Source organism: Rhodococcoides kyotonense, from assembly GCF_001645385.1.
Lineage (GTDB): Bacteria > Actinomycetota > Actinomycetes > Mycobacteriales > Mycobacteriaceae > Rhodococcoides > Rhodococcoides kyotonensis_B.
Genome location: NZ_LVHI01000025.1, coordinates 1 through 43,763, shown reverse-complemented (window position 1 = coordinate 43,763; position 43,763 = coordinate 1). Strand labels below are relative to the sequence as shown.

Genomic DNA, 43,763 nt, shown 5'->3' with positions numbered 1-43,763 from the left:
GGTCCGCCGGCCCGGCCGGCGGCGATGGAACACCGAGGTGTCCATCGCCGCGACCGCGTCGATCACCAGCCACGCCACATGATCGTCATCGAGCCAGTCCCGGATATCGGGTGGAATCAAAAACCCCTGATCGAGACCGGAAGGTCGATAGTCACGCGCCACCCAGCCATCATCCCAAAGCAGGCCCACCACCACTCGAGCGAAACACCCTCAATTAAGCAACAGGCTCCGGAGTCCGACTAGGCGCGCACGGGTGGCGCAGTCGCGGCCCGGTGCGCACCCGAGAATCGGTGCTCCCATCCGGAGTCGTCGAGCCGGAAGCCTTCCCAGCGTCGGCCGTCGAGCGCGCGACGGTTGACGGTGGCTGCCGAGACCATCCACGCCATCGCGCGGGTGTCGGAGGGCAGTTCGGTCTGCGCGAGTATGGCGTCGTCTGCGCCGCGTAACTGGTATGTAGCCATGCTCAATACATTCCACGGATCGGCTGTGAGGAAACATGCATCGCCCCTGCCGATGTGCTGTGAGTGTCGTACCACCCGCGTACCTTGTGTGCATGCCTGCCAAGGATTACCTGGTCGATGCTCCGTGCTGGGTCGATCTGACCAGTTCGGATCCCCGCACCGTCGTGTCGTTCTACAACGGCCTGTTCGGATGGGAAGCCGATGTCAGCAAGGAAGCCGAGTACGGCGGGTACACGACGTTCCTGAGGAACGACGTGCCGGTGGCGGGTCTCGGCGGGCAGATGCCCGGCGCCACGATCACGAACGTGTGGAACACCTACATTGCGTCCGCCGACGCGAAGGCGAGCGTCGACAAGTCCGTCGACGCGGGCGCGCAGGTGCTGTGTCCTGCCATGCAAGTCGGTGATCAGGGCGCCATGGCGCTGGTGGTCGACGCCGGGGGAGCGGTCACCGGCATCTGGCAGGCCGACCGGCATCGCGGCTACGGGCTGTGGGGTGAGCACGGCACACCCGTCTGGCACGAGCAATTCACGCACCACTACGGCGCTGCACTGGAGTTCTACGAGTCGGTGTTCGGATGGACGTACGGCGTTCTGGGAGACACGGACGAGTTCCGGTACTCCCAGGGCTTCGTCGCTGGTGACATGGTGGCGGGCATCATGGACGCCGACAGATACCTGCAGGCCGACGTCCCGTCGCACTGGCGGCTCTATGTCGGAGTCGACGACACCGATGCTGCAGTCGAGAAAGTGACCGCACTCGGAGGGACGGTCGTCGACGCCGCAAAGGACTCACCGTTCGGACGCATCGCGGGCATCGCGGACCCGCTGGGTGCACGGTTCCAGATCGCGTCGATCGTTCAGTCGTAGACCCGACGCCCCGCGCAGCCCGTCGGCATCTGTATGCCGGTCACGCGTTGCAGCGCCAGCATTGCTCCCCACGGCCCGATCACCCACATCGGCCAGAAGTACAGAACGCCGCCCGTCGCAACCGACGTGACAGCCCAGATGACCAGGCACAGCACGCCGACGCCTGCCCACGCCGCGATCTCGTGATCACGCCGGACCGGCTTCGCGGAAACCTCAGGGTCAGTTGCCTGCGGCAGGTCGTCGAACACCGACGTCAGATCCGCGCGCGTCACGGCCGAGTAGACACGTGCGGCACGGGTGTCGAAGTCGTCGATCGACAGCCGACCCGTCGACACGTGGCCGGTCAGGGCCTCGACTGCCGAATCGCGTTCGGCGTCGGAGACGCGTGACGCAGGTGAATGGGACGTGGACGGTTGATAGGACATCGCAGTCTCCAGACCGTTCGGAGCTGACATTCCATTGTGGAATGTCATCGGTTTCAAGCTTCGACCTACCACTGTGGAATGTCAAGGTGTGTGACGATGAATTCGTGACCGACACCCCACTGAACGCCACCGCCGCGTCGCTGCTCGGGTTCCTGCACCGCGGCCCGATGACCGGATGGGACCTGCATTCGACGGCCGAGGCCTGCATCGGCGGCTTCTGGACGGTGACGCGCAGCCAGGTCTATCGCGAGCTGACCAGTCTGTCGTCGCGCGGATTCGTCGCCCCGGGCGCCCAGGGTGCACGGGCGCAGAAGCCGTTCACGATCACCGACGAGGGTAGGGCTGCGTTCGCGCGGTGGATCGACCGCGATCCCGGCGAGGCCACCATTCGGCACCCGCTGCTGCTCACCATCGCGTTCGCTGCGCACCTCGATCCGACGCGGCGTGCCGAGATTCTCGAAGAACACCGCCGCCGTCACGAGGAGGTGCTTGCGCGATACCGCCAGGAGTGGGAGAGGAGCAAGGATCACCGGTCCGTATTCGATTCCGCCACTCTGGATTTCGGCATCCGCTACGAACAGGCGACGCTGGACTGGTTCGACGCGCTACCGGACGCGGTGACCGAGTGATCGTGGATCACGACGGGCCCGGGTCCTCGTCGATGCCGGTGAACGAGTACGGCGGCCACGGACCCGTCAGTTCGAGTTCGAGGCGTGCGTAGGTGCGATTCAGAAACGACACCGCCGCGGCGAAATCACCCGTGCGGCGGCGTTCGACGAGGTATGTGCTGACGAGCGGCATCCACGGGCGGGAGCCGGCGAGCTCGGGCGCCGCGGGCTCTCGCCGGCGACCAGCCACCGCTGCCTCCAGCAATGCGGTGTACACGTCGTTCGCGTCGGCAGCGACGGAGAGTTCGATGTCTGCGCGCGAGGACGGCTCGTCGTCGTTGTCACGAGGCAACGAGGTATCGGCTACGCCACGCACACCCCACTCGGCCCGGCCTGCGATCCGGCGTAGGGCGGTGTCGAACGCGGTGCGACGTGCGCTCAGCGTCGCCCGCACGTGGTCGTCGTCCGAGTAGACGGTCGCGAGTCGCATCGGGACCGTGTCGGCCGTGTGGGCGACAGCGCCGACGACGCCGTCGTGTACACGAGCAACGTCGTCGAGCCAGTCGGCTTTCTCCAGATTGCGATGCAGCGCCTCGTCGCCGAACGTGTCGAAGGGGACGGACCCCACCACCGCAGTCAATCCGGCTGCCTCGATCACGCGGACGCGTTCGCCCGCGACGCCGGGTGGAAGGTCGGCGTCGATCGGGCCGTCTCCGACGACGGCGTACACCCACGTGCCTGTGTTCGTCACGATCGTCCTCATGCGAGGTCCTACCCTCCCACGCTAGGACGCGTCGGAGACGAGAAGAAGTGGCTAAAGACCCAACCGGGCGACCGTGACCGCCCAGTCCGCGCCGGGGTGCCAGGGACGGAGGTCCCACGTCGCAAACCGCTGTTCGACGCGTAAGCCCGCGGCGGCGAGGTCGTCGTCGAACTGCTCGACGGTGTACTGCCGGTCCGTCGCGAAACCGGCGACGAACACACCTGTCGGGTTCATGTGTGCGACAACACGTTCGAGTGCCGTCCGTTCGGTTCCCGGTGTCATGAACACCATGACGTTGCCGGCTGCGACGACCGCGTCGAACGTCTGCCCGAGGTCGAAGTCGGTGAGGTCGGCGAGGTGCACGCTGATGTTCGGATGTGTGCGGGCTTCTTCGACCAACACCGGATCGAGGTCGACGGCCGTGACGGTGTGACCCCGGCGCGCGAGTTCGGCGCCGAGACGTGCGGTACCGCACCCGGCGTCGAGGACGGAACTCGCGGGAGACAGGAGCGCGTCGACCATTCGCGCTTCGCCGTGCAGGTCGACGCCCTGTGCCGCGAGTCGGTCGAAACGTTCGATGTAGCGTCGCGAATGGTCTTCGGTGTTCTCGTCCTGCCAGCGCGTCGCCATGGGAGCAACGATAAAGCGTGTGCTCAGCAGGCCCCCAATCGCCGCTCCACTTCGCGTCTGTCCAGACCGAAGTCGCCGAGAGCGTAACGGTGTGCGGGTCTGCGGTTGCCGCTACGGCTTTCGGCGTGCAGCGTCGCCATTCGCGTACGCGCCGCCGCAGTGAGGCGGAGTCCGAAGTGGTGATAAAGCGATTCGACTGTGCCGAGAGGGTTCGCGACGAAGTCGTGATAGTCGACGTCGTGGAACTGCGTCGGATCGGCCGTGGCTCGCGCGGCAGCGAATACCTCGAGCCCCCGCTCCCACAGGTCGAGCTGCGTGCGCCCGATGACGTCGCCGGTGAACTTCTCGCTCCAGCCTGCGGTGGCCTGTTCGGCGAGACTGCACATCGACGGCATGATCGTGGCCGGTTCGCGGTGCATCTGGACGACGAGCGCATCCGGGTAGACCTGCAACAACTCGTCGAGCGCGAACAGGTGGCTCGGGTTCTTCAGCACCCATCGGCGGTCGGTGTCGTGCAGTCCGATGAGCTGCAGGTTGCGGCGGTGCCGCCGGTACGCACCGAGCCAGCTCTGCTCGGCGAGCCACGACGAGTACGTCGGCAGATAGGCGAGGCACTCGTACGCGATCGACTGCACGGACTGCCGCAACAGCTGCCAGCATTCTTCGACCTCGGCGGCCGACATGTAATGCACACCCATGAACTCGGGATGGTCGACGTGATGCTGCGCGAAGCCTTTCTCCAGTGCGGCGAACACGGGGTTCGCGTCCCACGTCTCGCGGGGTGGACGCGGTTGCGGCACCTCGGTCAGCCACATCTCCAACCCCTGATGCGACGGGTCGACGGTCAGAAGTCGGTGCAGCGCAGTGGTTCCCGTGCGCGGTAGGCCCGTGACGAAGATCGGCCGCTCGATCGGCACCGACGCGTACTCCGGGTGCTGTGCCCACGCCTGCTCGCTCAGCAATCGGGCGATCAGCGCGCCACGCAGGAAGTAGCGGTGCATCTTCGAACCGGCGGCGGTCAGTTCGGCGTCCCGCCGATACGATTCGAGCAGCACGGCGAGTGCCTCGCGATAGTCGTCGGAGCCGAAGTCGGACAAGCCGGTGGCCTTCGTTGCCGACGCGTGCAGATCGGCGACAGTGCCGACGTCGGTGCGTCCCGTGCTGGTCATCGCCGCTCCTAATGGTGGTATTCGCCGCAATTCACGTCCAGGCACTGTCCGGTGATCGCCCGTGCGTGCGACGACGAGAGGAACACGACGGCGTCGGCGATCTCGTCGGGTTCGGGCAGCCGCCGTAGATCCATGGTCGACGCGGTCTGCCGGTATATCTGTTCACTCGTCGTGCCGTACTTCTGGGCCAGATGCTCGAAGTAGCTCTTCAACGTCGAACCCCAGATATAGCCCGGCGCAACGGTGTTGACGCGAATCCCCTGTGGTCCGAGTTCGCTCGCCAGGGTCTGCGACATCGCCAGCAGCGACGCTTTGGCGATCTTGTAGCCACCGTACTTCGGCTGAGAGTGTCGGATGACCGCCGAATTGATCATGACGATCGAGCCACGGGTGGCAGCCAATGCGGCGGTGAACAATTGCGACAGCCGTAACGTCCCGAACAGCGACAGTTCGAGCCCCGCTCTGATGCTCGCGGGCTCGGTGTGCGCGAGGTCCTTCATCGACGGGATCGCGAATGCATTGTTGATCAGCGCGTCGACGTGTCCGAACGCGTCGACGGCCTTGACGACCAGCTTGGTCGCCGACGCCTCGTCGGTGATGTCGGTGGGCACGGCGACCGCCTGCCGACCGAGACCGGCGACCTCCTTGGCGACGTCGTCGAGGTAGCTCGCGGTGCGCGCGGCCAACACCAGATCGGCGCCTTCGGCTGCACACCGCAGCGCGATGGATCTGCCGAGAGAGGGGCCGATGCCGGAGACGACGACGACGCTGCCGTCGAGCAGGCCGGTCATCCGAGCATCCGTCGTGCGACGGCATCGCGGCGTTCGGCGATCCGCCGGGCGAAGTCGTCGTCGGAGATCTTGTTGAGTTCGTGGAACGGCAGCCGCGAGGCCACCTGGTCGAAGTCGACCACCTCGACGGTCGGTCCGTCGGCTGCGGTCATGACTCGGGATACGCGCTGCCACCGGAACTGTGCGTACCCGCGCGAGTGCCCGGTGGTCTCGATCCAGTTGATCACGTGGGGATTTCGCTCGCTCACGACCAGTCGGATGTTGCCGTCGGGGTCGGTCTGTGCCTGCTCCGACGTCAGCGACGTCTGATGATCGATGTAGTCGAGCGAGATGTACCAGAGACTGCCGAGTTGGAATCCCTGATAGGGCGCATCGGATTTCGGGACGGTGATGATCATCGCCTGGTCCGCGCCGAGCTCGTAGTGCCCGGCCGACGAGTACTGGGTGCTGAGTCCTCCTGGCGTGAGCCGCGGCTCGGTCATCGTGTTGACGTGGAGGTTCAGGTAGTACCACTGCGGAAACTGGAGAAATGTGCGCAGCCGGCCGACGAGCATCTTGCCTGCTGTCGAATACCGTTTTGCGACGGCCTCTTTCGAGTGCGGCGGTGGTGCGTCGCCGTCGCTTCCGACGCGGCGGATGGTCAGCGTGCCGCGCTCGGCGGACCAGTCGCCGTAGACCTCGCGCACGACCAGCATCGACGACCCGGGGCCCAGCGTGAAGTGGTTCGGTAGGTCCGACGCCGGGCCGAAGTGGAGTTCGAAGCTACCGTCGGGTGAAATGTCGATCTGTCGATCGTCGAATGCGGTGAGGCTGTCCGGGACGTCGACGGGCGAATAGTCGCCCTTCAGTATCTGGAAACTCAGATCGGTTGTGGTGCCGCGCTTTCCGGAGACGATGTACTCCTCGTCGTCGCGGATGTTCGCGTGGAAGTACAGCGTGTCCGGGTTGTCCAGGCCCATCTTGGTGTACGGGCCGGTGGACGACGCGAAGTGCGGAAAGTCGGGATCGTATGCCCACGCCATCTGTATCGACGCCTGAATGTTTCCGGCCAGGTAGTCGAGGCCCTCGGCAAGATCGCGCTCGTCGCGTACGTGTGGCGCCTCCTCGACGATCTTCTCGGCCGCCTCGATCGCGTCGGTGAATGCCTCGGTGAGCACGTGCATCTCCTCGTTCCGATCGTCACGATCAAATGTAGAACAGGTTCTAGTATGTGAGAATATGGTGCAGGCAGTTGCTGGTCAATGACCAGAAGTGGAGTTTGTAACGAGTTCCATTGTGAAGGAGTATGCCGTGGCACCGACTGAGTACGCACTGTCACACCTCGGCGCGCTTGAAGCCGAGGCCGTGCACATCTTTCGGGAGGTGGCGGCCACCGCCGAACGACCGGTGCTGATGTTCTCCGGCGGCAAGGACTCCGTCGTCATGCTGCATGTCGCAGCGAAGGCGTTCTGGCCCGCCCGAATCCCGTTCGCGGCGTTGCACGTCGACACCGGTCACAACTTCGACGAGGTCATCGACTTCCGGGATCGTACGGTCGCCCGTCTGGGCATCCCGCTCATCGTCGCGCGAGTGCAGGACGATATCGACGCGGGCCGGTCGATTCCGGATCCGGGCGGCTCTCGGAATCGTCTGCAGACCAGAACCTTGCTGCGTGCGATCGAGGAGAGGAACTTCGACGCGGTGTTCGGGGGAGCGCGCCGCGACGAGGAGAAGGCGCGCGCGAAGGAACGCGTGTTCAGTTTTCGCGACGGGCACGGGCAGTGGGATCCACGCAAGCAGCGGCCGGAACTATGGCAGCTGTACAACGGTCGTCACCGACGCGGTGAGCACTGTCGGGTGTTCCCGCTGTCGAACTGGACCGAGCTCGACATTTGGCAGTACGTCGCGGCCGAAGGCATCGCGCTGCCGAATCTGTACTACGCGCATCGGCGGCAGGTCGTGTCGCGTGACGGAATGCTGTTGGCTGCCACACGGTTCGTCGACATACGGGACGACGAGCCGTTCGACGCGCTCGTCCGCTTCCGCACCGTCGGCGACGCCACGTGCACCGGGTGTGTCCGCTCGACAGCCGACGATCCCGCTGCCGTCGTCGCCGAGATCGCATCCACACGCACCACCGAACGCGGTGCAACGCGCGCCGACGACCGAATCTCCGACACCGGCATGGAAGATCGCAAGAAGGAAGGCTACTTCTGATGTCCGAGTTGCTCAGGGTGGCCACGGCAGGAAGCGTCGACGACGGCAAGTCGACGCTCATCGGCCGGTTGCTGTACGACTCGAAGGCGATCTTCGACGACCAGTGGGATGCCGTCGAACGAACGTCGCGCGCCCGCGGCGGTGACGACGTCGACCTCGCCCTGCTCACCGACGGGCTGCGCGCCGAGCGTGAACAGGGCATCACCATCGACGTCGCCTACCGCTACTTCTCCACGCCGAAAAGAAAATTCGTCGTCGCGGACACGCCGGGCCACGTGCAGTACACGCGCAACATGGTGACGGGCGCGTCGACGGCCGACCTCGCATTGATTCTCGTCGACGCCAGGGCCGGGGTACTCCAACAGACCAGGCGTCACGCGTTCCTGGCGTCGTTGCTCGGCGTCGCGCATCTGGTGTTGTGCGTCAACAAGATGGACCTCGTCGACTGGTCCGAGGATCGATTCGAGGAGATCAAGGCCGACTTCTCCTCGTTCGCAACCAAACTCGACGTGCACGATCTGACGTTCGTTCCGATGTGCGCCTTGGGCGGCGACAACGTGGTGCACCGAACCGAGTCGATGCCGTGGTACACGGGTGGTTCTCTGATGCACGTTCTCGAGGAGGTGCACGTCGCGTCGGACCGCAACCTCATCGACGCACGGTTCCCGGTGCAATACGTGATCAGGCCGAAAGACGACGGTGAGCATCGCGACTTTCGGGGGTTGGCGGGCACGGTCGCCGGAGGTGTGTTCGCGCCGGGCGACGAAATCGTGGTCCTTCCGTCGGGTTTTCGGACGCGGATCTCGGCGGTGTGGGGACCGGGCGGAGCGAAGATCACCGAGGGATTCGCATCGTCGGCAGTCTGTCTCGAACTCGACGATCCGCTCGACGTCGGCCGTGGCGACATGCTGTGCCGTCCGAACAATCGTCCCGACATCGGCACGGACATCGACGCGATGGTGTGTTGGCTCGCCGAGGGCGCGGAACTGCGGCCCGAAGATCGCTATCTGATGCTGCACACCAGCAACTCCACGATCGCGCATGTCACCCGACTCGACTATCGACTGGACGTCGACACCCTGCACCGAGACAGGTCGGCAGAGTCGTTGTCGCTCAACGACATCGGCCGCGTCCGCATCCGCACGCAGAACCCGCTGTTCTTCGACCCGTATCGCCGCAACCGCGTGACCGGAAGCTTTCTGCTCGTGAACGAGAGCACCGGCGCCACCGTCGCAGCGGGGATGATCGGCGGGCCGGCTCTGACGGCATCGAACGTCGTGTGGCACGCTGCGCGAGTCGAACGCGAGAGTCGCGCGACCCGAGGGGCGACCGTGTGGCTGACCGGGTTGTCGGCGTCGGGAAAGTCGACGATCGCGGCGGAACTCGAGCGGATTCTGGTGGCGTCGGGTAGGCCCGCGTATCGGCTCGACGGCGACAACCTGCGGCACGGACTCAACTCCGATCTCGGATTCGGTCGGACGAGCCGCGCCGAGAACGTGCGACGCGTCGGCGAGGTCGCCGGACTGATGGCCGACGCGGGGCTCGTCGCCATTGCCTGCCTCATCAGCCCGTATCGCGCGGACCGCGACGACGCGAGACGTGTCCACGACCGTGCGGGCCTGCCGTTCTTCGAGGTCCACGTCGACACGCCGCTCGAGGTCTGCGCACAGCGTGACCCGAAGGGCATGTACGCCAAGGCGCGTGCCGGTGAGATCACGGGGTTCACCGGCGTCGACGATCCCTACGAGGCGCCCGAGCACCCCGACCTCGTGCTGCGGCCGTCGGACGGCGATCCCGCGGCGCAAGCGGCGCGAATTGTGGAATTGTTGAGCGCGTGACGTATTCGCTGGAGGACGACGCCCACTTCGCCGCCGACGTCGCGCGCGCTGCGGGGGAGTTGCTGCTGGAGATTCGGGACGGCGCGAGCGTGACGGGACGCGAACTGGGCCGTCTCGGCGACGCGCAGGCCAACGACCTGATCCTCGCGCGGCTGAAGACCGACCGTCCGGACGACGCGGTGCTTTCGGAGGAGTCGGTCGACGATCGCGCCCGCCTCGACGCCTCACGCGTCTGGATCATCGATCCGCTCGACGGATCACGCGAATACGGCATGAGCGACCGCGCCGACTGGGCCGTGCACGTCGGTCTGTGGGAAGCAGGGAAGGGGATGACGGCGTCGGCCGTCGCGCAACCGGCTGCAGGCGTCATGTATTCGACTGCGGACGTGAGCCTGCCGGCGCGGTCGGACCGCAGACCGCAGCTCGTCGTCAGCGACAGCCGCCCGCCGTATTACATGGACGCGCTCGCGGCCGACGTCGGCGGCGACGTCGTCACGATGGGGTCCGCCGGAGCCAAGGCGATGGCCGTCGTGCGCGGGGACGTCGACGCGTACGTCCACTCCGGTGGGCAGTGGGAATGGGACTCGGCCGCGCCCGTCGGTGTTGCGCTGGCGGCCGGGCTGCACTGCTCACGAATCGACGGAACGCCGTTGACGTACAACAACTCTCATCCGTACGTGCCGGATCTGCTGATCTGTCGGCCGGAACTTTCCGAGCCGCTGCTGCGCGGAATTGCCGCGCATGCGACGCGCGACGCCGACTCCGGACGGGTCGCGATGGCACGCGAGTACATCAAGGCTCTCGTCAGTCACGACGCCACCAAACTGCGACTTGCCGACGCGTGCCGACGCGTCGAGAACGGAAACAGCACCGGCGACACCGGCCAGTTCATCCGCGACGACCTGGAACAAGGACAGCAGTACAAGCCCATCGTCGCGGTGCGTGATCTCGCCTTCCGGGAGTGGGGCACCAGCGTCGTCGGGCGCTATCTGCTCGACCTGGACGGCGGCGTGACCGTGTCCGTCACCGAGCACTTCGAGATCCCGGCAGGGGACATCACCACCATCACCGCCATCATCGAGCCTGCCTAGCGCGGTCGAGCGCGTTCTGCGCCTCCTCCGTCCGCGCCTCTGCGTCGGTGAGCACTCGCTTCAGGCGCCTGGCTTCACGATCGGCCGACTTCACGGTCCGACGCGCTTCGGCTTCCTGCTCCTCGGCTTCGTGTAGTTCGCTACGCAGTCGAGCGAGCCGCTCCTTGACCTCGGCGAGGTTCTCTTCGGCGGATTCTGCCTCGGCGCGGGCGGATTCGGCGTCGGCGCGCGCCGACGCCTCGTCCTCCTTCGCTTCCTCCAATTGTTCCCTGGCCTCGTCGAGGGCTTTCTGGTCGACGGTTTCGGGCTCTTCGTCGGCGGTCTCCTCGTCGGTGGTCTGCTCTGCGCCCGGCTCCTCTTCCTCGTCGGGAAGCTCCGGTGCCAACGCAAGCATCGCGGGACCGAACCCGCTGTACGACTCGGCCGTGACGACGCGGCCCGCCCTGACCCGCTCGCCGACGTCGGGATCTGCGAGAGCCGCGTTCAGGGTCTGACCGATTTCACGTTCCGCGTCGTCGGCGCCTGGTTTGCCGTGCTCGGCTGCGATCTTCACGGCGCGACGCGTCAGCGCCCGGATCGCCTGCTGGCGTGCCCCGGACAGTTCCTTGAGCTCGTCGGCGGCCGAACGTCTTTGAGCCTCGCGCAGACTGTCGCCGAGGTCGAACAGTTCGGCGACGTCCTCGGGTTCCTCGCGGACCAGCAGATTGACCATCCACGCGACGACGGTGGGTTTGCGCAGCGCTCCGATGGTGGTGGCAGTTTTTCGGTCGCCGGCTTTACGGGCGCGGGCGACGGCGTCCTTGCGCGCGGCGACGAACTCGGAGGGGTCGAGCGAATACAGTTCGTCGGCTACGTCGTCGAAATCGACTTGATCGGGCACACAGCCATACTCGCATCGAGTGATGGAAGAAGGTGTGCCCCCGGCAGGATTCGAACCTGCGGCCTTTCGCTCCGGAGGCGAACGCTCTATCCCCTGAGCTACGGGGGCCAGGGCGGGTCCAAGACTAGCGCATCACCCCCGGCAGCCGAAATCGACCTAGTGTCGTGGGTACGGGGGACAGTCAAGACCAGCCGAAAGGATGATCGGTGACAGCACAGGACTACTCGACGGACGACCTGGATCTCGACTTGAAATGGTGGGCGGCGGCAAACTATCTGACCGTCGCTCAGATCTATCTGCAGGACAACACTCTCCTCGGTGAGCCGCTGACCGCGGCCCACATCAAGCCTCGCCTCCTCGGCCACTGGGGGACGAGCCCGGCGCTGTCGATGATCTATGCGCTGCTCAACCGGCATATCAAGAACACCGACTCGGATTGGCTGTACGTGACCGGACCCGGTCACGGAGGGCCTGCGCTGGTGGCGTCGACCTATCTGGAAGGCACGTATTCGGAGGTCTATCCGCACGTTTCCCGCGACACCGAGGGCGTTCGACGGCTCTGCCGTCAGTTCTCGTCGCCCGGCGGCATCCCTAGCCATGTCAGCGTCCAGACCCCCGGCAGCATCCACGAAGGCGGCGAACTCGGGTACGCGCTCGTGCACGCGGGCGGCGCGGCGTTCGATCGGCCCGATCTGACCGTCGCGTGCGTCATCGGTGACGGGGAGGCGGAAACGGGCCCGCTCGCCGGATCGTGGAAGCTACCGGCGTTCCTGAATCCCCGCCGGGACGGCGCGGTGCTGCCGATCCTGAATCTCAACGGCGCCAAGATCGCGGGGCCGACGGTGTTCGGCCGCAGCAGCGACGAGGACGTCGACGCATTCCTGCGCGGGCAGGGATGGGATCCGGTCGTCGTATCGGGAGACGATCCGCGGCAGGTGTTCCCGGCTCTCGAACGGGCGATCCGCGAGTCACACAACACGATTCGTGCGATACAGAGCACTGCCCGTTCCGGCGGGAAGCCAGACTTGCGTTGGCCCGCGATCGTTCTGCGCACCCCGAAGGGATGGACCGGCCCGCACACCGTCGACGGCACACTCGTCGAGGGAACCTTTCGCGCGCACCAGGTTCCGCTGTCCGGGGTTCGCACCGACCCCGACCACCTCGCGCAGTTGGAATCCTGGATGCGGTCCTACGAGCCGCAGAACCTGTTCGACGACGACGGTGCCCTGGTGAAAGAGCTTGCGGCACTTGCTCCGTCGGGAGACAAGCGCATGGGGTCGACGCCGTACGCGAACGGCGGCAGGCTTCTACGACCGCTACGAATTCCGCCGCTCGAGAAGTACGAGATCCCGATCGAGGCACCCGGCGCCGGATTCCACGAGACGACGCGTGTGCTCGGCGAGCTGATGCGCGACATCTATGCGGACAACACCCGCGACGACGGTGGCGGTGACTTCCGGCTGTTCTGCCCGGACGAGACGGCCAGCAATCGCCTGGCGGCGGTGTTCGACGCGACCGACCGGTGCTGGCAGCTGCCGATCGAGGAGTGGGACGACCACCTCTCGCCCGACGGACGCGTCATGGAGGTGCTGAGTGAACATCTCTGCGAGGGCTGGCTGGAAGGCTATCTGCTGGCGGGCGGACACGGCGTGTTCGCCAGCTACGAGGCGTTCGCGATGGTCAGCGTCTCGATGATGATCCAGCACGTCAAGTGGCTGCAGCACGCCGCGGACCTGCCCTGGCGTGAGCCGGTGGCGTCGCTCAACGTGTTGCTGACGAGCACGTGCTGGCGCAACGATCACAACGGCTTCAGCCACCAGGGGCCGGGCATGATCGACGCAGTCATCCCGCTGGCACCCGACGTCGTGCGTGTCTGGTTGCCGCCGGACTCGAACACGCTGTTGTCGATCTCCGATCACTGTCTGCGCAGCCGCGATCACGTCAATCTGATCGTCGTCGACAAGCAGCCGCACCTGCAGTACCTGACGTTGGAGCAGGCTCACGAGCACTGCGCGGCCGGCGCGTCGATCTGGGAATGGGCAGGCACCGAGACCGACACGGCCGGGACGCCGAGCGAGCCGGACATCGTGCTCGCGGCGGCCGGTGACGTGCCGACGCAGGAGATTCTCGCGGCCGCGCAGATTCTGCGCGAATGGGTCCCGTACCTGCGGGTGCGCGTCGTCAACGTCGTCGATCTGATGGGGTTGCTGACGCCGGAGGAGCATCCGCACGGCTTCCCGGAGACGAAGTTCGTCGATCTGTTCACCGCCGATGCAGACGTCGTCTTCGCCTTTCACGGCTACCCGCGTGCCGTGCACGAGCTTCTGCACGGACGCACGGGTGCCGATCGGTTCCACGTCCGCGGCTTCAACGAACAGGGCACGACGACGACACCGTTCGACATGGTCGTGCTGAACAAGATGAGCCGCTACCACCTCGTGCTGGAGGCGCTACGGCGGTCGCGTCGCGTACCCGAGAAGGGCGGAGAGCTGATCGACTACTGCACGTCCCAGCTCGCGCGGCACGAGAAGTACGTCGTCGAGCACCTCGAGGACATGCCCGAGGTGGCCGACTGGACGTTCTCGGTCTCTAGCTAGGCGCCAAGGGTTGGGCGCCACGCTCGGCGAGCATCTGCTTCATGAGCGTGGCCTCGCTCTCCTGCGTGGAGATCATCGATTCGGCGAGCCGCTTCAGAGCGGGAGTCTCGGCGTGGTCGACGGCGTACTCCATCATCGACAGGCCGCCCTCGTGGTGCCGCAGCATCAACTGCAGGAACATCACGTCGACGGCCGGGCCGGTTGCTTGGCGCAATGCTGCGAGCTCGTCGGCCGTCGCCATGCCCGGCATGGCCGCAACCGATCCTGTCGGCTGTGAGGCCATCGACATCGTGTGGGAGTGGCCTTCGTCGTCCTTCATCCAGCCCATGTAGCCGTTCGATCCGACGGGAGCGCGGTCCCAGATGGCCAGCCAGCCCTGCATCTGGCCCACCTGGTTCTGCTGCGAGGTCAGCATGTCGAACGCGAGCGTTCGCACGGGCTGGTCGGCTGCGTTGGTCAGTGCGATCGAGGACATGTCGATGGCCTGGTTGTGGTGCACCGACATGTCCTGGGCGAAGCCGACGTCGACCGAATCCGCTGCAGGCACGGAGTCGTCGCCACCGAGCACGGTGGTCCTGGCGAGGAATCCGAGGGCGAATCCGACGGCGACGGCCGCGATCAGTCCCAGGATCGCCAGCGCGGCGACCTGGGACTTCTTACGGGGTTGATCCGACATCAGGACGCGGGCGCCGGTTCTGCCGGAGCTTCGGTCGGGAGTTGGAGATCGGAGGGAAGCTGCATGCCATCGGGCAGACCACCGGTAGCGCCGGTCTCGCTGGCGTCGGGCGTGATGCCCGCGCCGTCCATCGGCACGGCGTCGGCCCCGGGAGCCGACGCGTCGAACGGCGGCGGGTTGTCGGGATCGAACGAGCCGGGCACGGTCGAGCAGCTGGCACCGACCTCGGGGTATGCGTAGCGGTTCAGGCGCAGCGCAGCGATGAAGTGATCGATGCGCTCGTCGTCGACGCTGTCGAGCTTCAGCTGGTGGCCCCACGACTGCAGCGACACGGCGGAGTCCTGGCCGGGGTACGGCGACATCAGCATGTAGGACTCACCGTCGACCTTGTCGGCGAGAGTGGAGATCTGATCCTCGCCGAGTTCGTCCGGGTTGTACGTGATCCATACGGCGCCGTGTTCGAGCGAGTGCACGGCGTTCTCGGTACGGATGGCCTCGGGGTAGACGACGCCGGTGCACGTGGCCCACACCGCATCGTGCGGTCCACCGAACGGGGGAGTCTGGTCGTACGCGACGCGCTGGGTCGGGCTGACGTGCAGCGCCGCCGGGTACTCCATCTTCACCACGTCGGCGATCTGCGACGACGGGTCCTGATTGCTCTCGCTCGGCTCCCACTTCTGGGTCTCGGCGCGCTGCTGGTACTTGGGAACGAGGTTGATCGCGAGAATCGCGATGAGACCGACCACGACGACGATCGCTCCGACCGTCAGCCAGGGAATCTGCCGACCCGGACGTCCGGATTTGGTCGCCGGGACGCCGCTCTTTCTCTTGGCGGCCTTGATGGCCTTGTTGGCCTTGGCGGCCGACTTCTTGCTCTGACCGCCGCTATCGGAACCCGTGGGCATCGCTGTCGTCGCTCTTTCGGTTGTGGGAGGTGCGACGTGTCCGCGCACCTGGTTGCAAGATCGCAGGGCGCCATTACTGTACGTTCTCATTCTGAGCGCATGCTTTGAGGCCGTCCGGGGGTGACGCCTGCCCTCATGAGGTACTGGCTGCCGACCGACCCTGCCCTAGACCATAGGATAGCTACCTGTGACTCCAGCCGACCTTGCCGAACTGCTACACGCGACCGCCGCGAAGGTGCTTGCCGAACGCGGTCTCGACGCGTCCGTGCTGCCCCAGAAGCTGACGGTCGAACGACCCCGCAACCCCGAGCACGGTGACTACGCGACCAACGTCGCACTTCAGGTCGCCAAGAAAGCCGGCGCCAATCCGCGCGATTTCGCCGGTTGGCTCGCCGAAGCCCTCGCCGCCGACTCCGCGATCGCCAGCGCCGACGTCGCGGGCCCCGGATTCCTCAACATTCGCCTCGCGGCGGACGCGCAGGGCGCGATCGTCGCCCAGGCGCTCACCGCGGCCGCGTCGTACGGCCACGGAACTGCGCTCGCAGGCCGCAAGGTGAACCTCGAGTTCGTCTCCGCGAACCCGACCGGCCCGATCCACCTGGGCGGCACCCGGTGGGCAGCCGTCGGCGACGCGCTGGGCCGGATCCTGACTGCTCAGGGAGCCGAGGTGGTACGCGAGTACTACTTCAACGATCACGGTGCGCAGATCGACCGCTTCAGCCGCTCGCTCATCGCCGCCGCGAAGGGTGAACCGGCGCCCGAGGACGGCTACGCGGGCGCCTACATCGGTGAAATTGCACAGGCTGTGCTCGCGAAGAGCCCCGAGGCGCTCGCGATGGCACCCGAAGCACAGGCCGAGACCTTCCGGTCCATCGGCGTCGACCTGATGTTCGCGCAGATCAAGAAGAATCTGCACGAGTTCGGCGTCGACTTCGACGTGTACTTCCACGAGAACTCGCTGTTCGAATCCGGTGCGGTCGAGAAGGCCGTCGACTACCTGAAGAACTCGGGAAGCCTCTACCACGAGGACGGAGCCTGGTGGCTGCGCAGCACCGACTTCGGTGACGACAAGGATCGCGTCGTCATCAAGAGCGACGGCAACGCCGCGTACATCGCCGGTGACATCGCGTACTTCCAGAACAAGCGCCAGCGCGGCTTCGACCTGTGCATCTACATGCTCGGCGCGGACCACCACGGTTACGTGGGTCGCCTCAAGGCCGCCGCGGCAGCGTACGGCGACGACCCCGACACCGTCGAGGTGCTCATCGGCCAGATGGTCAACCTGGTGCGCGACGGCGCCCCGGTCAAGATGAGCAAGCGCGCGGGCACCGTCATCACGCTCGACGACCTGGTCGACGCCATCGGCGTCGACGCGGCCCGCTACGTGCTCGTGCGCTCGTCGGTCGACTCGAGCATCGACATCGACCTCGAACTGTGGGCCAGTGCGAGCAACGAGAACCCGGTCTACTACGTCCAGTACGCGCACGCGCGGCTCGCGTCGCTGGCACGGGGCGCGGCCGAACTGGGCCTGTCCGCCGAGAACCCGGACCTGTCCCTGCTGACGCAGGAGCAGGAGGGCGACCTGATCCGGACGATCGGCGAATACCCGCGCGTCGTAGCCAGTGCGGCGAATCTGCGTGAGCCGCACCGCATTGCGCGGTACCTCGAAGAACTGGCCGGTGCCTACCACCGGTTCTACGGTGCATGCCGTGTACTTCCCCAAGGAGACGAGGAGCCAGGCCCCGTGAACATCGCACGTTTGGCGTTGGGCAACGCAACCCGGCAGGTGCTGGCCAACGGCCTCGACCTGCTCGGCGTCAGCGCACCGGAGCGGATGTGAACGCGCATCCCGCCGGTCCGAAGCACGCCGACGTCGCGACCAAGGAGTCGTGGACGGAACGACCCGCCTCGGCGTCGGAGATGACAACGCTTCCCGCGCATGTCTTCCCGCGCAACGCCGCTCGCGGCGACGACGGCGTGGTCCGCCTCGCCGGAGTGCCGGTCACCGAACTGGCCGAGCAGTACGGCACCCCGCTGTTCGTCATCGACGAGGACGACTTCCGTTCGCGGGCACGGGAAATGGCGTCGGCGTTCGGTGACCCGGCACGAGTTCACTACGCGTCCAAAGCGTTCCTGTGCGGAGAGATAGCGCGCTGGATCGCCGACGAGGGACTCTCGCTCGACGTGTGCTCCGGCGGTGAACTGGGCATCGCACTCGCCGCGGGATTCCCGGCGAACCGAATTGCCATGCACGGCAACAACAAGTCGATCGACGAGCTGACCGCAGGCGTGCGAGCCGGGGTCGAACACGTCGTACTCGACTCGAGCATCGAGATCGACCGACTCGACGCCGTCGCCGGAGAACTCGGTGTCGTTCAGGACGTCCTGGTGCGCGTCACCGTCGGGGTCGAGGCACACACGCACGAGTTCATCGCGACCGCGCACGAGGATCAGAAATTCGGATTCTCGCTGGCCGACGGCTCGGCGCTGGACGCGGTTCGCCGTGTCTTCGCCGCCGACAACCTGCGACTCGTCGGACTGCACAGCCACATCGGCTCGCAGATCTTCGAGGTCGACGGTTTCGAACTCGCCGCGCACAAGTTGCTGGGCCTGCTGCGAGACGTGGTGTCGGAGTTCGGTACCGACAAGACTGCGCAGATCTCGACCATCGATCTCGGTGGCGGCATGGGCATCTCGTACGTGGCCAGTGACGACCCGCCCGCGGTCGAGGACCTCGCCGCGAAGTTGAAGTCCATCGTCGCAAGCGAATCGGCGGCCGTGGGCCTACCGGTGCCTCGTATCGACGTCGAGCCGGGACGCGCCATCGCCGGTCCTGGCACGGTCACGCTGTACGAGGTCGGCACCACCAAGGACGTGACGGTCGATGCGAAGACTCGTCGCCGCTACATCAGCGTCGACGGTGGAATGAGCGACAACATTCGTACGTCGCTGTACCAGGCCGAGTACGACTGCAGGTTGGTCTCGCGTGACAGCGAATCGGATGCGGTGCTCGCTCGGGTCGTCGGAAAGCATTGCGAGAGCGGCGACATCGTTATCAAGAACACGTGGATGCCGAGCGACGTCGGACCGGGCGACCTGTTGGCCGTCGCCGCGACCGGTGCGTACTGCTACTCGATGTCCAGTCGGTACAACCTGTTGACTCGACCTGCCGTCGTGGCAGTGAAAGACGGAAAGTCCCGCCTCGTTCTGCGCCGGGAGACATTGGAAGATCTGCTCAGCTTGGAGGTGCAGCCGTGACATCGAAGCCGTTGGGTGTGGCCGTTCTCGGTCTCGGAAACGTCGGAAGCGAAGTCGTTCGCATTCTGACCGAGAACGCAGCCGACTTCGAGGCGAGAGTAGGTGCGCCGCTGGAGATTCGGGGCATCGCAGTGCGTCGCATCGACGGTGATCGTGGCGTCGACGCCTCGTTGCTGACCGACGATCCGGCGTCGCTCGTCGAGCGCGAGGACGTCGATCTCGTCGTCGAGGTGCTGGGCGGCATCGACGTTCCTCGCAAGCTGATCTTCTCGGCCCTCGAGAAGGGCAAGTCGGTCGTCACCGCGAACAAGGCGTTGCTCGCCGAGTACGCGGGCGAGCTCAACGACGCGGCCGAGAAGTCCCGCGCCGACCTGTATTTCGAGGCTGCCGTCGCGGGCGCCATTCCGGTCGTGCGCCCGCTGATGCAGTCGCTCGCAGGCGATCGCGTCAACAAGGTCGCCGGAATCGTCAACGGCACGACCAACTTCATCCTGTCCGCGATGGACGACACGGGTGCCGACTACGCCGAGACGCTCGCCGAAGCGGGACGTCTCGGGTACGCCGAAGCGGATCCCACCGCCGACGTCGAGGGTTACGACGCCGCGTCCAAGGCTGCGATTCTCGCGTCGATCGCGTTCCACACCCGCGTCACCGCGGGCGACGTCTACCGCGAGGGCATCAGCAAGATCACCGGGGAGGACCTGCAGACGGCACGGTCGCTCGACTGCACCATCAAGCTGCTCGCCATCTGCGAACGCATCACGACGCCGAAGGGCAAGGAGCGTATCTCCGCTCGCGTCTACCCGGCGCTCGTTCCGCGGAACCACCCGCTGGCGACGGTGAACGGCGCGTTCAACGCCGTGGTCGTCGAAGCCGAGGCTGCAGGACGTCTCATGTTCTACGGACAGGGTGCAGGCGGTTCGCCGACGGCGTCTGCCGTGCTCGGCGACCTGGTGATGGCCGCACGCAACAAGTTCTACGGCGGACGCGGTCCGCTGGAGTCGAAGTACGCCAAACTCAAGGTTGCGCCCATAGGAGACATCCCCACTCGGTACTACGTGAGCATGCAGGTGGCCGATCGCCCGGGCGTTCTGGCGACGGTCGCGGCCGAGTTCTCCAAGCGTGACGTCAGTATCTCGACAGTCCGTCAGCAGGATGCGGGCGACGGCGCCCGCCTCGTCGTCGTCACCCACGTCGCCGCGGATTCCGCACTCTCCGAAACCGTCTCGGCGCTCGAGAAGCTCGACGTCGTCACGTCAGTCGCAAGCGTTCTCAGATTGGAAGGCACCACCGAATGACCGTTCACACGCCGTGGCCAGGGCTGATCGAGGCGTACCGCGATCGCCTCGCTCTCGGACCGGACTGGAAGACCGTGACCCTGCTCGAGGGTGGCACGCCGCTGATCCACGCGGAGCACCTGTCCGAGATCACCGGATGCGACGTACATCTGAAGGTGGAGGGGCTCAACCCGACGGGGTCGTTCAAGGACCGCGGTATGACGATGGCCGTCACCGACGCGCTCGCTCGCGGCCAGGAAGCTGTGCTGTGCGCGTCGACGGGCAACACGTCGGCGTCCGCCGCTGCGTACGCGGCCAAGGCCAAGATGGGCTGCGCGGTGCTCGTGCCGCAGGGCAAGATCGCAATGGGCAAGCTCGCCCAGGCAGTCATGCACGGCGCGAAGATCATTCAGGTGCAGGGCAACTTCGACGACTGCCTCGAGCTCGCCCGTAAGACCACGGCCGAGTTCCCGACGATCGGCCTCGTCAACTCCGTCAACCCCGTGCGTATCGAGGGACAGAAGACGGCCGCGTTCGAGGTGTGCGACGCACTCGGCAAAGCGCCTGACGTGCATGCACTTCCGGTCGGCAACGCCGGAAACATCACCGCGTACTGGCGTGGATACTCCGAGTATTTCCGTGACGGCATCACGTCGGTCAAGCCGCGCATGCTCGGTGTCCAGGCCGCGGGCGCAGCACCTCTCGTCAGCGGTGCACCGGTGAAGGATCCGGAAACCATCGCCACCGCGATCCGCATCGGTTCGCCCGCGTCGTGGAACGGTGCGGTCGCAGCCAAGGAAGAGTCGGGCGGCGCGTTCCGTGCGGCCACCGACGACGAGATTCTCGAGGCCTACCGCCTGGTCGCCAGGACCGAAGGTGTCTTCGTCGAGCCTGCGTCGGCGGCAAGCATCGCCGGCCTGCTCGCCGCACGTAAGGAAGGCTGGCTGGACAGCGGACTGACCGTCGTCTGCACCGTGACCGGCAACGGCCTCAAGGACCCCGACACCGCACTGTCGGGAATGCCTGTCGTCGAACCCATCCCGGTCGATCCCGTCGCTGTGGCGTCTGCGCTCGAGCTGGCGTAGTGACAGAATCCGCGACCATGACGACAACGCTGCCGACCGGTCTGACCGTGACCGCCCGTGTGCCTGCGTCGAGTGCCAATCTCGGCCCGGGGTTCGACACCCTCGGTATCGCACTGGGCCTGTACGACGAGGTCACCGTCACCACGACCACGTCGGGTCTGAGCATCCACGTTCAGGGCGAAGGTGCCGACGACGTCCCGTGGGGGCCGACGCATCTCGTCGTACGGGCGATCGAGCGTGGGCTGGAGGCGGCAGGCGTCTGGGCCGACGGCCTGGATGTGGTGTGCAACAACGTCATTCCGCATTCGCGTGGTCTCGGATCATCGGCGTCGGCGGTCGTCGGAGGACTGGCGGCCGCCAACGGTCTCGCGGCGAAACTCGATCCGTCGCTCGCGCTGAGCGACGAGCAACTCGTGCAGTTGTCGTCCGAATTCGAAGGTCATCCGGACAACGCGTCGGCCAGTGTGCTCGGCGGTGCCGTCGTGTCGTGGAGCGAGCCGGCAAGCGCGAGCATCACGCAACGCACCTATTCGGCCGTGCGTCTTGCCGTGCATCCGGACATCCGCGTCGTCGCGCTCGTACCCTCGGAGCGATCGTCGACGTCGCATACCCGTGGTCTGCTACCGGAATTGGTCCCGCATCGCGACGCGGCGTTCAATGTCAGCAGGGGAGCGCTCGCGGTCGTCGCGCTGACACAGAGGCCCGATCTGTTGATGGCCGCGACCGAGGACCTGTTGCATCAAGGTCAGCGTTCGAGTGCGTTGCCGGACGCGACGAAGTGGATCTCGTCACTGCGCGCGCGCGGCATCGCGGCGGTGTTGTCTGGCGCCGGGCCGACGGTACTGGCTCTGTGCACGGAACCGTTTCCGCAGGACATGAAGGAACAGGCAGACAGCGAAGGACTGAAAGTTCTCGAGCTCGAGGTCGCCGACGGCGTCCGAATCGGGTGACTCGCCGGTAACCGGTTCTTGCCGACTGTGTCGAACAGGGCTATTCTGAGGTTCGTCCGTACATCGTGCGCTTCAGACGCCGGTTTTCACCAGGGCATTCAAGTTGCTGCATCCGGGGGATTCCACGTCCGGGGTGGTTGACGTTCCTGGCTCGATTCCCATCCGCAACACACACGCGGCATCGGAATCGGTCGTCTGTCCGAAGCGTGTCGATCGTGAACGGCTACATCCGGGTTCGATACGAGATTCGAGCTGCGGAACGAACCCTCGACTGCGCAGACTGCGAGCGAGGGAAGGAAAGGACCTCCGTGACCGATACGGAACTGATCTCTGCGCCCGAGAAAACGCGCCGCGGAGCTGGCCTGTCCGGAATGGTGCTCACCGAGCTGCGTAGTCTCGCGGGAGAACTCGGCATCAAGAGCATCTCGGGCATGCGCAAAGGCGACCTGATCGCCGCAATTTCTGCACGTCAGGCAGGCGGTGCCGCGCCTTCGAAGATCGAAGCGCAGCCGAAGGCCGAGGCGGCACCCAAGACATCGCGTCGCGCTGCGGCCGTAGCGGACAAGGCTCCCGTCGACGACGCTCCGGCGGCCGCGCCTGCGGCGACCGACGATGCGGCCGAGGCGCCGCGTCGCACGCGGGGACGTCGGGCTTCCGGTCGTCGTGCCGGTGCACCCGACCAGCTTCCGCTCGACGACACGGCTTCCTCCGAGTCGGCTTCCGAGTCCAGCGCTCCTGTTGCCGACAAGGAACAATCCGACAACGCAGCCTCCGAGCGTCCGCGTCGTGGCCGCGGAAACCGTGCCGACGGCGGCGCTCGCACCGAAGCTTCGGACAACGACACCGCGACGCGCGGCGACGGCAACCGTTCGGAAAACCGCGGCGACAACACGCGTTCCGAGGGCCGTGGGTCCGACAACGGCCGCGGCGACGGCAACCGGTCCGACGGTCGTGGCGACGGTCGTGGTGAGAACAACCGGAACCGTGGTCGTAACCAGGGTGACAACCGGGGCGAGAACCGAGGCGACAGCCGCAACGACAATCGGAACGACAACCGTGAAGACCGCAACAACGGTCCGCGGTCCGATCGTGACAACCGCGACAACCAGGACGACGACGGAGAAGGTCGTGGTCGTCGGGGTCGCCGGTTCCGCGAGCGTCGTCGTGGACGCGACCGTGACGGCGGCGGCAGCGAGGGACGCGAGCGCGAGCCCGAGATTCGCGAGGACGACGTTCTCCAGCCCGTAGCGGGCATCCTCGACGTTCTCGACAACTACGCGTTCGTGCGTACGTCCGGGTACCTGGCGGGTCCGAACGACGTCTACGTCTCGATGAACCTGGTGCGCAAGAACGGACTTCGTCGCGGCGACGCGATCACCGGTGCCGTTCGAGTCGCGCGTGAAGGCGAACAGTCGAACCAGCGCCAGAAGTTCAACCCGCTCGTTCGTCTCGACACCGTCAACGGCGGCGACGTCGAATCGGCGCGCAAGCGTCCCGAGTTCGGCAAGCTGACGCCGCTCTACCCGAACCAGCGTCTGCGTCTCGAGACCACGCCGAACATCCTGACCACGCGCATCATCGACCTGGTCATGCCGATCGGTAAGGGCCAGCGTGCGCTGATCGTGAGCCCGCCGAAGGCCGGTAAGACCAGCGTTCTGCAGGCCATCGCCAACGCCATCTCGGTCAACAATCCCGAGTGCTACCTGATGGTCGTCCTCGTCGACGAGCGTCCCGAGGAAGTCACCGACATGCAGCGTTCGGTGAACGGCGAGGTCATCGCCTCGACGTTCGACCGTCCGCCGGGCGACCACACGTCGGTGGCCGAGCTCGCCATCGAGCGTGCGAAGCGTCTCGTCGAGGCCGGCCAGGACGTCGTCGTGCTGCTCGACTCGATCACGCGACTCGGCCGTGCGTACAACAACAGCTCGCCTGCATCGGGACGCATCCTGTCCGGTGGTGTCGACTCGACCGCGCTGTACCCGCCCAAGCGTTTCCTGGGTGCTGCGCGCAACATCGAGAACGGCGGATCGCTCACCATCATCGCCACCGCGATGGTCGAGACCGGTTCCACCGGTGACACGGTCATCTTCGAGGAGTTCAAGGGCACCGGTAACGCCGAGCTCAAGCTCGATCGCAAGATCGCCGAGCGACGCGTCTTCCCGGCCGTCGACGTCAACCCGTCCGGTACGCGTAAGGACGAGCTGCTGCTCAGCTCGGACGAGGCAGCGGTGCTGCACAAGCTCCGCCGCGTGCTGTCGGGCCTCGACTCGCACCAGGCCATCGATCTGCTGATCGACCGGCTCAAGAAGAGCAAGAACAACCTCGAGTTCCTGATCCAGGTGTCGAAGACCGCGCCCGGCGCGCTCGACGACTAGGCACCCGTGCGTGCGAATGTACAGCCCGCTGTACATTCGCACGCACGACTGGGAACAAGAGTCGAAGTGCCCGTGTTGAAGCACCTGTCAGTGAGCGATTAGCAGGTCAACCGCTCTCTCTGGCATACTGAACGGCCGAGTCCGGTTCCGGTTCACGTCCTCGAACGGCGAGGTCGACCCGGCGACCATTGGAAAGGGACACCATGAAGGCAGGAATCCACCCCGACTACACCACCACCACCGTGGTCTGTGGTTGCGGAAATACTTTCGAGACGCGTAGCACCACCGACAAAGAGCGCATCAACGTCGAGGTCTGCTCGCAGTGCCACCCGTTCTACACGGGCAAGCAGAAGATTCTCGACACCGGTGGTCGCGTTGCACGCTTCGAGGCTCGCTACGGAAAGCGCGCCGGCAAGAAGGCTGCAGCCGACAGCTAGCTGTTTCGCCGACGCCCGCCCTGTGCAGTTTGCAGGGCGGGCGTCGGCTTTTTTCATACCTATCGAGGATTCACGAGAGCGGAGCACACCCATGGCGAGGATGACGAAGCCTTCGGCCATCGACGACATTCTGGCCGAACACTCGGGCCTCGAGCAGCAGCTGGCGGACCCGGCGCTGCACAACGACCCCAGTGCTGCACGTCGTGCGGGTAAACGCTTCGCAGAGTTGGCGCCGATCATGTCCGTGCACGGCAAACTCGTCTCGGCACAGGACGATCTGGCCGCCGCCCGCGAACTGGCCGCCGACGACGCGTCGTTCGCCGCCGAGATTCCCGACCTCGAACAGTCGGTGGAGACGCTGGAGCAGACGCTCGCCGATCTGCTGGCTCCCCGCGATCCGCACGACGGCGACGACATCGTCCTCGAGGTGAAGTCCGGTGAGGGTGGCGAGGAATCGGCTTTGTTCGCCTCCGATCTGGCTCGCATGTACGTCCGGTACGCGGAACGACGCGGCTGGCGCGTCGAGATCCTCGACGCCAACGTTTCCGACCTCGGTGGATACAAGGATGCGACGCTGTCGATCAAGACCAAGGGCGATTCGCTCGACGGCGTCTGGGCGCGGCTGAAGTTCGAAGGCGGCGTGCACCGCGTACAGCGTGTGCCGGTCACCGAGTCGCAGGGACGCGTGCACACCTCCGCGGCAGGCGTTCTCGTCTATCCCGAGCCCGAAGAGGTCGAGGAAGTCCAGATCGACGAGACCGATCTGCGTATCGACGTATACCGCTCGTCCGGCAAGGGTGGCCAGGGCGTCAACACGACGGACTCCGCGGTTCGCATCACGCACCTGCCCACCGGAATCGTCGTCACCTGCCAGAACGAACGATCTCAGCTCCAGAACAAGGCACGTGCCATGCAGGTGCTCGCCGCGCGCCTGCAGGCCGCGGCCGAGGAAGCTGCCGACGAGGAAGCCGCAGCGGGGCGGGCCAGCCAGGTGCGGACCGTCGACCGCTCCGAGCGCATTCGCACGTACAACTTCCCCGAGAACCGAATCACCGATCACCGCATCGGATTCAAGGCACACAACCTCGACGCGGTCCTCGACGGCGAACTCGACGCGTTGCTCGACGCGCTCGGCAAGGCCGACCGCGAGGCTCGCATGCAGGCGGAATGACACTTCGTGGCACGCTGTACTCGTGACTCGTAAACCACTGCGCCTGGCCATTCTCGACGCCACCGGCAAGTTGGAGGCCGCAGGTGTCCCGAGCGCTCGCGTCGACGCCGAGTTGTTGGCGTCGCACATCGTCGGTGTCGAACGCGGCCGTCTCGGGCTCGTCCCCTTGGTCGAGCCCGAGATCATCGACGCGTACATGAAGACCGTCGAGCAACGCGCGAAGCGTATTCCACTTCAATACATCACCGGCACAACGGCTCTCGGCAACATCGACGTGGAAGTCGGTCCGGGAGTGTTCGTTCCACGCCCCGAGACCGAGCTGTTGCTCGGCTGGGCTCTGGCGTTTCTCGAACGCGTCGATACCAAGCCGCCCGTCGTCGTCGACTTGTGCACCGGCTCAGGCGCTTTGGCGCTCGCCGTGGCGAATGCCCGGCCGGACGCCGAAGTTCACGCCGTCGAAATCGATCCACCTGCTCTGGCGTGGGCGCGTCGCAACGCGGATCTGCGTGCGGAACAAGGGGATACGCCGATCACGCTGCATCACGGCGACGTCACCGACCGAACGCTGCTCACCGACCTCGACGGGCGCGTCGACCTCATCGTGTCCAATCCGCCGTACATTCCGCTCGGTGCGGAACTCGAACCGGAAGTCGTGGACCACGACCCGCATCGTGCACTGTTCGGTGGCGCGGACGGACTGTCGGTCATCGAGCCCATGATCGGGACGATCGCACGTCTGCTGCGCGTCGGGGGAGCGGCGGGCGTCGAACACGACGACTCCCACGGGCGCCAGGTGGCCGAGTTGTTCGAGCGCCGACGCATCTTCGCCGGGGTCGAGGAACACCCGGATCTCGCAGGACGGCCGCGGTTCGTCGTCGCGTCCAGAGCGGCCGTGTCGAAAACGGACGTGTCGGGCCACTGACGCACTCCCGCGAGCCATCTGCCGTCTCGCGGGAGGTGAGTGACAGGATAGGGGAGTGAGCACCGTCTACGACTGCCAGCAAGCCGATTCCCGGGCCGCCGGACTGACCGCTGCCCGAGGCGCCCTCAAGTCCGGTCGACTCGTCGTCATGCCGACGGACACTCTCTACGGCCTGGCTGCCGACGCCTTCGACAGCAGCGCGGTCACCGACCTTCTGCGCGCCAAAGGCCGCGGTCGCGACATGCCGGTACCGGTGCTCGTCGGATCCTGGAACACCATCGACGGACTCGTCCAGGGCGTCCGTCCGCGCACGCGCGATCTGATCAAGGCGTTCTGGCCGGGCGCGCTGAGCGTCGTCGTGCAGCAGGCACCGTCGCTGGCCTGGGATCTCGGCGACGCACAGGGCACCGTCATGTTGCGTATGCCGCTGCACCCGGTTGCGCTCGAGTTGCTGCGCGAGGTCGGGCCCTTGGCGGTCTCGAGCGCCAACATCTCCGGTCAACCGCCTGCGACGACGGTCGTGGAGGCTCGTGATCAGCTCGGGGGTTCCGCCGCGGTGTACCTCGACGGTGGACCGGCCGAGCACGCCGTCGCATCGACCATCGTCGACCTGACGTCGGAGAACCCGCGCATCCTGCGCGAGGGCGCCATCTCGGCCGACGCCGTCGGTGAGGTTCTCGGCGTGACGGCGGACAGCCTGCGGCAGGGGAGTGCTGCCACGTGACGACGCCCGACTTCTTCGGCCCCGACTTCACCGAGTTGGAGGCTGCCGATCCAGAGATCGCCGACGTCCTGCTCGGTGAACTCGGCCGTGTGCGTTCCGGCCTGCAGTTGATCGCAAGCGAGAATTTCGCGAGCCCCGCGGTCCTCACGGCACTGGGGAGCGTGCTCGGCAACAAGTACGCCGAGGGCTATCCGGGCAACCGTTACTACGGTGGCTGCGAGGTCGTCGATCGCGCCGAGAACCTCGCGATCGAGCGGGCGAAGACGCTGTTCGGCGCCGATCACGTCAACGTGCAACCGCATTCGGGTGCCAACGCGAACCTCGCGGTCTACGCCGCGTTCGCGCAGCCCGGTGATGCGATTCTCGCGATGAGCCTGCCGCACGGCGGACACCTGACACACGGTTCGAAGGTCAGCTTCTCCGGCCGGTGGTTCACGCCGATCCCGTACCACGTGCGACGAGACACCGAACTGATCGATTACGACGAGGTCCGCGAGCTCGCCCTCGTCCACCGCCCCCGAATCATCGTCGCAGGGGCTACGGCCTACTCGCGCCTGATCGACTTCGCCGCCTTCCGTTCGATCGCCGACGAAGTCGGTGCAATCCTGTGGGTCGACGCGGCTCACTTCATCGGTCTCGTTGCCGGACAAGCGATCCCATCGCCCGTACCGTATGCGGACGTGGTCTCGGCGACCACGCACAAGGTGCTGCGCGGACCCCGAGGCGGGATGCTGATGTGCCGTGCGGAACACGCGCGCGCCATCGACAAGGCGGTCTTTCCGTTCAGCCAAGGCGGTCCGGCGATGCACACCGTCGCGGCGAAGGCCGTCGCGTTCGCCGAGGCATCGACCGTCGCGTTCAAGCGTTACGCGGCCGACGTCGTGTCCAACTCGGCAGCCCTTGCGTCCGGTCTGGTCGAGAACGGCATGCGTGCCGTCTCCGGCGGAACCGACACGCACCTCGCGCTGCTCGACCTACAGAACCTCGGAGTCGACGGCCGAACGGCCGAGGCGCGATGCGAGGCGGCAGGCATCACGCTGAACAAGAATGCGATCCCGTTCGACCCGGCTCCGCCCGCGGTCGCGTCGGGAATTCGTGTCGGCTCGGCAGCAGTGACGACGCAGGGGTTCGACGCGTCGGACATGCAGGCGGTGTCGTCGCTCGTCGCGCGCGCTGTTCGCGCAGAGATGGGTACCGAGGCCGGTGACCGCGAGATCGCGTCGATCCGGGACGACGTCACGAGCCTCGTGACCCGCAAGCCTGCGTACCCTCGCGCATGACGGTCGACGTACTGGCACAGCCGGGGCAGGGAGCAGGCGTCCCGATCAGGGAGTTGCTGCTGGTCTTCCTGACCGCGGCCGTCGTGACGTTCCTCGCCACCGGCGGAGTTCGCGTCCTCGCGATCAAGTTCGGAGCGGTCGCAGCGCCTCGCGAACGCGACGTGCACGTCACCCCGACGCCGCGGCTCGGCGGCACCGGCATGTACCTCGGCATGCTGGTCGCGCTGCTGTTCGCGTCGCAACTTCCGGCGTTGGCGCGAGGATTCGACTCGGAGTACACCCAGGACATTCCCGCTGCGCTGCTCGCCGGGTGCGTCATCGTCGTCGTCGGCATCATCGACGATCGATGGGGTCTCGACGCTCTGACCAAGTTCGTCGGCCAGGTGACCGCCGCCGGTGTGCTCGTCGTGATGGGCGTGAGCTGGTACATCATCTACGTTCCGTGGTCCGACGTGCAGACGGTCGTGCTCGATCAGCTCCAGGCCGGACTGGTCACGGTGCTGGTGACGGTCGTGATGGTCAACGCGATGAACTTCGTCGACGGGCTGGACGGGCTCGCTGCCGGACTCGGGTTGATCGCGTCCATCGCCATCTGTGTCTTCTCGGTGGGCCTGCTGCACGAGCAGGGCGGCGACGTCGGCATCTATCCGCCGACCGTCATCGCAGCAGCGTTGGCGGGCGCGTGCCTGGGATTTCTCCCGCACAACTTCCAGCCCGCCCGCATCTTCATGGGCGACTCCGGGTCCATGCTCATCGGCCTGATGCTCGCGACGGTGTCGACGAGCGCGTCCGGCCGGATCCCGCTCGTCGCGTACGGCCCACGTGACCTGCTCGGTCTGTTGTCGCCGATTCTGCTCGTCGGTGCGGTCATGTTCATTCCGATCCTCGACCTGCTGCTCGCCGTGGTTCGGCGCACCCGCGCCGGTCGCAGCCCGTTCAGCCCGGACAAGATGCACCTGCATCACAGGTTGCTGCAGATCGGTCACTCGCACCGACGCGTCGTGCTCGTGATCTACCTGTGGGTGGGCGTACTGGCGTTCGGAGCTGTCGGGTCGTCGCTCATCGACCGTCGCGTCGTCGTGCTCCTGGTGGCGGCCGGCCTCGTGTTCGCGCTGGTGGTGACGGCCGTCCCCTCGGTCCGATTGGATCTCGCCCGACAGCGACGGCGCTCGCGCGCCGCTGGTCGAAGAGGGCGTCGGGCGTGACGTCGCGCGCCACTGGGTAGTCTGTGCGCCTGTGAGCTTCTCTCCAACGCCCGTGCCCGATCAGTCCGACACGATGCGCGCCGCGGTTCGCTACGGGGTGATCGGTCTCGTGGTGCTCGCCGTCGTCGGCGCAGTCGTCGCAACGCTGGTCGCGGGGCTCCCCGGGTTGTGGGGAGCGCTCATCGGAGCCGCTCTCGGCGGCGGTTTCATCCTGACGACAGCGTTGTCCATCGCGTTGACGTCGAAGTTCCCACCGACCATGGCGGGCGCGGTTCTGCTCGGCGGGTGGATCGTCAAGATGCTGCTGGCCGTGGTGGTTCTCGCTGTCCTGAAGGACATGGATTTCTACAGCAAGGGCGCACTCGCAGGCGTCGTCATCGCGGCACTGGTTCTGGTGCTGGGTGCCGAGGTGTACGGCGTCGTGCGCACCAAGGCCCCCTATGTGGACGAACCGCCTGCGACACCGGGGTCCGACGAGAAGTAGTACGACGATGTGTCGTAATCGGTCAAGAATCGGCCCCACCTACACATCGTCGTAGTTGTGTTGATAAAGTTCCGACCAAGTAAGTGGTGGACTGCCGCGAATGGGACATTTCGCGTGCACGAAGGCGCTTGCAGGTAACGAGAAGTTACCGAGTCGACGTGAGTCGCCGACACCCGACAGACGCTGGCCGACCTGAAAATCTGCCTCAGCTGCTGACGACCTCGAGCCGATATCGTCGACTTGATAGATCGTCAATGTCCGATCGAACCGCAGTCGTAGATGTCTGCGGCCCGAACACGGGAGAGACCGCTGAGCGTCACCAACTTGGCTGCGGAGTTCCACCCGCCGTCACTAACCGACTTCTTTCCTCCCGCTGTGTTGTTCGAAGGCACCCCCTTCGAACTCGACCGGCTGATGCTGATTCGCATTCTCATGACCCTCGTGCTGGTCGTGTTGTTCGCGTTCGCGATGCGAAGCCCGAAGGTCGTTCCGCGGGGTCTGCAGAACGGTGTCGAGTACATGCTCGACTTCGTCAAGGTTCAGATCGCCGACGAGATCCTCGGCAAGGAGCAGGGAAAGCGCTTCCTGCCGATCATCATGACGATCTTCTTCGCCGTGTTGTTCATGAACCTTTCCGGAATCATTCCGTTCCTGAACATCTCGCCCAACGCGCGAATCGGTATGCCGATCGTCCTCGCAGCGATCGCCTACGTCACGTTCAACTACGTGGGCATCAAGAAGTACGGCTTCTTCAAGTACGTGAAGAGCAGCATCGTGGTTCCGAACGTTCCGCCTGCCCTGCACATAATTCTGATCCCGATCGAGTTCATCTCGACCTTCATCCTGCGGCCGTTCACGCTGACCGTTCGTCTCATGGCCAACATGCTGGCCGGCCACCTCATGCTCGTGCTGTTCTTCAGCGCGACCCAGTTCTTCTTCTTCCAGGCCGCGGCGGGAATGAAGATTTTCGGCGTGTTCTCGCTTGCAGCGGGCTTCGGCTTCACGCTGTTCGAGATGCTCGTCATCGGTCTGCAGGCGTACGTGTTCGCCCTGCTGACCGCGGTGTACATCGATCTCGCGCTGCACGCCGACTCTCACTAGACCGCTCGACCGACAGATCTACCTGACCCACGCACCGACCGGTGATGGGCAACAGAAAGGGAACGGAAATCAAATGAGCCTCGCGTACCTGGCACAGGAAGTCACCGAGACCACCGTTACGGGTGGCGGCTACGGCGCCATCGGTTACGGCCTCGCAGCCATCGGACCTGGCATCGGTGTAGGCATCGTGGTCGGCAAGGCCATCGAGGGCATCGCGCGTCAGCCCGAGCTCCAGGGCACCATCCGTACCAACATGTTCCTCGGTATCGCGTTCACCGAAGCTCTCGCGCTGATCGGTATCGTCGCCGGCTTCCTGTTCGGTTAATTCGACATGGCAACCAACATCGCGATCTTGGCCGCGGAGGAAGGCGAGGACATCAATCCTCTCCTCCCCGCGACATACGACATCGTTTGGTCTTTGGTCTGCATCGCTGTCATCGGCTTCGTCTTCTGGAAGTACATCCTCCCGAAGTTCTCGGCCGTCCTGGCGCAACGTAGCGATCTGATCGAAGGCGGCATCAAGAAGGCCGAAGAGGCGCAGGCAGAGGCCAAGGCTGCTCTCGAGCAGTACCAGAAGCAGCTCGCCGACGCTCGGTCCGAGGCAGCGGCGATCCGTGAGGACGCACGCAGCCAGGGACAGGCCATTCTCGCCGAAATGAAGACGAAGGCGCAGGAAGAGAGCGACCGGATCGTGGCCGCAGGCCACAGCCAGCTCGTCGCGCAGCGTCAGCAGATCGTCACGGAACTCCGTGCCGATCTCGGACGCACGGCAGTGGAACTCGCCGAGAAGGTCATCGGAGAGCAGTTGTCCGACGAGGCGAAGCGCGCAGGCTCGATCGATCGTTTCCTGAGCGAACTCGACTCCGTCACGGCTGACTCTGCAGCCGGAAAGTGAGATGACCATGTACGCAACTTCTCGTGAGGCTCTTGCCCGCACGCGTTCGGTTGCGAACGATGCGCTGGGGTCTGCGTCGGCAGGTGCGGAAACTGCTGCTGCCGCGCAGACCGGTGCAGAGCTCTTCGCTGTCGTCGAGTCCCTCGACGGTCAGCGCACGTTGCGTACCGCGCTGGCCGACGCGTCGGTTTCGGCGACTCGTCGCAGCGCTCTCGTGGAGGAGCTGTTCGCCGGACAGGTCTCCGAGATCACCGCTCGCATTCTGAAGAGCGCTGTCTCGGAGAGCTGGTCCAAGGCATCGGACCTGCTGAACTCATTGGTCGAGCTGGGACGTGAAGCGCTGCTTCGCGCCGCGGCAGATCAGAACCAGCTCGATACGGTCGAGGACGAACTGTTCCGCCTCGGCCGCATCGTCGCAGCCAACCCGTCGCTCGAGCAGGCTCTGTCGGATCTCGGCAAGCCGGTCCAGGCGAAGCGTGAGCTGCTCGGACGCCTTCTCTACGGCAAGGTGACCGCGGTCACCGAGGCCCTGGCGATCCAGGCAGTCAGTCGTCTGCGCACGACGGCTCCGGCCGACGCGCTCGACGCGCTGGCTGGGCAGGCGGCGAAGGTCCGTGACCGAGCTGTCGCTCATGTGCGGAGTGCGGCGCCGCTCAGCGACAGTCAGCTCGAAAAGCTGACTGCGACACTGACACGTACGTACGGCAAGCCCGTCACCGTGCACGTCGAGGTCGATACCGAACTGCTCAGCGGACTCGTGGTCCGGATAGGCGACGAGGTCATCGACGGTAGTGGGGCAGGACGCCTCGCTGCATTGCGAAAGACACTCAAGTAGTCCGAGTACGGACACCACAGTCCGAGGAAAAGCGTTTCGACGTTTCGAAGCGTTTGATACCGCGAACATCGAAGGAAGAGCAGGAAACAATATGGCGGAGCTGACGATCTCCTCCGACGAGATCCGTAGCGCGATCGAGAACTTCACCGCGAGCTACTCACCGGAGTCTTCCCGCGAGGAGGTCGGCACGGTTACCGACACGAGCGACGGAATCGCGCACGTGTCCGGGCTGCCGTCGGCGATGTCCAACGAGCTGCTGGAATTCCCCGGCGGCGTGCTCGGTGTGGCGCTGAACCTGGATGCCACCGAGATCGGTGCGGTCATCCTCGGTGACTACGAGCACATCGAAGAAGGCCAGGAAGTCAAGCGCACGGGTGACGTTCTGTCCGTGCCGGTCGGCGACGGCTACCTCGGCCGCGTCGTCAACCCCTTGGGCCAGCCCATCGACGGCCTCGGCGACATCGAGTCGACCGAGAACCGCGCACTCGAACTGCAGGCAGCGACCGTGCTCGAGCGTCAGCCGGTCGAAGAGCCGCTGCAGACCGGTATCAAGGCCATCGACGCCATGACCCCGATCGGCCGCGGACAGCGCCAGCTCGTCATCGGCGACCGCAAGACGGGCAAGACCGCCGTCTGCATCGACGCCATCCTGAACCAGAAGGCCAACTGGGAGTCCGGCGACGAGAAGAAGCAGGTTCGCTGCATCTACGTCGCCATCGGCCAGAAGGGCTCCACGATCGCAGGCGTCAAGGCCGCGCTCGAAGAGCAGGGCGCACTGGAGTACACGACCATCGTCGCGGCTCCCGCCTCCGACTCCGCCGGCTTCAAGTGGCTCGCTCCGTACACCGGCTCGGCCATCGGCCAGCACTGGATGTACCAGGGCAAGCACGTCCTCATCGTGTTCGACGACCTGACGAAGCAGGCCGAGGCATACCGTGCCATCTCGCTGCTGCTGCGTCGCCCGCCGGGCCGCGAGGCTTACCCCGGTGACGTCTTCTACTTGCACTCCCGTCTGCTGGAGCGCTCGGCGAAGCTGTCCGACGAGCTCGGCGGTGGATCGCTGACGGCTCTGCCGATCATCGAGACCAAGGCCAACGACGTCTCGGCCTACATCCCGACCAACGTCATCTCCATCACCGACGGCCAGGTCTTCCTGGAGTCGGACCTGTTCAACAAAGGTGTTCGCCCCGCCATCAACGTCGGTATCTCCGTGTCCCGAGTCGGTGGCGCAGCGCAGACCAAGGGCATGAAGAAGGTCTCCGGTTCGCTGCGTCTCGAGCTCGCTCAGTTCCGTGAGCTCGAAGCCTTCTCGGCTTTCGCTTCCGACCTCGACGCGGCCTCCAAGGCACAGCTCGAGCGTGGCGCTCGCCTCGTGGAGCTGCTGAAGCAGGACCAGTACGCACCGGTTGCCGTCGAAGATCAGATCGTCTCGATCTGGCTCGCCGGCCAGGGCACGTACGACTCGGTTCCCGTCGGCGACGTTCGTCGCTTCGAGAGCGAGCTGCTCGAAGATCTGCACCGCAACGCCACCGGCGTCTACGACAGCATTGCCGGCGGCAAGGCTCTCGACGAGGACGCGCAGAAGGCACTGGTCGAGGCCACCGAGAAGTTCAAGGCAGGATTCCTGGACTCCGAGGGCAACCGCGTCGTCAACGAGGCAGAGGCGGACACGCTGAACCCGGACGAGGTCAACCAGGAGCAGGTCAACGTCACTCGCAAGACTGTCAGCAAGTAGGTCTGCGAGAGATGCCCAGTGTCGTTACGAGTAGAGAAGGGAGCGTGAACAGCTGATGGCAAGCATTCTCGAGCTGCGTTCCCGGATCAAGTCGGTCAACTCGACCAAGAAGATCACCAAGGCGCAGGAGTTGATCGCGACATCGCGAATCACCAAGGCGCAGGCGCGTGTTGCTGCATCGAAGCCGTACGCGGAAGAGATCACCAACGTGCTCTCCGCGTTGGCCAGTGCGTCCGGTTCGCTGGACCACCCGCTGCTGAACGAGCGGCCCGAACCCAAGCGTGCTGCAGTCCTGGTCGTCACCAGTGACCGCGGTATGTGCGGTGGTTACAACTCCAACGTGCTCAAGGAAGCGGAGGAGCTGTTCCAGCTCCTGCGTTCCGAGGGCAAGGATCCGGTCATCTACGTGCTCGGTGCGAAGGGACTCACGTACTACACCTTCCGCGAGCGCGACGTGAAGGGCGCTTGGACGGGCTTCTCCCAGGAGCCCGGCTACGCCGACGCAGCGAAGGCCAGCAAGCACCTGGTCGAGCTCTTCATGGCGGGATCCGGTTCGGATGTCGATGCACCCAACGGTGAAGGCACCGTCGAGGGCGTCGACGAACTGCACATCGTCTACACGCGATTCGTGTCGATGCTGACGCAGAAGCCCGAAGTTCGTCGCATGGCTCCGCTGGAGATCTCCTACACGGACGAAGAGATCGAACTGGGTGCCGACGCACTCACCGACTCACCGTCCGCTTCGGAAGTCCAGGCGCAGTACGACTTCGAACCCGAGGCCGGAACCCTCCTGTCGGCTCTGCTGCCGAAGTACATCAGCACGAGGATCTACTCCTCGCTGCTCGATGCGGCTGCATCCGAGTCGGCCGCGCGTCGTACCGCCATGAAGGCCGCGACGGACAACGCGAACGAATTGGTCGAGAACCTGAGCCGTCAGGCGAACCAGGCTCGGCAAGCCCAGATCACCCAGGAAATCAGCGAAATCGTTGGTGGCGCGAACGCGTTGGCTGACAGCGCAGGAAGTGACTAAGCAATGACCGCAGCAGTAACCCAAGAGAACGCGAGCGGAGCGGACACTCAGTCCGGCCGTGTCGTTCGGGTCATCGGCCCCGTTGTGGACGTCGAGTTCCCGCGCGGCGCCATCCCCGCCCTGTTCAACGCACTGCACGCAGAGATCACGCTGCCGACGGTGGCGAAGACCCTGACGCTCGAGGTTGCGCAGCACCTCGGCGACAACCTGGTCCGCACCATCTCGATGCAGCCGACCGACGGTCTGGTTCGTGGCACCTCGGTGGCCGACTCGGGCAAGCCGATCTCGGTTCCCGTCGGCGACGTCGTCAAGGGCCACGTGTTCAACGCCCTCGGTGACTGCCTCGACACCCCCGGACTGGGTCGCGACGGCGAGCAGTGGGGCATCCACCGCAAGCCACCAGCCTTCGATCAGCTCGAAGGCAAGACCGAGATCCTCGAGACGGGCATCAAGGTCATCGACCTTCTGACCCCGTACGTGAAGGGTGGAAAGATCGGTCTGTTCGGTGGTGCCGGCGTCGGCAAGACCGTTCTGATCCAGGAAATGATCACGCGTATCGCTCGCGAGTTCTCGGGCACCTCGGTGTTCGCAGGCGTCGGTGAGCGCACTCGTGAGGGCACCGACCTTCACCTGGAAATGGAAGAGATGGGCGTCCTTCAGGACACCGCCCTCGTCTTCGGCCAGATGGACGAGCCGCCGGGCACGCGTATGCGCGTCGCCCTGTCCGCACTGACGATGGCGGAGTACTTCCGCGATGTTCAGGGCCAGGACGTTCTGCTCTTCATCGACAACATCTTCCGCTTCACGCAGGCAGGTTCCGAGGTGTCGACCCTTCTGGGACGTATGCCTTCTGCCGTGGGTTACCAGCCGACGCTGGCGGACGAGATGGGTGAGCTCCAGGAGCGCATCACCTCGACCCGTGGACGTTCGATCACCTCGCTGCAGGCGATCTACGTCCCCGCCGACGACTACACCGACCCGGCGCCTGCGACGACGTTCGCCCACCTCGACGCCACGACCGAGCTCTCGCGTCCGATCTCGCAGATGGGTATCTACCCCGCTGTGGACCCGCTGAGCTCGACGTCGCGAATCCTCGAGCCCGGCATCGTCGGTGCAGAGCACTTCCGCGTTGCCAACGAGGTCAAGCGAATCCTGCAGAAGTACAAGGAACTGCAGGACATCATCGCCATCCTCGGTATGGACGAGCTTCAGGAAGAGGACAAGGTTCTGGTCGGCCGCGCACGCCGTCTCCAGAAGTTCCTCGGCCAGAACTTCATCGTCGCCGAGAAGTTCACCGGTGAGGCCGGCTCGGTCGTCTCGCTGGCGGACACCATCGAGGCGTTCGACAAGGTCACCAAGGGCGAGTACGACCACCTTCCCGAGCAGGCCTTCAACAGCTGTGGTGGTCTCGACGACGTCGAGGCTGCAGCGAAGAAGATGGCCGGAAAGTAGCCCGACGTGACATCTGCGGAAACGAACGGCATGGAGGTCGCTCTCGTCGCGGTCGAGCAGAAGCTGTGGTCCGGCAACGCGACCCTGGTGAGCGCTCAGACGACCGAGGGCGAGATCGGCATCATGGCCGGCCATGAGCCCGTACTGGGCCAGCTCGTCGAGGCAGGGACGGTGTCCATCACGACGACCGACGGGGAGAAGATCGTGGCTGCAGTTCACGGTGGATTCCTGTCGGTCACGGGCAAGACCGTCACCGTTCTGGCGGAGTCCGCGGACTTCGCGCAGGACATCGACGTCGAAGCAGCTCGTGCAGTATTGGACGCAGGCGGTGACGACAAGGAAGCTCTCGCAATCGCGAAGGGCCGAATTCGCGCTGCCGAGCGCGCCTAGGTATTCGACAGCAAGCCGCGACGAGGTCTGTGATGCACATCGGAGTGATCGTTCTGATCCTTCTGGTAGTGCTGCTCGCAGGCCTCGTCGCGGCTTTTCTGTACCGTCTGAACGTGCTGCGGCGCGGTGGTACCGCGGCCATCATGCGCGTGACGCCGGTCGTGGGTGGCAGTGGCTGGCGTCACGGCGTCATCCGCTACGGCGACAACACGATGGTCTTCTTCAAACTGTCGAGCCTGAAGCTCGGGCCCAACCATCGGATGGCACGTCAGGGCATCGAAGTGGGTGCCAGGCGCACGCCCCGCGACAACGAGTTCGACATCATGTCCGACGAGATCGCAATCCTCGAACTCTCGGATCGAGGCAGGACCTACGAGATCGCTCTCGACCGCGGTGCGTTGACCGCGTTCATGTCGTGGCTCGAATCCCGGCCGTCGGACCGCTCGAAGCGCGGCCGGCCGGCTGCGTAGGTCGCTCCTGCAGGTTCCGCTCCTGCCCCGTAATTATTCGGTAGAGCGCGACGCTCCCGGAACCCATTGGACGTCTCCGTCCGGATTCGCATACCTGCTCAGGATGAACAGCAGGTCCGACAATCTGTTCAGATACTTCGCCGGCAGTGCGTTCGTCGTGTCGGGGCTCGCGTCGACCGCGGCCCACGCAGCGCGTTCTGCGCGACGGCACACCGTGCGTGCGGCGTGCAGGAGAGCTCCCGACGGAGTGCCACCGGGGAGGATGAACGACGTCAGCGGCTCGAGATTCTCGTTGAACTCGTCGCACCATGCTTCGAGGCGATCGATGTAGCTCTGGTCGATACGCAGCGGTGGATATTTCGGGTCTTCGACGACCGGAGTGGACAGGTCCGCACCCGCGTCGAACAGATCGCTTTGGATAGTGCGAATCACGTCGACGACCTGCTGCGGCGGATTACCAAGAGCTAGAACAACTCCCAAGCTTGCGTTGGTCTCGTCGCAGTCGGCGTAGGCGACGAGACGTGGGTCGTTCTTGGTGACGCGCGAGAAGTCGCTGAGTCCTGTGGTGCCGTCGTCGCCGGTACGCGTGTAGATGCGGGTGAGGTGCACAGCCATGAAGTCACGGTACCGCTCGGATGCCGTCGCGCTTCCCTGGCTACGCTGTCGAATTGTGAGTGAACGCTTTTTGGTATCCGGAGGAAACCGACTCGTCGGCGAGGTGTCGGTCGGGGGCGCCAAGAACAGCGTTCTGAAACTGATGGCGGCTGCGCTGTTGGCGGAGGGCACGAGCATCATCACCAACTGCCCGGACATTCTCGACGTGCCGTTGATGGCCGAGGTGCTGCGCGGCCTCGGCTGCGATGTCGAGCTCGAAGGTGACGTCGTCCGCATCACGACGCCTGCCGAACCGAAACATCACGCGGATTTCCCGGCTGTGACGCAGTTCAGGGCGTCGGTGTGCGTGCTCGGCCCGCTCGTCGCGCGGTGCAGGCGCGCAGTGGTTGCGCTTCCGGGTGGTGACGCCATCGGCTCGCGGCCTCTGGACATGCACCAGTCCGGCCTGCGGTTGCTCGGCGCCCACAGCGAAATTCAGCACGGCTGCGTCGTCGCGGAGGCCGACGAGCTGCGGGGCGCCAACATTCGCTTGGCTTTCCCGTCCGTCGGCGCGACCGAGAACATCCTGATGGCGGCTGTGCTCGCCAAGGGGGAAACGGTCATCGACAATGCCGCGCGCGAGCCGGACATCGTCGACGTCTGCAACATGCTCAACGAGATGGGAGCCAACGTCACCGGAGCGGGCACGTCGACACTGACCATCAAGGGTGTCGAATCGTTGAAGCCGACCACCCACCGTGTCATCGGAGACCGCATCGTCGCGGCGACGTGGGGTATCGCGGCGTCCATGACGCGTGGCGACGTCCGTGTGCGCGGCGTGAACCCGAAACATCTGTCTCTGGTACTCGACAAGCTGCGCGCGGCCGGGTCCGAGGTGACCTCCGAGCCCGACGGTTTCCGCGTCGTCCAGCACGAGCGTCCGACTGCCGTGAATTTCGCGACGCTGCCGTTCCCCGGATTTCCGACGGATCTACAGCCGATGGCCATCGGTCTTGCGGCCGTCGCGAACGGTACGTCGATGATCACCGAGAACGTCTTCGAAGCGCGCTTCCGGTTCGTCGAGGAAATGATTCGACTCGGCGCCGACGCGAGAACCGACGGTCACCATGCGGTCGTGCGGGGGGTGCCGCAGTTGTCGAGCGCGCCGGTGTGGTCGTCGGATATTCGAGCAGGCGCGGGCCTCGTCCTCGCGGGTCTGTGCGCCGACGGCGTCACCGAGGTGCACGACGTCTATCACATCGACCGCGGTTACCCGCGGTTCGTGGAGAACCTGACCGCCTTGGGCGGCAACATAGAACGCGTCAGCTGACGCGTTCCATGGGCTCCTCCCTCTGAAACTGGCTGCGACACCGGGTATTTCGAGTCAGCGGTTCACTGAGTCGAGGGCATTCGTGAGCACGTCGAGGCAATAGACGAGGTCCTCGTCGGACAGGGACCCGTAGCCGACGAGCAAACCGGTGATCGGGGACGGGCTTCTGGTCGACCTCGCGAGCGTGTCGACGTCGACGCCCTCTTCGGCCGCCATACGGGCAACGTCGGTCGCGGTGTGTTCGGGTAACAGCAGCGTCGTGTGCATCCCGGCGCCGACGCCGCGCAGTTCGCCGTAGGGCGCGAGTGCCTCGGTGACGCGGCGGTCGCGCTCGCGGTAGCGGCGGCGCGCCGCGCGGACCGTCCGATCCCACTCGCCGTCGCGCAGCAGCGACGCCATCGCGTTCTGAACCGGCACGGAGGGGTAGTCACCGGTGTCGGCGCGCACCGACGCGATCGTCTGGACGATGTGCGGCGGTGCGACGAGCCACCCGAGTCTGATGCCGCCGCCGAACGTCTTCGCGACGGTCCCGAGATAAATCGTGCGATCCGGTGCGAACTCCGCAATCGTCGGCAAAGGTGCTACGTCGTAACGGAATTCGGAGTCGTAGTCGTCCTCGATGATCATGACGTCACGCGTTCGCGCGAAGTCGGCGAGGGCTCGTCGACGGCCCACCGGAAGCAGTCCTCCCGTGGGATGTTGGTGCGACGGCGTGACATACACGGCGCGTGTCTGCCCTGGCGCGGAATCGAGGTGGTCGGTCACCATTCCGTCGGCGTCGACGGGGACGTCGAACAGCGACCACCCGGCGCGACGAGCGGTCGTCGTTGCGACGCGATAACCCGGATTCTCATGAGCGAGCACGGGAGAGTCGTCGACTCCGGGGTCGGCAAGCGCGGCCAGTGCGAGGCCGAGACCGTGCATGCTGCCGGTGGTGACGACGACCGAGCTCGAGTCCGTGTGCAGGCCGCGCGCCCTGGCCAGCAGGTCGACGACGGCGTCGCGCAACCGCGGCTCACCGAGTGGGTCGGGATAGATCTGCGGGTGTGGAGCAGCACCGGCGTCGCGCCATGCACGCTTCCACGCTGTAGGGAGTCGAGGCGGGATCCACGGGGTGCCCGTCCCGAGTCGTATCCGACGGCGGTGGGTGGTGGCGGTGGGCGGGGGAGAGGACGCTGTCCTCCCAACTCGGGTCCCGGTGGACGAGGAGATGCGGCGCACGTATGTACCGGACCCGCGACGCGCTTCGATCCACCCTTCGGCGATCAATTGTTCGTAGGCCTGCTCGACGACGCCTCGAGCCACGCCGATCTCGCCGGAAAGCGCTCTGCTGCTGGGCAATCGAGTGTTACCACGGATCTCGCCGTCGCTGATCGCGGACCGAATTCGATCGGCGATCTGGACCGGCAAGGTACGCGTACCTGACCGATCGAGCGTGATCGTGAGCGAAGACGGCAACATCGGATGCTCCCAACACCTGCACAGTGGCCTATGGAAAATCGCGTTCAGTGGATCATGACATCGGGCCACTTGTCGACAAGGATCGACGAGGTGAGCATCTACGAGACCCCGTTGTCGCCGACGCCCAGAACGACGATCAAGCGTGGCCGAGCCCGTGCCCGTAGCGATCGCGCGGACCTGATCGACGTGCTGGCGTCGTCGCGCATCTGTCACATGGGGGTAGTCGTCGACGGCTCCGTGCGCGTCCTACCCACTGCATACGGCGTCGATCTCGAAGGCCCGGACCGTGGTGGAAGCCTGTATCTCCACGGATCGGTCGCGGCCAGAAGCCTGGTCGACGCACCCGCTGGAGAAATTTGCGTGACGGTGACGGCGCTCGATGGGCTCGTACTGGCGAGGTCGGCGTTCCATCATTCGATGAATTACCGGAGTGCGGTGGTGGTCGGAACGCCGCGAGTCGTCACCGACCACGCCGAACGCGTGCGTGCATTGAACGCGATCGTCGATCAGGTCGTCGAGGGGAGAAGCGCCCATCTCCGTCCCCACACACGCAAAGAGCTGGCGGCGACGGCGGTATTGGCGCTTCCTCTGCACGAGGCGTCGGTCAAGTCGCGGGCCGGTGATCCGGTCGACGACGCCGCCGACATCGAGGTGGGGGGAGTGTGGGCCGGCGTCGTCCCGATGGTCGAAACGGCGGGCACACCGCGGACTGCTTCGGACGTCGAGCCGAATGTTGCTGTGCCGGAGCATGTTCGAGCGATATCAGTGCGCCGAAGGTAGAGGTATGTCCGGCGTCACAGTCGACGGTTTCCTTCAGTGAGGGCTGGAGAACGCCCCTCGCGCATCCGCTACCTGCGTAAACGTGGGGAGTTGTCGACGCGACCTGGGGATTTGCGTGGTGCAGTCTGCTCGCGTAACTTTTGTCGAGTCAGAGCGACACGGACACCGACTCCGAGCCGAGAGGCTGGAGACAACGAGGTTGTACGGAGTGCCTGGCATAGTGTGTCCCCCAAGAGTCGGAAGTTTGCTTCCGAGACCAAGCTGGGATAGGCTGGAACAGTTGCCCTTGATGCTGGCAGGCGTGAGTCTGTGGGTGGATGGTGTGCGCGTGTTCTTTGAGAACTCAACAGTGTGTCGATGAATGTCAGTGCCGAATGTTTTTGGCGCTCATGCCTTTTGGGGTGTGGGTGTGACGTCTTCTTGCTTCATTCTTCCCGTCTGGGGTGAGGGGACATTTTGTTTTGCTAGTTGAGTTTTTTTTGCTAGTGATTTGGCTCTTTGGTTTTTGAACTGATTGCGTGGTTTTCGGACTGCGTGGTTGAGAGTCTTTTACGGAGAGTTTGATCCTGGCTCAGGACGAACGCTGGCGGCGTGCTTAACACATGCAAGTCGAGCGGTAAGGC

The 43,763-nt window shown here is 65.4% G+C and carries 42 protein-coding genes, 1 tRNA gene, 1 rRNA gene and 1 pseudogene; 31 read left to right on the top strand and 14 right to left on the bottom strand.

The features are described from left to right. A pseudogene (locus tag A3K89_RS25860) lies at positions 1-195 on the bottom strand (hypothetical protein); the annotation flags it as partial. 44 nt (positions 196-239) lie between these two features. Beyond that, positions 240-461 carry a hypothetical protein gene (locus tag A3K89_RS19340; RefSeq protein WP_068429442.1) on the bottom strand — a complete coding sequence of 74 codons (222 nt, stop codon included), beginning with the start codon at positions 459-461 and terminating at the stop codon, positions 240-242. Between the two features lie 92 nt (positions 462-553). Here A3K89_RS19340 and A3K89_RS19335 point away from each other — a divergent pair, with 92 nt between their 5' ends. After that, the gene (locus A3K89_RS19335; RefSeq protein ID WP_068429440.1) at positions 554-1,330 is read left to right on the top strand and encodes a VOC family protein; all 777 of its coding nucleotides are present in this window, start codon (positions 554-556) and stop codon (positions 1,328-1,330) included. Here the strand turns inward: A3K89_RS19335 and A3K89_RS19330 are convergent. After that, entirely contained in the window at positions 1,321-1,755 is a 435-nt protein-coding gene (locus A3K89_RS19330) for a DUF1707 SHOCT-like domain-containing protein (protein ID WP_068429458.1), read from the bottom strand. The genes A3K89_RS19335 and A3K89_RS19330 overlap by 10 nt on opposite strands. Before the next feature lie 104 nt (positions 1,756-1,859). On the opposite strand from A3K89_RS19330, the gene A3K89_RS19325 reads away from it, so the two are divergent. Then, positions 1,860-2,384 carry a PadR family transcriptional regulator gene (locus tag A3K89_RS19325; RefSeq protein ID WP_254303588.1) on the top strand — a complete coding sequence of 175 codons (525 nt, stop codon included), beginning with the start codon at positions 1,860-1,862 and terminating at the stop codon, positions 2,382-2,384. Positions 2,385-2,391: 7 nt separating this feature from the next. Here A3K89_RS19325 and A3K89_RS19320 read toward each other — a convergent pair whose 3' ends face one another. The 5 genes from A3K89_RS19320 to A3K89_RS19300 form a co-directional block, all read right to left on the bottom strand. Then, the gene (locus A3K89_RS19320; protein WP_167674328.1) at positions 2,392-3,114 is read right to left on the bottom strand and encodes a GvpL/GvpF family gas vesicle protein; all 723 of its coding nucleotides are present in this window, start codon (positions 3,112-3,114) and stop codon (positions 2,392-2,394) included. Positions 3,115-3,177: 63 nt separating this feature from the next. Beyond that, positions 3,178-3,756 (bottom strand): class I SAM-dependent DNA methyltransferase, encoded by a 579-nt coding sequence (locus tag A3K89_RS19315; RefSeq protein ID WP_068429433.1) that lies wholly within the window; start codon positions 3,754-3,756, stop codon positions 3,178-3,180. A 23-nt stretch (positions 3,757-3,779) separates the two neighbouring features. After that, on the bottom strand, positions 3,780-4,925 hold the full coding sequence (locus A3K89_RS19310) for a sulfotransferase family protein (protein WP_068429430.1): 1,146 nt from the start codon (positions 4,923-4,925) through the stop codon (positions 3,780-3,782). Between the two features lie 8 nt (positions 4,926-4,933). Further along, positions 4,934-5,716: an SDR family oxidoreductase gene (locus tag A3K89_RS19305; protein ID WP_068429428.1), complete on the bottom strand. Its 783-nt coding sequence runs from the start codon at positions 5,714-5,716 to the stop codon at positions 4,934-4,936. Next, on the bottom strand, positions 5,713-6,873 hold the full coding sequence (locus A3K89_RS19300; RefSeq protein WP_068429456.1) for a hypothetical protein: 1,161 nt from the start codon (positions 6,871-6,873) through the stop codon (positions 5,713-5,715). Before A3K89_RS19300 ends, A3K89_RS19305 begins: the two co-directional genes overlap by 4 nt. A 133-nt stretch (positions 6,874-7,006) precedes the next feature. Between A3K89_RS19300 and cysD the strand changes: the two genes are divergently transcribed. The 3 genes from cysD to A3K89_RS19285 are packed head-to-tail and all read left to right on the top strand — an operon-like array spanning position 7,007 to position 10,841. Continuing rightward, entirely contained in the window at positions 7,007-7,912 is a 906-nt protein-coding gene (gene cysD, locus A3K89_RS19295) for a sulfate adenylyltransferase subunit CysD (RefSeq protein WP_217266273.1), read from the top strand. Next, entirely contained in the window at positions 7,912-9,750 is a 1,839-nt protein-coding gene (gene cysC, locus A3K89_RS19290) for an adenylyl-sulfate kinase (RefSeq protein ID WP_068429424.1), read from the top strand. The genes cysD and cysC overlap by 1 nt, the downstream gene beginning before the upstream one ends. Before the next feature lie 8 nt (positions 9,751-9,758). Next, on the top strand, positions 9,759-10,841 hold the full coding sequence (locus A3K89_RS19285) for a 3'(2'),5'-bisphosphate nucleotidase CysQ (protein WP_068429454.1): 1,083 nt from the start codon (positions 9,759-9,761) through the stop codon (positions 10,839-10,841). Here the strand turns inward: A3K89_RS19285 and A3K89_RS19280 are convergent. Together A3K89_RS19280 and A3K89_RS19275 are read right to left on the bottom strand one after the other, a co-directional pair. Further along, positions 10,825-11,721 carry a hypothetical protein gene (locus tag A3K89_RS19280; protein WP_068429421.1) on the bottom strand — a complete coding sequence of 299 codons (897 nt, stop codon included), beginning with the start codon at positions 11,719-11,721 and terminating at the stop codon, positions 10,825-10,827. The genes A3K89_RS19285 and A3K89_RS19280 overlap by 17 nt on opposite strands. Before the next feature lie 35 nt (positions 11,722-11,756). After that, a tRNA-Arg gene (locus tag A3K89_RS19275) sits at positions 11,757-11,829 on the bottom strand. 98 nt (positions 11,830-11,927) lie between these two features. On the opposite strand from A3K89_RS19275, the gene A3K89_RS19270 reads away from it, so the two are divergent. Then, the gene (locus A3K89_RS19270; RefSeq protein ID WP_068429418.1) at positions 11,928-14,318 is read left to right on the top strand and encodes a phosphoketolase family protein; all 2,391 of its coding nucleotides are present in this window, start codon (positions 11,928-11,930) and stop codon (positions 14,316-14,318) included. Here A3K89_RS19270 and A3K89_RS19265 read toward each other — a convergent pair. Both A3K89_RS19265 and A3K89_RS19260 read right to left on the bottom strand, forming a co-directional pair. After that, the gene (locus A3K89_RS19265; RefSeq protein WP_068429416.1) at positions 14,311-14,994 is read right to left on the bottom strand and encodes a DUF305 domain-containing protein; all 684 of its coding nucleotides are present in this window, start codon (positions 14,992-14,994) and stop codon (positions 14,311-14,313) included. The genes A3K89_RS19270 and A3K89_RS19265 overlap by 8 nt on opposite strands. Further along, the gene (locus tag A3K89_RS19260; RefSeq protein WP_068429413.1) at positions 14,994-15,899 is read right to left on the bottom strand and encodes a DUF3105 domain-containing protein; all 906 of its coding nucleotides are present in this window, start codon (positions 15,897-15,899) and stop codon (positions 14,994-14,996) included. The genes A3K89_RS19265 and A3K89_RS19260 overlap by 1 nt, the downstream gene beginning before the upstream one ends. 187 nt (positions 15,900-16,086) lie before the next feature. Between A3K89_RS19260 and argS the strand changes: the two genes are divergently transcribed. From argS to A3K89_RS19150, 22 genes are all read left to right on the top strand, one after another. Beyond that, a complete protein-coding gene (argS, locus tag A3K89_RS19255) occupies positions 16,087-17,739 on the top strand; it encodes an arginine--tRNA ligase (protein ID WP_068429410.1) in 1,653 nt (550 codons plus the stop codon). Further along, a complete protein-coding gene (gene lysA, locus A3K89_RS19250; RefSeq protein ID WP_068429407.1) occupies positions 17,736-19,157 on the top strand; it encodes a diaminopimelate decarboxylase in 1,422 nt (473 codons plus the stop codon). Before argS ends, lysA begins: the two co-directional genes overlap by 4 nt. Continuing rightward, positions 19,154-20,455, top strand: coding sequence for a homoserine dehydrogenase (locus A3K89_RS19245; RefSeq protein WP_068429404.1), 1,302 nt, complete (start codon positions 19,154-19,156; stop codon positions 20,453-20,455). Before lysA ends, A3K89_RS19245 begins: the two co-directional genes overlap by 4 nt. Further along, the gene (gene thrC / locus A3K89_RS19240) at positions 20,452-21,519 is read left to right on the top strand and encodes a threonine synthase (RefSeq protein ID WP_068429402.1); all 1,068 of its coding nucleotides are present in this window, start codon (positions 20,452-20,454) and stop codon (positions 21,517-21,519) included. The genes A3K89_RS19245 and thrC overlap by 4 nt, the downstream gene beginning before the upstream one ends. 17 nt (positions 21,520-21,536) lie before the next feature. Further along, positions 21,537-22,469: a homoserine kinase gene (gene thrB / locus A3K89_RS19235; protein WP_068429452.1), complete on the top strand. Its 933-nt coding sequence runs from the start codon at positions 21,537-21,539 to the stop codon at positions 22,467-22,469. A 308-nt stretch (positions 22,470-22,777) separates the two neighbouring features. After that, positions 22,778-24,844 carry a transcription termination factor Rho gene (rho, locus tag A3K89_RS19230; protein ID WP_157105385.1) on the top strand — a complete coding sequence of 689 codons (2,067 nt, stop codon included), beginning with the start codon at positions 22,778-22,780 and terminating at the stop codon, positions 24,842-24,844. Positions 24,845-25,047: 203 nt separating this feature from the next. Then, positions 25,048-25,281, top strand: coding sequence for a 50S ribosomal protein L31 (gene rpmE / locus A3K89_RS19225; protein ID WP_068429399.1), 234 nt, complete (start codon positions 25,048-25,050; stop codon positions 25,279-25,281). A gap of 91 nt (positions 25,282-25,372) precedes the next feature. Then, a complete protein-coding gene (gene prfA, locus A3K89_RS19220; RefSeq protein WP_068429396.1) occupies positions 25,373-26,452 on the top strand; it encodes a peptide chain release factor 1 in 1,080 nt (359 codons plus the stop codon). Between the two features lie 22 nt (positions 26,453-26,474). Continuing rightward, positions 26,475-27,374: a peptide chain release factor N(5)-glutamine methyltransferase gene (prmC, locus tag A3K89_RS19215; RefSeq protein WP_068429393.1), complete on the top strand. Its 900-nt coding sequence runs from the start codon at positions 26,475-26,477 to the stop codon at positions 27,372-27,374. Positions 27,375-27,429: 55 nt separating this feature from the next. Next, the gene (locus tag A3K89_RS19210; RefSeq protein ID WP_068429390.1) at positions 27,430-28,098 is read left to right on the top strand and encodes an L-threonylcarbamoyladenylate synthase; all 669 of its coding nucleotides are present in this window, start codon (positions 27,430-27,432) and stop codon (positions 28,096-28,098) included. After that, a complete protein-coding gene (gene glyA / locus A3K89_RS19205) occupies positions 28,095-29,378 on the top strand; it encodes a serine hydroxymethyltransferase (RefSeq protein WP_068429387.1) in 1,284 nt (427 codons plus the stop codon). The genes A3K89_RS19210 and glyA overlap by 4 nt, the downstream gene beginning before the upstream one ends. Further along, complete coding sequence (locus A3K89_RS19200) at positions 29,375-30,583, top strand: glycosyltransferase family 4 protein (protein WP_068429384.1); 1,209 nt, start codon at positions 29,375-29,377, stop codon at positions 30,581-30,583. Before glyA ends, A3K89_RS19200 begins: the two co-directional genes overlap by 4 nt. Before the next feature lie 31 nt (positions 30,584-30,614). Continuing rightward, positions 30,615-31,067: a hypothetical protein gene (locus tag A3K89_RS19195; protein WP_068429381.1), complete on the top strand. Its 453-nt coding sequence runs from the start codon at positions 30,615-30,617 to the stop codon at positions 31,065-31,067. Between the two features lie 279 nt (positions 31,068-31,346). After that, on the top strand, positions 31,347-32,168 hold the full coding sequence (gene atpB, locus A3K89_RS19190) for a F0F1 ATP synthase subunit A (RefSeq protein WP_174551474.1): 822 nt from the start codon (positions 31,347-31,349) through the stop codon (positions 32,166-32,168). A gap of 73 nt (positions 32,169-32,241) precedes the next feature. After that, a complete protein-coding gene (locus A3K89_RS19185; RefSeq protein ID WP_019667280.1) occupies positions 32,242-32,493 on the top strand; it encodes an ATP synthase F0 subunit C in 252 nt (83 codons plus the stop codon). A 6-nt stretch (positions 32,494-32,499) separates the two neighbouring features. Further along, the gene (locus A3K89_RS19180) at positions 32,500-33,063 is read left to right on the top strand and encodes a F0F1 ATP synthase subunit B (RefSeq protein WP_068429375.1); all 564 of its coding nucleotides are present in this window, start codon (positions 32,500-32,502) and stop codon (positions 33,061-33,063) included. A gap of 7 nt (positions 33,064-33,070) precedes the next feature. Further along, entirely contained in the window at positions 33,071-33,898 is an 828-nt protein-coding gene (locus A3K89_RS19175) for a F0F1 ATP synthase subunit delta (protein WP_068429447.1), read from the top strand. A gap of 91 nt (positions 33,899-33,989) precedes the next feature. Continuing rightward, positions 33,990-35,633 carry a F0F1 ATP synthase subunit alpha gene (gene atpA, locus A3K89_RS19170; protein WP_068429372.1) on the top strand — a complete coding sequence of 548 codons (1,644 nt, stop codon included), beginning with the start codon at positions 33,990-33,992 and terminating at the stop codon, positions 35,631-35,633. A gap of 55 nt (positions 35,634-35,688) precedes the next feature. After that, positions 35,689-36,663 carry a F0F1 ATP synthase subunit gamma gene (locus tag A3K89_RS19165; RefSeq protein ID WP_068429369.1) on the top strand — a complete coding sequence of 325 codons (975 nt, stop codon included), beginning with the start codon at positions 35,689-35,691 and terminating at the stop codon, positions 36,661-36,663. Between the two features lie 3 nt (positions 36,664-36,666). After that, complete coding sequence (gene atpD / locus A3K89_RS19160; protein WP_068429366.1) at positions 36,667-38,115, top strand: F0F1 ATP synthase subunit beta; 1,449 nt, start codon at positions 36,667-36,669, stop codon at positions 38,113-38,115. A 30-nt stretch (positions 38,116-38,145) separates the two neighbouring features. Beyond that, positions 38,146-38,505: a F0F1 ATP synthase subunit epsilon gene (locus A3K89_RS19155; RefSeq protein WP_068429363.1), complete on the top strand. Its 360-nt coding sequence runs from the start codon at positions 38,146-38,148 to the stop codon at positions 38,503-38,505. A gap of 32 nt (positions 38,506-38,537) precedes the next feature. After that, positions 38,538-38,975, top strand: coding sequence for a DUF2550 domain-containing protein (locus A3K89_RS19150; RefSeq protein ID WP_068429360.1), 438 nt, complete (start codon positions 38,538-38,540; stop codon positions 38,973-38,975). A 33-nt stretch (positions 38,976-39,008) separates the two neighbouring features. Here the strand turns inward: A3K89_RS19150 and A3K89_RS19145 are convergent, their stop codons facing one another. After that, positions 39,009-39,590: a cob(I)yrinic acid a,c-diamide adenosyltransferase gene (locus A3K89_RS19145; protein ID WP_068429357.1), complete on the bottom strand. Its 582-nt coding sequence runs from the start codon at positions 39,588-39,590 to the stop codon at positions 39,009-39,011. 55 nt (positions 39,591-39,645) lie between these two features. On the opposite strand from A3K89_RS19145, the gene murA reads away from it, so the two are divergent. Then, positions 39,646-40,899 (top strand): UDP-N-acetylglucosamine 1-carboxyvinyltransferase, encoded by a 1,254-nt coding sequence (murA, locus tag A3K89_RS19140; protein ID WP_068429353.1) that lies wholly within the window; start codon positions 39,646-39,648, stop codon positions 40,897-40,899. Between the two features lie 54 nt (positions 40,900-40,953). Here murA and pdxR read toward each other — a convergent pair whose 3' ends face one another. After that, entirely contained in the window at positions 40,954-42,360 is a 1,407-nt protein-coding gene (gene pdxR, locus A3K89_RS19135; RefSeq protein ID WP_068429349.1) for a MocR-like pyridoxine biosynthesis transcription factor PdxR, read from the bottom strand. Positions 42,361-42,456: 96 nt separating this feature from the next. Between pdxR and A3K89_RS19130 the strand changes: the two genes are divergently transcribed. Further along, a complete protein-coding gene (locus A3K89_RS19130) occupies positions 42,457-43,140 on the top strand; it encodes a pyridoxamine 5'-phosphate oxidase family protein (RefSeq protein WP_371828815.1) in 684 nt (227 codons plus the stop codon). 548 nt (positions 43,141-43,688) lie between these two features. Then, positions 43,689-43,763 (top strand): 16S ribosomal RNA (locus tag A3K89_RS19125); the annotation flags it as partial.

Coding starts and splice junctions, on each gene's coding strand:
- A3K89_RS19340 (WP_068429442.1), bottom strand. CDS start 461: ATGGCTACATACCAGTTACGCGGCGCAGACGACGCCATACTCGCGCAG.
- A3K89_RS19335 (WP_068429440.1), top strand. CDS start 554: ATGCCTGCCAAGGATTACCTGGTCGATGCTCCGTGCTGGGTCGATCTG.
- A3K89_RS19330 (WP_068429458.1), bottom strand. CDS start 1,755: ATGTCCTATCAACCGTCCACGTCCCATTCACCTGCGTCACGCGTCTCC.
- A3K89_RS19315 (WP_068429433.1), bottom strand. CDS start 3,756: ATGGCGACGCGCTGGCAGGACGAGAACACCGAAGACCATTCGCGACGC.
- A3K89_RS19310 (WP_068429430.1), bottom strand. CDS start 4,925: ATGACCAGCACGGGACGCACCGACGTCGGCACTGTCGCCGATCTGCAC.
- A3K89_RS19305 (WP_068429428.1), bottom strand. CDS start 5,716: ATGACCGGCCTGCTCGACGGCAGCGTCGTCGTCGTCTCCGGCATCGGC.
- cysC (WP_068429424.1), top strand. CDS start 7,912: ATGTCCGAGTTGCTCAGGGTGGCCACGGCAGGAAGCGTCGACGACGGC.
- A3K89_RS19265 (WP_068429416.1), bottom strand. CDS start 14,994: ATGTCGGATCAACCCCGTAAGAAGTCCCAGGTCGCCGCGCTGGCGATC.
- A3K89_RS19260 (WP_068429413.1), bottom strand. CDS start 15,899: ATGCCCACGGGTTCCGATAGCGGCGGTCAGAGCAAGAAGTCGGCCGCC.
- thrC (WP_068429402.1), top strand. CDS start 20,452: ATGACCGTTCACACGCCGTGGCCAGGGCTGATCGAGGCGTACCGCGAT.
- thrB (WP_068429452.1), top strand. CDS start 21,537: ATGACGACAACGCTGCCGACCGGTCTGACCGTGACCGCCCGTGTGCCT.
- rpmE (WP_068429399.1), top strand. CDS start 25,048: ATGAAGGCAGGAATCCACCCCGACTACACCACCACCACCGTGGTCTGT.
- prfA (WP_068429396.1), top strand. CDS start 25,373: ATGGCGAGGATGACGAAGCCTTCGGCCATCGACGACATTCTGGCCGAA.
- A3K89_RS19200 (WP_068429384.1), top strand. CDS start 29,375: ATGACGGTCGACGTACTGGCACAGCCGGGGCAGGGAGCAGGCGTCCCG.
- atpB (WP_174551474.1), top strand. CDS start 31,347: ATGTCTGCGGCCCGAACACGGGAGAGACCGCTGAGCGTCACCAACTTG.
- A3K89_RS19185 (WP_019667280.1), top strand. CDS start 32,242: ATGAGCCTCGCGTACCTGGCACAGGAAGTCACCGAGACCACCGTTACG.
- A3K89_RS19180 (WP_068429375.1), top strand. CDS start 32,500: ATGGCAACCAACATCGCGATCTTGGCCGCGGAGGAAGGCGAGGACATC.
- A3K89_RS19175 (WP_068429447.1), top strand. CDS start 33,071: ATGTACGCAACTTCTCGTGAGGCTCTTGCCCGCACGCGTTCGGTTGCG.
- atpA (WP_068429372.1), top strand. CDS start 33,990: ATGGCGGAGCTGACGATCTCCTCCGACGAGATCCGTAGCGCGATCGAG.
- A3K89_RS19165 (WP_068429369.1), top strand. CDS start 35,689: ATGGCAAGCATTCTCGAGCTGCGTTCCCGGATCAAGTCGGTCAACTCG.
- atpD (WP_068429366.1), top strand. CDS start 36,667: ATGACCGCAGCAGTAACCCAAGAGAACGCGAGCGGAGCGGACACTCAG.
- A3K89_RS19155 (WP_068429363.1), top strand. CDS start 38,146: ATGGAGGTCGCTCTCGTCGCGGTCGAGCAGAAGCTGTGGTCCGGCAAC.
- A3K89_RS19150 (WP_068429360.1), top strand. CDS start 38,538: ATGCACATCGGAGTGATCGTTCTGATCCTTCTGGTAGTGCTGCTCGCA.
- A3K89_RS19145 (WP_068429357.1), bottom strand. CDS start 39,590: ATGGCTGTGCACCTCACCCGCATCTACACGCGTACCGGCGACGACGGC.
- pdxR (WP_068429349.1), bottom strand. CDS start 42,360: ATGTTGCCGTCTTCGCTCACGATCACGCTCGATCGGTCAGGTACGCGT.